General features: G+C 47.7%; 52 protein-coding genes, 1 pseudogene, 1 CRISPR repeat array and 1 riboswitch (1 of these 55 running past the window's edge). Of the genes and pseudogenes, 6 read left to right on the forward strand and 47 right to left on the reverse strand.

Translation table 11 applies throughout. The annotated features are described in order from the left end of the window. From AB1L17_RS07015 to AB1L17_RS07055, 9 genes are all read right to left on the reverse strand, one after another. Positions 1-1212, reverse strand: a 1212-nt coding sequence (locus AB1L17_RS07015; protein ID WP_412848827.1) for an IS110 family RNA-guided transposase, incomplete at its 3' end; no start/stop codon positions are given. 99 nt (positions 1213-1311) lie between these two features. Further along, positions 1312-1761: a hypothetical protein gene (locus AB1L17_RS07020; protein ID WP_412846181.1), complete on the reverse strand. Its 450-nt coding sequence runs from the start codon at positions 1759-1761 to the stop codon at positions 1312-1314. A gap of 139 nt (positions 1762-1900) precedes the next feature. Beyond that, positions 1901-3079: a hypothetical protein gene (locus AB1L17_RS07025; RefSeq protein WP_412846306.1), complete on the reverse strand. Its 1179-nt coding sequence runs from the start codon at positions 3077-3079 to the stop codon at positions 1901-1903. A 37-nt stretch (positions 3080-3116) separates the two neighbouring features. Next, a complete protein-coding gene (locus AB1L17_RS07030; RefSeq protein WP_412846182.1) occupies positions 3117-3653 on the reverse strand; it encodes a hypothetical protein in 537 nt (178 codons plus the stop codon). A gap of 15 nt (positions 3654-3668) precedes the next feature. Beyond that, a complete protein-coding gene (locus tag AB1L17_RS07035) occupies positions 3669-5111 on the reverse strand; it encodes a sensor histidine kinase (RefSeq protein ID WP_412846183.1) in 1443 nt (480 codons plus the stop codon). Between the two features lies 1 nt (position 5112). Then, a complete protein-coding gene (locus AB1L17_RS07040; protein ID WP_412846184.1) occupies positions 5113-5772 on the reverse strand; it encodes a response regulator transcription factor in 660 nt (219 codons plus the stop codon). Positions 5773-5949: 177 nt separating this feature from the next. Beyond that, positions 5950-7020, reverse strand: coding sequence for a YcdB/YcdC domain-containing protein (locus tag AB1L17_RS07045; protein WP_412846185.1), 1071 nt, complete (start codon positions 7018-7020; stop codon positions 5950-5952). Further along, a complete protein-coding gene (locus AB1L17_RS07050) occupies positions 7020-7568 on the reverse strand; it encodes a sigma-70 family RNA polymerase sigma factor (RefSeq protein WP_412846186.1) in 549 nt (182 codons plus the stop codon). The genes AB1L17_RS07045 and AB1L17_RS07050 overlap by 1 nt, the downstream gene beginning before the upstream one ends. Before the next feature lie 154 nt (positions 7569-7722). Next, a complete protein-coding gene (locus AB1L17_RS07055) occupies positions 7723-9141 on the reverse strand; it encodes a hypothetical protein (protein ID WP_412846187.1) in 1419 nt (472 codons plus the stop codon). Positions 9142-9274: 133 nt separating this feature from the next. Between AB1L17_RS07055 and AB1L17_RS07060 the strand changes: the two genes are divergently transcribed. Further along, positions 9275-10948: a M14 family metallopeptidase gene (locus tag AB1L17_RS07060; protein WP_412846188.1), complete on the forward strand. Its 1674-nt coding sequence runs from the start codon at positions 9275-9277 to the stop codon at positions 10946-10948. A 60-nt stretch (positions 10949-11008) separates the two neighbouring features. Here AB1L17_RS07060 and AB1L17_RS07065 read toward each other — a convergent pair whose 3' ends face one another. The 4 genes from AB1L17_RS07065 to AB1L17_RS07080 all read right to left on the reverse strand — a co-directional run bounded on the left by AB1L17_RS07065 (position 11009) and on the right by AB1L17_RS07080 (position 15440). Continuing rightward, positions 11009-11890 (reverse strand): methyl-accepting chemotaxis protein, encoded by an 882-nt coding sequence (locus AB1L17_RS07065; protein ID WP_412846189.1) that lies wholly within the window; start codon positions 11888-11890, stop codon positions 11009-11011. Between the two features lie 30 nt (positions 11891-11920). Further along, positions 11921-13378 carry a benzaldehyde dehydrogenase gene (gene yfmT, locus AB1L17_RS07070; protein ID WP_412846190.1) on the reverse strand — a complete coding sequence of 486 codons (1458 nt, stop codon included), beginning with the start codon at positions 13376-13378 and terminating at the stop codon, positions 11921-11923. A gap of 84 nt (positions 13379-13462) precedes the next feature. Continuing rightward, positions 13463-13548, reverse strand: a riboswitch (cyclic di-GMP riboswitch). A gap of 176 nt (positions 13549-13724) precedes the next feature. Continuing rightward, positions 13725-14660, reverse strand: a complete 936-nt coding sequence (locus AB1L17_RS07075; RefSeq protein ID WP_412846192.1) for a methyl-accepting chemotaxis protein — start codon at positions 14658-14660, stop codon at positions 13725-13727. A gap of 24 nt (positions 14661-14684) precedes the next feature. After that, positions 14685-15440: a hypothetical protein gene (locus tag AB1L17_RS07080; RefSeq protein ID WP_412846193.1), complete on the reverse strand. Its 756-nt coding sequence runs from the start codon at positions 15438-15440 to the stop codon at positions 14685-14687. An 84-nt stretch (positions 15441-15524) separates the two neighbouring features. Between AB1L17_RS07080 and AB1L17_RS07085 the strand changes: the two genes are divergently transcribed. Continuing rightward, positions 15525-16937, forward strand: coding sequence for an RsmF rRNA methyltransferase first C-terminal domain-containing protein (locus tag AB1L17_RS07085; protein ID WP_412846194.1), 1413 nt, complete (start codon positions 15525-15527; stop codon positions 16935-16937). A gap of 79 nt (positions 16938-17016) precedes the next feature. Here AB1L17_RS07085 and AB1L17_RS07090 read toward each other — a convergent pair whose 3' ends face one another. The 16 genes and pseudogenes from AB1L17_RS07090 to AB1L17_RS07165 form a co-directional block, all read right to left on the reverse strand. After that, the gene (locus AB1L17_RS07090) at positions 17017-17262 is read right to left on the reverse strand and encodes a hypothetical protein (RefSeq protein WP_412846195.1); all 246 of its coding nucleotides are present in this window, start codon (positions 17260-17262) and stop codon (positions 17017-17019) included. A gap of 139 nt (positions 17263-17401) precedes the next feature. Further along, entirely contained in the window at positions 17402-18337 is a 936-nt protein-coding gene (locus tag AB1L17_RS07095; protein ID WP_412846196.1) for a polysaccharide deacetylase family protein, read from the reverse strand. 295 nt (positions 18338-18632) lie between these two features. Continuing rightward, on the reverse strand, positions 18633-19253 hold the full coding sequence (locus AB1L17_RS07100; RefSeq protein WP_412846197.1) for a LysE family translocator: 621 nt from the start codon (positions 19251-19253) through the stop codon (positions 18633-18635). A gap of 5 nt (positions 19254-19258) precedes the next feature. Continuing rightward, positions 19259-19693, reverse strand: coding sequence for an Lrp/AsnC family transcriptional regulator (locus AB1L17_RS07105; RefSeq protein WP_412846198.1), 435 nt, complete (start codon positions 19691-19693; stop codon positions 19259-19261). A gap of 163 nt (positions 19694-19856) precedes the next feature. Then, positions 19857-20176: pseudogene (locus AB1L17_RS07110) on the reverse strand (MFS transporter); the annotation flags it as partial. Next, positions 20161-20472, reverse strand: a complete 312-nt coding sequence (locus AB1L17_RS07115) for a hypothetical protein (RefSeq protein WP_412846313.1) — start codon at positions 20470-20472, stop codon at positions 20161-20163. The pseudogene AB1L17_RS07110 and the gene AB1L17_RS07115, both read right to left, overlap by 16 nt. Next, positions 20406-20750, reverse strand: coding sequence for a MerR family transcriptional regulator (locus tag AB1L17_RS07120; RefSeq protein WP_412846199.1), 345 nt, complete (start codon positions 20748-20750; stop codon positions 20406-20408). The genes AB1L17_RS07115 and AB1L17_RS07120 overlap by 67 nt, the downstream gene beginning before the upstream one ends. A gap of 134 nt (positions 20751-20884) precedes the next feature. Next, complete coding sequence (locus tag AB1L17_RS07125) at positions 20885-22366, reverse strand: DEAD/DEAH box helicase (RefSeq protein ID WP_412846200.1); 1482 nt, start codon at positions 22364-22366, stop codon at positions 20885-20887. 134 nt (positions 22367-22500) lie between these two features. Then, positions 22501-22926: a GNAT family N-acetyltransferase gene (locus AB1L17_RS07130; protein WP_412846201.1), complete on the reverse strand. Its 426-nt coding sequence runs from the start codon at positions 22924-22926 to the stop codon at positions 22501-22503. A gap of 59 nt (positions 22927-22985) precedes the next feature. Next, positions 22986-24059, reverse strand: a complete 1074-nt coding sequence (locus AB1L17_RS07135; RefSeq protein WP_412846202.1) for a M42 family metallopeptidase — start codon at positions 24057-24059, stop codon at positions 22986-22988. A gap of 122 nt (positions 24060-24181) precedes the next feature. Beyond that, positions 24182-25483, reverse strand: coding sequence for an MFS transporter (locus AB1L17_RS07140; RefSeq protein WP_412846203.1), 1302 nt, complete (start codon positions 25481-25483; stop codon positions 24182-24184). A 76-nt stretch (positions 25484-25559) separates the two neighbouring features. Next, positions 25560-26162, reverse strand: a complete 603-nt coding sequence (locus AB1L17_RS07145) for a TetR/AcrR family transcriptional regulator (protein WP_412846204.1) — start codon at positions 26160-26162, stop codon at positions 25560-25562. 138 nt (positions 26163-26300) lie between these two features. After that, positions 26301-27737, reverse strand: a complete 1437-nt coding sequence (gene pepV, locus AB1L17_RS07150; protein ID WP_412846205.1) for a dipeptidase PepV — start codon at positions 27735-27737, stop codon at positions 26301-26303. Beyond that, positions 27724-28455: a GTP pyrophosphokinase gene (locus tag AB1L17_RS07155; protein ID WP_412846206.1), complete on the reverse strand. Its 732-nt coding sequence runs from the start codon at positions 28453-28455 to the stop codon at positions 27724-27726. The genes pepV and AB1L17_RS07155 overlap by 14 nt, the downstream gene beginning before the upstream one ends. 132 nt (positions 28456-28587) lie before the next feature. Further along, entirely contained in the window at positions 28588-30669 is a 2082-nt protein-coding gene (locus tag AB1L17_RS07160; protein WP_412846207.1) for a methyl-accepting chemotaxis protein, read from the reverse strand. A gap of 112 nt (positions 30670-30781) precedes the next feature. Beyond that, complete coding sequence (locus AB1L17_RS07165) at positions 30782-31255, reverse strand: N-acetyltransferase (protein WP_412846208.1); 474 nt, start codon at positions 31253-31255, stop codon at positions 30782-30784. Between the two features lie 200 nt (positions 31256-31455). On the opposite strand from AB1L17_RS07165, the gene AB1L17_RS07170 reads away from it, so the two are divergent. Next, positions 31456-32049: a TetR/AcrR family transcriptional regulator gene (locus tag AB1L17_RS07170; RefSeq protein ID WP_047071619.1), complete on the forward strand. Its 594-nt coding sequence runs from the start codon at positions 31456-31458 to the stop codon at positions 32047-32049. A gap of 39 nt (positions 32050-32088) precedes the next feature. Here the strand turns inward: AB1L17_RS07170 and AB1L17_RS07175 are convergent, their stop codons facing one another. From AB1L17_RS07175 to AB1L17_RS07185, 3 genes are read right to left on the reverse strand one after another with little or no spacing between them, the layout of a single operon-like run. Next, entirely contained in the window at positions 32089-33774 is a 1686-nt protein-coding gene (locus AB1L17_RS07175) for a peptide ABC transporter substrate-binding protein (protein ID WP_412846209.1), read from the reverse strand. A gap of 3 nt (positions 33775-33777) precedes the next feature. Continuing rightward, positions 33778-33951 (reverse strand): hypothetical protein, encoded by a 174-nt coding sequence (locus tag AB1L17_RS07180; RefSeq protein WP_412846210.1) that lies wholly within the window; start codon positions 33949-33951, stop codon positions 33778-33780. Beyond that, positions 33911-35239: a sensor histidine kinase gene (locus AB1L17_RS07185; protein WP_412846211.1), complete on the reverse strand. Its 1329-nt coding sequence runs from the start codon at positions 35237-35239 to the stop codon at positions 33911-33913. The genes AB1L17_RS07180 and AB1L17_RS07185 overlap by 41 nt, the downstream gene beginning before the upstream one ends. Positions 35240-35423: 184 nt before the next feature. On the opposite strand from AB1L17_RS07185, the gene AB1L17_RS07190 reads away from it, so the two are divergent. Both AB1L17_RS07190 and AB1L17_RS07195 read left to right on the forward strand, forming a co-directional pair. Beyond that, positions 35424-37916, forward strand: coding sequence for a U32 family peptidase (locus AB1L17_RS07190; protein WP_412846212.1), 2493 nt, complete (start codon positions 35424-35426; stop codon positions 37914-37916). 31 nt (positions 37917-37947) lie between these two features. Continuing rightward, on the forward strand, positions 37948-38178 hold the full coding sequence (locus tag AB1L17_RS07195; protein ID WP_015892616.1) for a DUF1128 domain-containing protein: 231 nt from the start codon (positions 37948-37950) through the stop codon (positions 38176-38178). A 64-nt stretch (positions 38179-38242) separates the two neighbouring features. Here the strand turns inward: AB1L17_RS07195 and AB1L17_RS07200 are convergent, their stop codons facing one another. The 3 genes from AB1L17_RS07200 to fabF all read right to left on the reverse strand — a co-directional run bounded on the left by AB1L17_RS07200 (position 38243) and on the right by fabF (position 41207). Further along, positions 38243-39322 (reverse strand): DUF4179 domain-containing protein, encoded by a 1080-nt coding sequence (locus tag AB1L17_RS07200; RefSeq protein WP_412846213.1) that lies wholly within the window; start codon positions 39320-39322, stop codon positions 38243-38245. Next, positions 39297-39845, reverse strand: coding sequence for a sigma-70 family RNA polymerase sigma factor (locus AB1L17_RS07205; protein WP_412846215.1), 549 nt, complete (start codon positions 39843-39845; stop codon positions 39297-39299). The genes AB1L17_RS07200 and AB1L17_RS07205 overlap by 26 nt, the downstream gene beginning before the upstream one ends. Positions 39846-39974: 129 nt before the next feature. Next, the gene (fabF, locus tag AB1L17_RS07210) at positions 39975-41207 is read right to left on the reverse strand and encodes a beta-ketoacyl-ACP synthase II (protein WP_412846216.1); all 1233 of its coding nucleotides are present in this window, start codon (positions 41205-41207) and stop codon (positions 39975-39977) included. Positions 41208-41331: 124 nt separating this feature from the next. Here fabF and AB1L17_RS07215 point away from each other — a divergent pair, with 124 nt between their 5' ends. Continuing rightward, positions 41332-42201: a helix-turn-helix transcriptional regulator gene (locus AB1L17_RS07215; protein WP_412846217.1), complete on the forward strand. Its 870-nt coding sequence runs from the start codon at positions 41332-41334 to the stop codon at positions 42199-42201. Positions 42202-42507: 306 nt separating this feature from the next. On the opposite strand, the gene cimA is transcribed toward AB1L17_RS07215, so the two are convergent. From cimA to AB1L17_RS07275, 12 genes are all read right to left on the reverse strand, one after another. Further along, positions 42508-44130, reverse strand: a complete 1623-nt coding sequence (gene cimA / locus AB1L17_RS07220) for a citramalate synthase (protein WP_412846218.1) — start codon at positions 44128-44130, stop codon at positions 42508-42510. Positions 44131-44248: 118 nt separating this feature from the next. Further along, a complete protein-coding gene (locus AB1L17_RS07225) occupies positions 44249-45088 on the reverse strand; it encodes an alpha/beta hydrolase (protein ID WP_412846219.1) in 840 nt (279 codons plus the stop codon). Between the two features lie 171 nt (positions 45089-45259). After that, positions 45260-46671: a CRISPR direct-repeat array (repeat unit 32 nt; unit sequence GTTTCAATCCACACTCGCGCATAGCGAGTGAC). Between the two features lie 171 nt (positions 46672-46842). Then, on the reverse strand, positions 46843-47133 hold the full coding sequence (gene cas2, locus AB1L17_RS07230; RefSeq protein WP_412846220.1) for a CRISPR-associated endonuclease Cas2: 291 nt from the start codon (positions 47131-47133) through the stop codon (positions 46843-46845). A gap of 13 nt (positions 47134-47146) precedes the next feature. Further along, positions 47147-48178 carry a type I-C CRISPR-associated endonuclease Cas1c gene (gene cas1c / locus AB1L17_RS07235; protein WP_412846307.1) on the reverse strand — a complete coding sequence of 344 codons (1032 nt, stop codon included), beginning with the start codon at positions 48176-48178 and terminating at the stop codon, positions 47147-47149. Next, on the reverse strand, positions 48175-48858 hold the full coding sequence (gene cas4 / locus AB1L17_RS07240; protein ID WP_412846221.1) for a CRISPR-associated protein Cas4: 684 nt from the start codon (positions 48856-48858) through the stop codon (positions 48175-48177). The genes cas1c and cas4 overlap by 4 nt, the downstream gene beginning before the upstream one ends. Positions 48859-48876: 18 nt before the next feature. Beyond that, positions 48877-49758, reverse strand: a complete 882-nt coding sequence (gene cas7c, locus AB1L17_RS07245) for a type I-C CRISPR-associated protein Cas7/Csd2 (protein ID WP_412846222.1) — start codon at positions 49756-49758, stop codon at positions 48877-48879. A 30-nt stretch (positions 49759-49788) separates the two neighbouring features. Next, positions 49789-51585, reverse strand: coding sequence for a type I-C CRISPR-associated protein Cas8c/Csd1 (cas8c, locus tag AB1L17_RS07250; RefSeq protein WP_412846223.1), 1797 nt, complete (start codon positions 51583-51585; stop codon positions 49789-49791). A 10-nt stretch (positions 51586-51595) separates the two neighbouring features. Next, positions 51596-52231, reverse strand: coding sequence for a type I-C CRISPR-associated protein Cas5c (gene cas5c / locus AB1L17_RS07255; protein WP_412846224.1), 636 nt, complete (start codon positions 52229-52231; stop codon positions 51596-51598). 15 nt (positions 52232-52246) lie between these two features. Next, positions 52247-54499, reverse strand: coding sequence for a CRISPR-associated helicase Cas3' (gene cas3 / locus AB1L17_RS07260; RefSeq protein ID WP_412846225.1), 2253 nt, complete (start codon positions 54497-54499; stop codon positions 52247-52249). A 177-nt stretch (positions 54500-54676) separates the two neighbouring features. Then, a complete protein-coding gene (locus AB1L17_RS07265; RefSeq protein ID WP_412846226.1) occupies positions 54677-55768 on the reverse strand; it encodes a YheC/YheD family endospore coat-associated protein in 1092 nt (363 codons plus the stop codon). Between the two features lie 117 nt (positions 55769-55885). Then, the gene (locus AB1L17_RS07270) at positions 55886-57076 is read right to left on the reverse strand and encodes a M20 metallopeptidase family protein (protein WP_412846227.1); all 1191 of its coding nucleotides are present in this window, start codon (positions 57074-57076) and stop codon (positions 55886-55888) included. Positions 57077-57151: 75 nt separating this feature from the next. Beyond that, positions 57152-57671: the 3' portion of a histidinol phosphate phosphatase domain-containing protein gene (locus AB1L17_RS07275; protein ID WP_412846228.1), read on the reverse strand. Its footprint extends 479 nt past the window's final position; 520 of the gene's 999 nt are visible here — the last part of the coding sequence; its start codon lies beyond the right edge, outside the window — the gene reads right to left on this strand; it ends in the stop codon at positions 57152-57154.

Raw genomic sequence — 57671 nt, forward strand, 5'->3', positions numbered from 1 at the left:
ATAGAGGACGCGAACCAGTTTTCCACATAAGGCGATAATCGATTGCTTCTTCTTGAGCGGATTTTGACTACGCGTTGTATAATACTCGTGGAGCGCTTTAAACTCTTTGTTTTTGGCTACCATCGGCAGCATGCAGCGGAACAAGATGCCTCTTAGGCGAGAGCGCCCCCGCTTGCTGATTCCGGTCTTTCCCTTACGTTTTCCAGAGCTGTTCTCCGTCAGATTCAGCCCAGCCAGACGGATGATCTGCTGTCCATGGTCGTAGTTGTTCAGATCGCCAACCTCCGCCAAGAAGCCGGCGACGGTCAGAATGCCAATCCCTGGGATGCTCAGCATTTGCTTCGTTCCGGGGATCTTCTCCAGAATCTGCAGGACTTCCGTCATAATGCTTTCTTCTTGCTTGCAGTACAGATCGTACTGCTGCAGCAAGGCGGCAAGCTCGATTCGGGCAGCTGTCAGCCCCTCGGTAAGCCCGATAGAGACCGTAGCGGCAGCATAGAGCTGCTCCGCTCTCTTGATGCCCACCCCACGCTTGATTTCCGTCTTCCAATGTGTGAGAACGCCTCTGGCGCCTATCGAGACAATCTCCTCTGGAGTGGGAAACTGGCGCATGGTCATCAGTGATGCCTTGCCTTCCCAGTCCTTAAACACTTGTGGATACTCCGGAAAGTAGCGGTCAAACCAGTTTGTAATCCGAGCTTTCACTTGATTCAAGCTCACCATGACCTTCTCCCGAAAATTCATCAGAATGCGTAGCTCTGCATATTCCTTGGTCGGCAAATTGGGCTCTGAATATTTCCCGCTCCGAATCAGGTCGGCAATGACCTTCGCATCCTTGTAGTCGCTCTTGGTCTGCGAGTTGTCCTCAAGTTCTTTGCTCTTGTTCACATGGTGCGGATTCACGACGACGACCCTGATGTCTTGCTCCTTCAAAAATGCCGCTAACGGGAACCAGTAGTGTCCGGTAGGCTCGATGCCAAATACGATGTCGGTTTTCTCATGTATCCGGCCAAGCTCCTTCATCCACGCAGCCAGTTTCGTTAGCCCCTCCTGATCGTTGTGGAACACACATTCTTTCCCAAGCTCAATGCCTCGGAAATCCACGGCTCGAGCTACATGAATCTTTTTGGCGATGTCCGCGCCAACAACCAGTGTTTTTTCGGTAATTCGTGTAATCCGTTGATTCTGTTTCTGTTTCAGCTTATACTTCATGTAGAGCGTCCTCCTTTTCATTAGGGCAGTGTGAATGTGACCATTCCAAGACCCAGCATACAGGAGGCGCTTTTTTCTTTCAAAGCTCAAATTTCTTCATTACAGGAATGGCTCCTCTTCCAAAGCGATGAGTTCATCATAAATGTCTACATATACATCATCGATTTTCCCCGTTCCTTTCTCCAGATTGACATCTGCAAATCGCACGGAGTAATACTTTCCTTCCTTTTGCCCCGCATCAGGACGCCAAGTAATTTGTACGCTTTCCAGCACATCGTCGTAGCTGCGGCTGCTGCTTGACAACTTGTACCCGCTCGTTGGAAGAGCTATATTTTTTGCTTTCAGGGCCTCTTTTGCTTTTTCAATAAACGGAGCCGCCTGTTGATTTGTCAATTTCAACAGATCGAATTCCTCGGCTGCAACGTTATCTTTCGTATTATTGAGAGCTGCGCTGGCAGCTACAGGTGAGAAGATGGCCGTCACTGTTAATGCACTCATAACAGAGAGATTCAACCATGCAGCCATTTTTTTCGTTTTGGACTTTTTCATCGTACTACCTCCAAGGTTTTTGCGTTGGATCGAGTGTTTGTACTCGTCATCCATAGAATAGCTGCTAAATGTCATGGTTTAATCGGTAGGTTGTCATGGTTTTGTCAAAAAAAGAGCCGCTATACGCGACTCTCTTTGCCTAAGGATCGGCTCTATCTACCCAGATATCCCACAATCTACCAGTACCTTTGTGCAAATCAACATCGTCAAAATAAGCAAGATAAACTCTTTCTTTGATAGAAGCCCTATCGGTCTCTTCAGCAATACCTTCGGGATACCAGCGAATTCTCACTTCTGGCTTTCGTTTCGGTTGATCCTCGTAGTACAAAATCGTGCTGCTAATCCAATAGCCACTTTCAGGAAGCTTTACTTGCTTCTCTTGAAAAGCGTCTTTTGCCATCTGGATAAAAGGGGCTGCCTGTGCTGGTGTCAGTTTCACATGCTTGATAATCGGCTCTGGTGATTTTTCGTCTACGACTCTCGTTTCTTCCTCATCTATTTCTACGTTCTCTACTGTACCTGTGCCTTTTTTCAAATCACTGACTAAAAATTGCATGTAATAGAGCTTGTCATGAACGGCTTGATAAACATTATTGCTTCTCGTATATTTTGGGTACCAGAAAATTTTGACAAGCGCTATCGTCTCTTTTTCTGGGATGGGTTTTACGACCAAGCATCCCGCCAGATCGTAGCCGCTTTGCGGAATTGTGATGTTTTTGTCTTTCCAAACTTTATTTGCCTGGTCTATATACGGGGCGAACATCGTGTTTGGCTCAAACGATACGATGTCCCTGCGTTTACAAATCTCGATTTTTTTAATTGTCCCCGTGCCTTTCTCCAGATTCACACCAGTCAATTCGACACTATAGCTTTCTTGAAGTCCTTTGAAAGGTGGTTCGGCTCCTTCCTCCGTTTTTGGGTGCCACGATATATCCATGGTCGTTAATTCCTCACTCGTTTCACTGCTAATGTGAAGCCTGTAATTATGATCCGGAAGATCGATATGTTTGGCGATAAACGCATCTGTTACCAGCTTGACGAAGGGCTCTCGCTGTTCTTTACTAAAGTCAGTGCGAATTAAATTCACTGAATTTTCTTTGGTGGGTTCCGGATTATCGGTTTTCTTCTTTTCCTGCTTCTCTTCACCCTCATTTGGTTGAATAGTGCTTGACGCCGTTGTTTCCGTCTTGATGACATCCTTGTTTTTATTGATTTCTGCCAAGCCAAATGTCGTCGGGGAGTAGCTCAAAGCAAGGGCTAACGCACCCATCACTCCAATACTTAACCACAACCCCAGCTTCCTTTTTGTATGGGCCATTTTTTTCACGATTCTATCTCCTCGCACTCCCTGCTTTTTATTCATCGGTTTCGCCATACCAATGGGATTCACCGTAATTCCAGATAACCGCCAGTTCAACCATTTTTCCTACGCCTTTCTCCACATCGGCGTTGAAAAACAGTGCGTAGTAAACCTTTTCCTTGATCTTGCTATGTTGGCCAAAAACAACGCCATTGGGATACCAGATGATATCCACATGATTTTTGCCTTCCGTCACGGTGCTGCTGATCCAATAACCGGTTTCAGGAGGGGCCATGCCTTGCGCTTCGAACGCTTCTTTTGCCACCTGAATAAAGGGGGCCGCCTGTTCCTTTGTCAACGGACGATCAAAGGAGCTTTTTTTCTGCTCATCGCTTTGGTTCCAAGCGATTTCTTTGTTTTCCGGGTATTCTGGTGGAGAAGCTTCCGTCATGATGACATCCTTTTTATTGTCCAGGACAGCCGGGCCGACAGCAGCTGGAGAAAAGAAGGCGGCCAGACCCAGTATGCCGATAACAGCAAGACTAAGCCTGATGCCATATGACTTCATCTTTATTTTTTTGAGATTTCCCAATCGATGCCTCCATAGTTACGTCGAAGTTTGTTCTGGAACCAATGTGTATACCGATGTTCCGCCGTTCAATTTGCTTGTCATAGAAATACTTCCATTGTGTGCCGTGGCAATCGCTTTGCATAGTGACAAGCCTAACCCGTGTCCATTCTTTTTCCGATCCCGCGCACGATCCAGCATAAAAAATGGCTGAAACACATTCTCCAAATGCTCCTCCGGCACCCCACAGCCTTGATCTTCCACACAAAAAACAACAAACGAGTCTTCCGTATAAACAGCAAGTCGAATGACTGCATCGTTTTCAGACGCTTTGGAGGCATTTTCCACCAGATTGCTTAACAACACCAAAAAAAGCTCCGGATCGACCGTAACGGCAGAGACAGAACATGCTATTTCCAGCGTCTGCTCCCTTCTGTCCAACGTAAACTGGGAAATGATTTTCAACTGCTGCATGAGGGAAGAAACCTCAACCTGCTGCTTATTCGGCGGCTCCCCATTTCCAAGGCGGAATAGCTCCAGCAGCTTTTTTGACATACCGTCAAGCCGCTTGCTTTCAGAGTGAATGAAACGCAGAGCCTGCTCGAAGTCTTTTTGTTCCAGGTGATAATTCTGAAGCAAACTGGCATAGCCCATGATGGATGTAAGCGGCGTTTTGAATTCATGGGCCAGGCTTGCAATAAACGCCTCTCTTTCTGTTACGCCCCTCTGCAGAAGCTCCATGTTGGATTGGATCGCTTCCGCCATATAATTGAAGTCCACCGCGAGCTGTCCAATCTCATCGGCACGCTGAACCCGTATGCGATGCTGATAGCTTCCTTTTGCAATCCCTTGAGCCTGTATGCTTAACAAGCCGAGTGGACGCAAGGCTTGTCTGATCAGGACATACAAGCCTACCGCAAAAACAGTCAAGCCAACCAATACCCAATAAGAGATCTGCAAAGAGAGTGACTTCTGGTCATCGATCAGGGTCGTTATGTCATGGGCATAATCCAATCGAAGCAGCTGGTCATCGATTTTCATCCAGCTCGAAACAAACAGTACGGCCCGTGTGTCGATGTTTCGAATCACATAGCTTCTTCTCCCGTCTTTGGACGGGACAAGACTCATTACCTTTTCTTCTTCACTCGGTATACTGCTGTACAGCTTCTCGCCAGATTCACCTGTTATGGCAAGATGGCTTCTCTGATCAGTAAAATACCCCCCATAATTTTGAAATGATTTGGTCAAAATGTCTTTCATCAACGTCGGATAATAATCATCAATCGTACTTTCATACATTTTCAGCGAGTTCCCGATCATCCTATGGTTCTCAAGAGAGCTGCTGATTTCCCTTTGAAGATTGTAGTCAATGGATACCTCAATGATCCGGTATGAAACAAAGACGATCACCACTGTCACCAATCCGAACACCATGAGATAGATTCGCATCCACAGAGGAGCTCTCTTCATCCTCTCACGCATCTTATAACTCCATTCGATAGCCAATTTTGTGCACAGTATGAATATGATCGGATAAGCCTAATTTTGTTCGCAGATTTAGGATATGTGTATCAATCGTTCGGGTGCTGCCATAGAAGTCATAGCCCCAGACCTGATTCAGCAAACTTTCACGAGAAAAAGCAATATTCGGATTATGCAACAAAAATTCAAGCAGTTCATATTCCTTGGGGGTTAACGTGACGAGCTGATTATTTTTGTACACTTTGCGGCTATGGTAATCCACCGTCACATCGCCTACGGTCAATGTTTCCAACACAGCCTGATGGCTCCTTCTCAGAGCGACTTCCACTCGTGCCAGCAATTCCAATAAATCAAAAGGTTTTGTAATATAATCCTCAGCACCAAGACGCAAACCTTGTACTTTGTCCATAACACTTGTCTTGGCTGTCACGAAAATGACCGGGATATTCTTCTGCTTAAAGGATTCCAACAGCGTAAACCCGTCAATTCCAGGCAGCATGATGTCAAGGAGCGCCAAGTGGTACTCCTTTTCTTCGAGAGCGTGCAACGCTGTATTACCGTCGGATGAAACCTTACAGTCATAGCCTGAGGCGCCTAATGTCATTTTGATTAGTTCGGATATGGATGGATCATCTTCAGCGATTAGGATGGAATATGCCATTTACTTACACCTCCTCCATCATTACACATTCCTATTGTTTACTTGTCAACAAAATGTAAAAAGTGCAGGTCAAAAAAAGACCCACTAGAAGGTCCTTTTTAAGTGATCGTACTGGTCATATTCAATATTCTTATATTTGGAGGTGCGCTCTCGATGGAAGCATTCTCGTCTTATAGATCAAATCAACTCGCCGGACCGAGCGTCTATCCACTGTATCTCTTTCTGACTCTCCCGATGCACTTGCCGATATACGAGACGGTAGCGATGATTTTTGCCCCGACCAGAATAATCAATCTCCCATTCCAGCCTTAATTCGAGAGCCTCCAAGTAAATTTGGAGCGCCTTTTTTTCGTCTAATAGTGGAGTCGTCTGGACTGTCTCCAGCTGAGTCGTATCGTTGTGCGGACTATCCATACCTTCGAGTAGCCCCGTCGTTTTATTGACGACAATTCGGAGAGACTCTCTTTTGAGCCACACTCCCTGCATCCCGATGCGGAACTCGAACAGCTCCCGATCAGATTCCGCCTCTTCCTCCTGATGTCGAAGCCATAAATACGGTTCCAACTCAGGACGCGTACGCGCTACTATTTGGAGTGCAATGTCCAAACATTCGTCCCGGGATAACGATTTCTCACCTGGCGGACAATCCTCGAAACGGACATACGACATCAGTGCACCCGTACTTTTATGAATCATCGCTTTTAGGGTATCCGCGGATCTTGTCCGAAAAAAAGTGCTAAATGAACGATCCTCAGAATCTGTTGACTTCCAATCCTTCCGCCGCCATACAAAAGCGGAAATCTCCTCATCTATATCGGCGTTCCTCAACAGCTGGTACTGTTTCGGATCGATTCCGAGTAAAGCTTGAACCTCATCTAATGTACGAACTGCCGCAGCCTTTGGAAGTACCGGAGCTGGCAACCATACAGCTTGCTCCTCCCCTTCCTCAGCTTCCTGGTTCAATTCGGAAGCTTCTTTCTCGTCCGCCGGATAGCTCCTCCAACAGTTGTCCGGCTCATACACTAGCCGTAGCTCGTCCTGCTTTCCATGCAAAACTATTTTTGGTACATAAGTGAGGTGCAGATCCACCTTTACGGTTTTCTCCATATGTTGCAAAATCTGCTCCCTCTCAATCAATTTCTCCGGGATCTTCGGCTTTTTCTGCTGACCAAAATAAAGGAAATTACTAACCATGCCACTCTGATGCACTGTCACGCGAAAACCCGACGATGGAAGTGGCAGCTCCATCACAACCTGCTCATAGAAGAAGATCGTCCCGGATTCAGTTGCTCTTGTACATTTTTGCGCAATGCTTTCAACCCCCTATGCAAAATGGTTTTGACAGTACCGGAGGGCATGCGCATCAAGTTTGCAATTTCCTCAATCGTCATATCTTGCCAATATTTGAATGCAATCACTTGTCTTTGTCTTGGTTCTAGCTGATCGACAGCCGCAAGCAGGTCGATCCGATCGTCATGCTCCGTGACAGAAGCTTGCTGAAGCTCGTCGACGTAACGATCATCCACCACGAGTCGCTTACGCTTGTTCAGCGCTGTCATCGCACAGTTCATGACGATGCGGGTCAGCCACGTCGTAAAAAATTGTGGCTGTTTCAACTTAGGCAGCCCGACAAGCGCTCTATATATCGTCTCATGAACAACATCCTCTGCATCCATTTCCTGACGCACATAATAATAAGCGATTCGGTGTAAGCGATCCTGCTGTTCTTCCATTAATGAAAGAAAAGCTGCGCGATTTCCCGCCTGAGCATCTCGAACTCGCTCATCGTGATTCATGCTGTGTCCCTCCTTTGTACATTCGTTAGACCAGCGAGTGGGCTGTACGGTTTCACTTTTCTCCATTCTTTTCGGCCGAATGGCTAAAAACATAAAAAACCCGTAAGAAAGTCACTATTATAAAGTGTCCTTCGTACGGGTTCAATTTCATATGTTAACGGTACTTAACATTATTCAACTGCATCCACGTCAATTTACTGTCAATCAACATCGCAATCGTCATTTCGTCCATCCCATACAACTGACGGTACAAGCGCTGTGTTTCGACCAAGTCATTGTAGGTCAAGTACGGATAGTCCGGTCTGCCGAATGTCCCGTCTGGAAAATAGGCGTAATGCAAATCACCATTTCCGAGTATCCACTGTGATCCAAGATTAATGACACCGTAGAGCATGCTATCCGCCAAGTCTTTGTCTATCCGATCACCAAATTGCAGGTAGTTTTTGTAGAGGAAATTGATTTCGGCCAGCTGATGATTCAGAGAAACATGTGTTTGAATCGCTGGATTCGTCGACGTCGCGTAGTCGGCCACGAGCAATCCTTGCTGTGCACCAGCGATTACATAATGGTGCATGGCTGCGTGATTGTGAAAATAAGAAGCATATTTTTTCGCAGATTCACAAAAAGCCTCTTCTTGATATTGATCACAGCCACGAAGCATCAGATCACCAGCACCTGTGTTGAATCTCGTATCGTAGAAGCCCTCTGGTATCCCGTAATCACCGCTGAGCCACAAGGAACGTGGCTGCGTCTTCCAGTACCCTTCAGGCTCCTGCTGTTTCAAGCTCGCTTTCAACATCACATAGCCCATGTCGCGGGCTGCCTTGCTTCCACCTGTATATAAAAAGGAGCGAAGGACATAATTTTCGGGAATCCTCCAAAAGGAGGTCGCCGAAGTCGGCTCGTATGTAGACGGACTTTGGTAGTAATATCCGTCGTACAGCCATTTTGCCTTTTCCGTAACGTCCAAATTAAGCCAGACGCTGTCAATCGATTGTTCTCCCCAAGGAACGAGCGGATCTCTCGAATCGAGCGCCCACATCTCACTGATATAGCCTGCTTTCATTGGAAGCTTGATCACAAGCTCGACACCAGAATCAGTCTGGATGACTTCAATCGGCATTGCCATTTCGAGCTTTTCTTCTATCGTTGCTCTACCCTTATCCACATACGTAATCGGCCTACCTAACCAGATATACCTGCCTTCTGTCTCGACAAAACCAGCGGAGAGCGGAAGTGTCTTGACTTGATCGAGCCTGGCAACCTTCCAATACGGCTGCTTCGCCCCATCATAGGCACGGTAGCGGAACATCATGTTCTGACTGTCACCCTGAATCGGTATGGTGATGACGAAGGGCGTCATATTGCGCTGACCTGTCAATTTGTGGGCCCAATACTTGCCCCCATCTGCGAATGTAAACTCTTGTTTATGGTGAATCGCGCCATTCAGGTTGTCAACCGTCTCTGTTTCGGTTGGTTTTTTCCATTCGTTTGCAGAAATTTCGCTCGGGAAAATATTACTTACGGCGATGGCCGTCATCAAAAGGAGCATTCTGCTGATTTTTTTGACCATGTCATCCCCCTATTCTGTTAAAGCAGCACCGAAAGTCCTACTTTAAAATGAATATTTCGTAGCGATTATTATTTTTATAATAATCTGAAAAATTAATCATAGACGACTAATTTTATTTCGCAGGAGGGAATTTATGGATAAGAAAGTACGCTACGTTGTTTCTACTGCACTCGTATTATCTCTGTTCACCAGCCCCTCTTTGATCCATGCAACGCAAGCTGAGCCCGAACCCAACATCCCTTATTACGGAATGGGGCCTAGTTATGTACAGCCTGCACAGATCGAGAGCTTGTTTCCCAAGCCGAACATTCAGTTTGGGACACCTGGCTTTCAAGAAGGAAAAGAAGCATTTACATCCCAGGAAGAAATGATGGCTTACATAAGCAAATTGGCAGCAGGAAACAAGAACATCAAGCTCCATTCCATCGGCACTTCGTTGGAAGGTCGGGACATCCCTCTACTGCTGTTCAGCAAAGACCACGACAAGATCAAGCAAAACAAGGAAAAACCACTCATCTGGCTCCAAGCCCAAATCCATGGAAATGAACCCGCTTCTGGTGAGTCTGCTCTCGTGATCGCCAAATGGTTGGCGGAAGGAAAACTAGGCGCTGACCTTCTGGATAAAGTAAACGTCGCAATTGTTCCTCGCATTAACCCGGATGGCTCCTACCATTTCAAGCGATACATCGCGACAGAGCTGGATGCCAATCGAGACTACATGAAGGTAGAATATCCAGAGGTGCAGGCTGTTCACGAGGCCATCAACGCGTATCAACCCGATGTGGTGCTCGACGCTCATGAGTATGGTGTCTCTTCCAGCCAGCTACGTGAACTAGGTGAAAAAGGCGCCATCTCTTCCTACGATGTCTTGATATCCTCCGCCAAAAACTTGAATATCCCCGCCAGCCTGCGCCAAATGTCAGACAGCCTGCTCTTGGCAGACGTTCAGAAAGCGCTCGATAAGGAGCAGCTCTCTCACCACGCTTACTATACGCTGGCAAAAGGCAAGGAAGGAAAAGTGACCGCAACAGAAGGCAGCACAGAAACAAGAATCGGACGCAATGCTCTAGGCTTGAAAAACACGCTGACATTTTTGGTGGAGACGCGCGGTATCGGCATTGGACGCGCTGATTTTGAGCGACGCGTCTACAGCCAGGCCATTACACACGCAGCTGTCATCCAATCAACAGCAGCCAACGCCAAGGCAATCAAATCCGCCGTGACCAAGGCTCGCGAAGAAATCACCGAAAAAGGCAAAAACGCAAACGACAACGACAAACTCGTCATCCTGAGTGAGAATAAGCGAATACCGGATCAGTCTCTCGTGGTAGTCGATCTGGCCACTGCAAAAAAAGTATCTACCCCCATCGATTGGGTAAGCTCCACAGATGCCTATCCTGTACTTGAGCGCGAGCGTCCTACTGCCTATCTCATGCCTCCTGGCTACCATGACGTTGCGGCCAAGCTGGAGCAGCTCGGTATTTCGGTAAACAAACTATCGAAAGAAACAACAATCGATGTAGAGAGCTACACCATTTTGGAAAACAAGGTGAATACGATTTACGAGAACGGGCATTTCACCAATCAAGTGACTGCAAATGTAACAGAAACAACGAAAACCTTTCCTGCGGGTAGCTACGTATTCAGCATGGCGCAGCCAAATGCCAACTTCATTGCATTGGCCCTGGAACCGGAATCAGTAGACAGCTACGTCACGTTCAACTTCTTGCCCGTTGAAGCGGGCGATGAAGTTCCGGTTTATCGCTACATGCTGGAACAACCGCTACCTACCATACAAAAGAACTAAAGGAAAAATTCCCCTCTTAAGTTAGACTGTTGAGAGGGGAATTTTGTTACATGATTTTGCTTACTTTATTTGAATCACTTCTTGGGCAAGCCCCGCCAGCTTTTGCGTATTGTCACTAACTTCTACCATGGTCGCAGATATTTCCTCTGTCGCGGCCGCCTGGCTCTCCATGGTTTGATTAATCAACTCAATCGAATTTTGCAGGAGGGATATTAACTCCCGGATGGAATCCGTCGTCCGCTTGATTTTGTCTGCATTCGTCCGTGAATCTGTCGCCATATTGCGAACCTCATTCGCAACAACTGCAAATCCTCGGCCTGCATCTCCTACCCGCGCTGCCTCAATACTTGCATTCAGCCCTAAAATATTGCTTTGATCGGCGATTTTTTTCACTGCGAGTGTAATTTGCTCGATCTCAGTCGTGCTTTGGCTCACATCATTGGCTTGCTCCGAAATCGCCTTCATCTGCTCGTTCAGATTGCCGATCTGCACCGCCATCTCTTGTGTAGTGGCACTGACCTGTTCGACGACACTCGAGAGGTTCGCGGCGATTTCATACAGCTCATTGTCCCGCTCCATGCTGGAACCAATTCCGACACCGCCGATGACTTTTCCATTCTGATCATGCAAGGGAATCGCCCGAGCAACGAGAGGAAAACCAAACAATTCCTTCGGTACCATCATCGCCTGCTTGGCGTTTTTTCGAATCGCATTGGTGATCACATCTCCTTCCTGGAGTGGATCGCCAGGCTTCACTTGCAGCGAAAATGTTTTGGCAGGCACATTGCGCAACAGCCGCTCCGTGTCATAGACCCCAATGGTAATGTCATCGGTGATCAAATCATTTAAATACGGGGCAACCTTGATGAATGCTTCAAGCAGCTCCGCGTTTTTTTCCTTCCCTGCTTGTTCCGCTTCGTTCCATTCTTCGTATCCGTTCATGACCGTCTTCACCTCAATATTTTGCTGGCATTAATACGGAAATTGCCGTTGCTTATGCTGAACGGAAATCCATTTCAGGGTAGTAAACTCCTCCAGGCTCCATTGACCGTTCAAGCGTCCCAATCCGGAGTGCTTTTCACCGCCGAACGCTACAATTGGCTCGTCATTGATCGTTCCATCGTTGATGTGAATCATGCCGGTCTCCATTCGTTTTGCCATCTGGGCACCTCTCTCCAGATCACGCGTATGAATCGCCCCGGATAAACCAAATGGCGTCTCGTTCGCCATGCGAATCGCTTCTTCCTCGGAAGCAAACGACATAATGCAAACAGCCGGCCCAAACAGTTCTTTGGAAGCAATCGACATATCCGTGGTAACCCCCGTCAAAACGATTGGCTCAACCACGTTTCCTTTTACTTCCCCTTTCAGTGCCGGAACCGCTCCCTCACGAATCGCCTCATCGATCGTTGCCATCAGGTTGGTGACTTGTCGCTGATTGATAAGTGGACCAATCACTGTGTCAGGATCATTCGGATCGCCCACCTTGAGCCCAGATACTTTTTCTATATACAGATCGAGGAATTGATCGTAGACATCTTGGTGAACCAGTACCCGGTTAGCTGACATGCAAATCTGACCTTGGTGGGTAAAGCGGCTGAATACCGCAGCATTAACGGCATACTGGAGATCCGCATCTTCCAAAACGATCAGGGCACTATTTCCGCCCAGCTCCAAAATCGCCTTTTTAAAATGCTTCGCTGCCACTTGCGCAATATGGCTTCCTACCTGGCTGGAGCCTGTAAAAGAAAGAATGCGCGGAATCGGATGGGAGACAAAACCGTCACCAATCTCAGCAATATCCGTTACGATTACATTGATCAAGCCTTTTGGCAGACCAACCTCTTCAAAAATTTTCGCGATGAGTGTCCCACCCGTGATTGGTGTATGCTCATGCGGTTTGAGTACGACGCCATTGCCCGCACCAAGAGCTGGCGCTACTGACTTCATCGACAGATAGAACGGGAAGTTGAACGGACTGATCACACCGACAACCCCTCCCGGAATCCGATACAAGCGATTTTCTTTTCCATCTACGGGAGAAGGGAGAATTTTCCCTTCCATACGCACTGGGAACGTAGCCGCCTCGCGAATAATATCCTTCACAAGCCCGATTTCGAAAAATGCCTTTAACCGTGTTCCGCCCAATTCACGAATGATGATTTGAATAATTTCTTCTTCGTTCTCCTCGATATAGTGAACGGCGCGCTCTAGCATTCGGGATTTGGTATAGGCGTTCACTTCATCCCACTCTTTTTTCGCGTTGGCAGCAGCTTTGTAAGCCGCATCGATATCTTCCAGGTTTGCCATCTTGAATTCTGCGATGACTTCCCCGTTGTAAGGGTTGATATCTTGCAATGTCTTCGCCCCAAGTCCGTCGCGCCACTCCCCATTGATGTATTGCTTGTCCAGTGTTTGAAGGATTGACATGCTATAACCTCTCCCTTTTGTAAAGTAATGTAAATAAGCCCCTTTCGCATGAAAGGAGCCGTCATACAGCAAAAAGCTTTGCTAGTTGGCAACCCGGCTGCCATCGTAACTCGTACATTAGGCCCGTGGCTTTGCGTCCCCAATTTTCAATGGGTTTGCCCATTCATAGCGAATGTGGATATTCTTTTGTCGAAAAAAGGAAGGAAATGGAGAATCTTACCTTGATTATAGTACTCAATTCCTAATAGTCAAACGAAAACATGTTAATTTTTAGTGAAATAATGTAAACAAATACCAAAAAGTCCGCATCGCTTGGATACGGACTCCTGATTCAACTAGCTTATGATCACAATATTTTTTTGACATCCTTTACGCTCGTCGCGAGCATTTGCTCTACCGCGCTTGCGTCCCTTACGTGCTTGGTCAAGCCTTCATTCAGCTCTTCCAACAAGCCGTTTGCATCCCTTACATGCTGGGACACTTCGTCAGCAAAACGCTTTTGGTGCGCGATGATTTCCATCACACCTGACACTTCGACGTTCAGTGCCTGGAAAGCGTTCACGATCTGATCCGTCTTCTCCGCTGCATTTTTGCTGGTGGAAAGTCCATTTTTGATCGCACTGCTGCTTTTTTCACTGTTGGACAACGCTTCTTTTGTTTCTTCCTGAATCTTGCCGATCAATTCTGCAATCGTCTTGGTCGAGTTCCCTGTCATCTCGGCCAGCTTCCGCACTTCATCCGCTACTACAGCAAATCCACGACCTTGTTCTCCCGCACGCGCCGCTTCTATCGCTGCATTCAAAGCGAGAAGGTTGGTCTGATTGGCAATATCGCTGATCACCTTGACGATACTCGTAATTTCTGAAGAGCGCTCTTCCAAGCGGCTCATGGACTTGGACGTATGGACCGATTCTTTGTCGAGCAGGCTCATGACCTCCACCACGTCCGTCATGGCCTTCTTGCCTTCATCTGCACGTGCTACCGATTGTCTACAGATATCCGACAAGCGCTCGCCTCGAACCGATAACTGGCTCGCAGATTCATCATCCCGCTCGTTAACGGCCTGAATATTGTCTACGACTCGCTTCATCCTCGTCACCAATCGCGCCATTTGATCGTGTTCGGCGTTCACCGCTTGATTCGAAGAGAGGATGGCACCAATCTGTTCGTAAATACCGCGAAGCTCATGTTTCCAAGCGTCTTGCTGTCCTGTCATTGTGCTTATGGCTGTCGTCGCTGCTGTCTCTTTTTCTGCCAGGCTTCTGTCTTTTTTCCAAAACATCCGCTTCCCTCTCCTCTGTACCCATCAATTGTCACCTCGGCGGCTATAAACGCGGGACTCGATTATTCCCGGATGTTGTTTCGCCAAGCTCAGCAAGTTTTCCAAGAAATAATAGTGACCCTCCAAGAGCTCCACGTCCTTGCGCTCAAAATGCTTTGCCTGCAAATACTGCTGCATTTCCAATGCGTAGCGCTCCAGTTTATCGTGAAAATCGTTGGCACGAAGCATTTGCTCCACTTCTGGATATTCTGTTTTCAGGCGACTCAGCTCACTGTATACACGCCCACCCTCCAGAATCATCTGGTAGGCCGTACGTTCAAGCGTAGCAGTCGTAGCTGCCTCCTGCTCCTCACGCTCCTCGCGCAAAGCTGCCAAGTACGTGATAAAATGGTAGACAGTTAAAAACAAGGGTCCTAAAAACAGAATGATCCCTGCCTTGTATACATGCTGATTGGACAAGTTGCTGATGAGCAGGAACAAGTGAAACAAGATCGCACCCAACCATACATAGATGATGATGTGGTGATTGATCTTCCCTGCCTTTTGTTGGCGGGAAAAGGCAAAGGTAAGTCCGAGCAGATAAAAGGCAAGTAAAGTAAAGCTGGCCGAAAACAAAGCCATCTCCATATCTACCAGCCAGTCTGCGTCGGCGGGTATTTCGATAAAGAATTCAAAAGCGAGCACCAGCAGTGAGAACAGCAACCCCATGATCCAAAACCGGCTTACTTCCGAGTCATTCCTCCGCCGGGAGCGGTAGCGTTGTGCACGGGATCCTTTCATTTGCTCTCACCTCATTCTCTATGATTCGCCATGATTCTATCTTTTCCTTTCCCATGTGGCCAAAATCTGACATCGGAGGCTGTTATGACAAAAAAATTACCGACCCCATTTACCGACCGTATGAAACCCTTGCTCGGGAACGATTACGAAGCATTTATTTCTTCGTATGACCAGCCTGTGACACACGGCTTGCGCGTCAATCCATTAAAGGTGGGACGTGACGATTTCTTGAAAATCTCACCGTTTGCACTGGAAGAAGTCCCTTGGTGTGAAAATGGCTTTCGCTACAAAGAACCAGATCGTCCTGGCAAGCATCCTTATCACGCGGCAGGACTGTACTATTTGCAGGAGCCAAGCGCAATGTCCGCTGCTGAGGCACTAGGCGTACAGCCCGGTGAACGAATTCTTGACCTGTGTGCAGCGCCAGGGGGCAAATCGACACAGCTTGCAGCGTTTTTGCGTGGACAAGGAATGCTTGTGGCAAACGAAATCCATCCTGTTCGGGCAAAAGCCTTGTCAGAAAATCTGGAGCGTTGCGGAGTGACCAATGCAGTCGTGACCAACGAGACGCCAGAACGACTACAGGAACGCTTCCCTCAGTTTTTCGACCGGATCTTGGTGGATGCTCCTTGCTCGGGCGAGGGGATGTTCCGCAAGCTACCTGAAGCAATCGACGACTGGTCCCCTGCAAAAGTTACCGAGTGCCATCTCATGCAAGGGGATATTCTCGAAGCTGCCGCTGCTATGCTGAAGCCAGGCGGGACATTGGTTTACTCCACCTGCACATTTGCACCGTTGGAAAACGAGCAGTCGCTGGTTAACTTCCTGGGCCGTCACCCGGAATTTGAGATCGTCCCGTTACCACATGCAGATTGCTTTTCTGAAGGTCAACCAGAGTGGGCTTCCCCCAAGAACGAGCAGCTCAGCCAGACTGCCAGATTGTGGCCGCATCGTCTGCAGGGGGAAGGGCATTACCTCGCCAAGCTGCAAAAGAGTGAGGATGCTGAAGTACATGAAACGACTGGGAAGCGCAAAGAAAAGCGAGCGGCAAAATCCGCTCCCGCAGGCCGAAAGGAAGCATTGGCTGCCTGGCGCAATTTCGCGGAGGAGGCGATCCCTGCACTCTCCAAACAGTTCGATGATGAATCGGCGTTTCTCTTGTTCGGGGAGCAGCTCTACTACTCACCTGCATCTGAGCTCGATTGGGACAAGCTCAAGGTCGCACGTGTCGGTCTGCACTTAGGAACCGTGAAAAAGAACCGACTCGAACCCGCACATGCCTTGGCACTGGCCCTCTCACCTGCGGAGGTTGCCCGTGTCGCTTCATATGGTACAGACGAGCCTGAAATTTTACGGTATGTAAAAGGAGAGGCACTCATGCGTGAAGGTGAAAACGGCTGGACGCTGGTTACTGTAGATGGGTTCTCCATCGGCTGGGGCAAGCAATCAGAGGGGCAGCTCAAAAATCATTATCCAAAGGGTCTTCGCTGGTTGTAATTACTTGCATCCAGAATACAAAAAGCTCACAAAGCTTCGCGAAATCCATTCGTGCCTGCTTGTGAGCTTTTCTTTTTTCTTATGACCGCCCTCTGCGGGACGGATTGTCTACGACGGTCAATGAACCATTTCTTATATAACGCAATATTTTTGAAACCGAAATCCCTGTTGCATTGGCAATTTGCATCGCATTCGAATTCGGATAAGTTCTCACGTAATTGCGAATCATTTGGTAGTCTTGCATCTCGCTTTCTCCGCAAACCTGGCAACTGTACTCACCACGGCCCATCGGACTGCCGCATTTCAAGCACGTATCCGTCGTCATCACTGGTTCTCCTCACACCCTGTACTAAGGTAACTTTCACGAGAAAGGGTTCTATCTTCCTATCTATTACCCAAATCTCATGGGAGGAAAACACTATTTTATACAGACAACTCAGTGCTATGCGGCAAAATGCTTGTAATTACCGGAAATGCTTTTCCAATTTTTTCGCCAAGTCCTCGTCCGACATGGAAGGAGCCCCTGCATTAATCCGATACAGCAGCTTGCTACCAGGAAAATGCTCTCCTTCTTTGGCAGCAAACATCAACTCAATATTGAGGCTTTTGCACATGTCCAGCACTGTTTGATCATAGGCTCCGTGCGGGAAAGCCAAAAGAGCAGGCTGCTTACCCAGCTCTTCGACAAGACGCTGATTTGCCAGAGCGAGATCCGCTTTTACCCGTTGATGATACTCTTCGTGCGTTTCCGTCCGTCCCTCTTTCTCCAAATACTTGCGACTCGTCAACGCATGTCCTCTACTATTATTTTTATCCGTTGGTACTTTTTGATGAGAATTGTAGGTGTGCGAGTAAAAGGTCAACCCCTGCTGCTCCAATTCCCGCATCTGATCCCAGCTTAGATGCGGAATCTCCTTTGGGTTCTTCTGGTCGGTTGATTTCACAACCACAAAGTTTGTAGCAGTCATCCCGAACTCTTTTAACAGGGGGGCAGCTTTCGTGTAAAAGCTTTCATATCCGTCATCAAAGGTAAGTACAACAGATTTGGCTGGCAACGCTTTATTTTGTTTGTGTGCTTCCAATAATTGTTCCATCCCGATTACATTGTAGCCATTCTCTTTCAACATCTTGAGATGGCTTCTGAAAAGTTCAGAGGTAATCGTAGCAGATGAATCTAATTTTTCATCGATGTGATGATAGGTCAGAACTGCCGGAGCATGTCCGGTCGAGTCAGTTGGAGGTGCTTCTTTCGCATATTCAACCGTTGGCCATAGGAACGTTGACAGCAGAAAGATCGAAAATAATGGTAGCAAAATTTGAACATGTCTCTTTTTCACGATGATCACTCCATACAAAATGGTATGGTTGATGGTACCAGTCAACCGTTTCGGCCTGCTCATTTGATCCATCTACCTGCCATATTGTGACAAGAAAAATGAAATTTTTTAGTTCTTTTTGACTAAACGCAGCCCAGCTCCCCCTTATACTTCTGGTTGTCAGAACAGATAGATGAGAAGTTATGCTTCGACAGCAAAAAACCACAATACGGGCAACTCGCCCATATGGTGGCGTTTGGTACGGGTATTGGTGGTATTCCTCTGCCCATCAGACTGCCGTTTATCAAGCAAGTATCCTGTGACTTCTTGGTTCTATCGTCTATCTATTACCCGCATTTTCATGGAGTGAAACATCTTTTCAAATGAATACTCCTTTTTGAACAAGAACGATCGCACAGACGATAAGAAAAATGCCGCTTCCTACATGCATAAGCTTGATCCATCGAGGACGTAAAAAACGGGACAAATACGCAGCCGATAAGGCGACCAGACCAAGGAACAACAAGGTCGATAACAGACAGCCTGAGGCAAACAAGAACAGCTCAATTGAATGAAGAAAACTGTCAGATGCCAAAAGCGAGCCAAATACGCCTGCCCAAAATACGACGGTCAGAGGATTCGCGAGCGTCAGAAGTAGCCCGTACCAAAAGCTGTTTCGACCAGTTGGAGTCTGCTTGACGAAAGCTTGCTGGTCTTCTTCTCTCCCTTTTCCCGTACGTAAGGTTTGAATCCCAAACCATGTCAGAATAATGGCTCCGGCAAACACCATCATTTGTTTGATCCAATGGATCTGTAACAGCAGCGACAATCCCCCGATCGCCCCCGCCATATAAATTGCATCTGCAAGCGCAACACCCAGCACCATCATTAGTGCAGCTCGCAATCGCCCGGTCATCGACCGATGCATCACTGCCAGACAAACGGGACCAACCGATAGCTGAAGCATCATCCCGAATAACAAACCGTTCCAGATTGCCATCGGTCTTACATCTCCTCTTTCATGGAAGACAGGACGATCATCGTATTCGTCTTGCTCACGCCTTCTACTTGCTTCAGCGTTTCAGAGATAAACCGCTCCAGTTCCGTTGTTCCCTTGAGGGCAACCTTCAGCAAATAATCGTACGCGCCCGCGATATGGTGGCATTCCAGCACACACTCAGACTGCATGACCGTTGTACGAAAGCCAGCGATGTGCTCAGTTTTTTCGATTTGTACCATGACGAATGCGATCAGGTGAAGCCCTAGCTGTTCCCGATCCAGCTTCACCGTGAATTGTTTTATGAGTCCCGTATCCTCCAGCTTGCGTATTCGCTCGGAGACAGCAGGTACAGACAGATGAACCTGCTTGCTAATGTCTGAGCTTGTGATTCGGCCATTTCCCCGCAGTAAGCGGAGGATTTGTTCATCAATCCGGTCCATAGTGGTGCCCCCTCCTTTTTATCATGATTATACCAATTTCTTTAGAATAAAAAGGAATTTGACACCATTGCTGTATTTTTTAAAGAATTTATATGGTTTAGCTTTTATTTTTTCTGTCATCCGAATCATTTTGGGGCGTTTTCCTAAAATAATGCTGCCGAGAAATCATCTTATTTTTTATAACAGCCAGCTGTGCCCGCGGTGTTATAGCTTCCTGCGCTTTTATAGGCGGGACTTTTTTATAAATGACAAGCAGTGGAACCAAGCTCAGCAGTCCAATAAAAATAAACAGCAGTCTCCAGCCCATCACTTCACTTAAAAAAGTGCCGACTGGGAGGCCAATACAAGCGAGCTGCTCAATCCCATCAAAATGATGCCGATTGCTCGCCCACGATTGCCTTCTTCAACAAGCCGTGTAGATACGGCCATCGCATCAACAGTGGCAACTCCTCGGCTGAGCCCTTGGATCATGCGTGTAACCAGCGCTGTTCAATCCACGTAGCCAGATCCAGGCAAGCTGATTCTTTAAAGGTCGAATCCGAACGGAATAGTAGCGTAGCCATTGTCTCGGCAGGCAAGAAGCTTCGTTCCATTTGCTCTGGCAGTTTGACAGATTGTGTTTTAATGGCGTAGCCCACGCCAAATTCGAAAAGCTGGTCCTTCGTTCCGGTTTCCTTCCATAGCACTGTTTTGGGACCAGTCAAGGATGATTTCAGACTGGCATCAAGCAAACTGTCGAATATTTGAAACAGCCAAGGAATATCTTCAGCAACACCCATTGCTGTATAGGATTTTCTTTGAGTCTCAGCATGCCCCGAATTTGCTCGGCTGGAATATTCTCGTGAAGCAATTGCGCAATCTGCTGCAATGAGAACCCCAATTCTTTGTAGATGACAATTCGATTGATCTGCAGAAGCTGTTCGGCACAGTAGTATCGGTACCCGGTCGTATCATCAATTTTTGCTGGTTTTAGAATCCCAATCTGATCATAATAGCGCAACGTTTGCAACGGAATTCGACTCAATCGGGAAAACTCGCTGATTTTGAACAATTCCACAACTTCTCTCCCATTCATTCGATCTGAGTATAAACCTTCTAGTCGGGTATAAAGTCAAGAACTTCCTTGTTGTTTCATTTTCTACAAAAAAAACCGCCCAGATCCTTTTCGAATCTGGGCAGCCTCTTCAATTCTTATTTTCCTCTTGATTTCCCCGCGGATTGATTAAATGGTCTTCCACCCTTAGCAGAGCGTGCTGCTCCACCTTTACCTGCTTTTTTGGCATCGGCTGGCTTCGCGGATTTACCTGCTTTACGCGCCGCAATCGCTTCTGCCTTCTTGCGGTTTTTCTCGTACTGTGTCTGGAGTTCACCCAGCTCACGCGCCATCTTCTTTTTGTAGCCTGGTTTTACCTTCGTCTTTTTCTTCAAGGCTTCACGTACAGGAGAGAACTCTTTGTCTTTTTCCTTCTGCTGCTCCTTCGCCTGTTGCGCCCGCAGCTCAATGAAATGAGCTTCCCGTTCTTCCGCGCGCTGACGACGTCCGGCATCCAGATGGCGTCCTGCCTGCAAAATTCTTTCTTCGATCGAAGCCTTCGTCGCTTTGGCAAAACGAGCCATCAAGTTTTTCTGACGAGGAGAGATGAGGGAGATTGCTTTTCCTTTTTGTCCCGCGCGACCCGTACGTCCAACGCGGTGAATGTAGCTGTCCACGTCATTCGGCAAATCGTAGTTGATGACATGTGTAACGCCTTCTACATCGAGTCCACGAGCAGCGATATCGGTCGCGATCAAGTATTGGAAACGAATCTCACGGAATTGCTTCATCAGTTGTTCCCGCTTGTTTTGCGACAAATCGCCGTACAGAGCTTTCGCTGAGAGGCCATTTTCCTGCAGGCGAGCAGTCAGCTGCTGCACGCGTACCTGCGTATTCGCAAACACGATGGTCAAGAACGGCTGCTCTTGCTCCAGCACATCGACGAGCGCGTCGGTCTTATCGCTCTGGTTAACCACATAGTAAAATTGCTCAATGCGTTCAACCGTTTTTTGCTTGCCCTCGATTTTGATATGCGGTGGCTGATCCATGAAGCGGTGCGCCAGTCTTTTCACCAAATCAGGCATCGTAGCGGAGAACAGCAGCACCTGACGCTGAGATGGGGTGTGGACAATCACCTGCTCCACATCCTCCAAAAAGCCCATTTCCATCATTTTATCGGCTTCATCCAGCACGAGTGTGGAGATACGTCCGAAGTGGAGCGAGCCACGCTTCATATGGTCCAGTACACGTCCTGGAGTTCCAACGACGATATGAACCGTTTCTTTCAGCTTACTCAGCTGCTTGTCGATATCCGTTCCACCGTGCAAGGACAGCACGTTTACATTCAGGTGTTTGCCCAGCTTTTCCACTTCTTTTGCAATCTGAATGGAAAGCTCGCGGGTCGGCGTAAGGATGAGCGCTTGAATGTCACGTTTTCCTTCTTGCAATCCATGAAGGATCGGCAGCATGAACGCCGCTGTTTTTCCCGTACCGGTTTGAGCTTGTCCGATCAGGTCCTTGCCTTCCATAATGAGAGGAATGGCTTCCTCTTGAATTTGTGTCGGTTCTTTATAATACAGGTCTTGAATCCCTTGCATCAGCTCCGGTCTAAACCCAAAAGACGCAAACGATTTTGCCATAACTTCCACTTCCTTTCACAAGCGGTCCGATTCGCCACACCATGACTGCATGGACAGTGGATGCGATAAAACCGGCTCTTTGTCAATCAATATCATCCTAGGCAGGTTGTTGCCCTTGCGAAATCCTATCCTACCTATACTAAAGGAGTACTCTCGAAAAAACAACTAAACCGTTCGACTCCCGGGTATTTTTCTCCGAGGCTCGTGACCACAAAACCTGCTTTTCGATAAAACCCAACCGCTTCTTGATCGGTTTCCGCTTGTATCTTACTAAGCCCCCGGTTATGGAGCAGTTCGCTGATCATGGCTCTGCCTAAACCCATCCCTCTACAGGTGGATTTGACAGCGATATGCTTGATGACACCTTCTCCATTCGCCCCAGTGATGTACCCGATGATTCCTACTAGCTCCGCTTCCGTAAATTTCCCTAACAGCATGCGTTCATCACTCTCTATATATTGCGTGAGTTCTCTTTCTATTTTTTCGTTGTCGGGCCACATGCATTCTGCCAGTAGGCTTTTTATCTTATCTCGATCGCGATATCCTTTTAACTGCATCATCACAAAAACACCCTCTCCATCGCAATCATACATGCATGGAGAGGGTTTCGCCTAGCTCATCAATCGATCAATTGTTGAACTGTTTCACGATCGAGCTTCTTGATGACAGCTGTCAGCAGCTGTGCGGCTTGCTCGAAGTCGCTTTTGGACATAATCGCATTGTGACTGTGAATATACCGTGTGGCAAAGCCAACGACGAGGGACGGACATCCGATGCCGTTCGTATGGAACTTCGCTGCGTCTGTCCCGCCTCCTGCGAGGGCATCTACCTGAATATTGATGCCGAGCTCATCTGCTGTGTCGAATACAAGGTCGCGTAATCCTGCATGTGGAATCATCGTGGCATCAAATAGCATGACGAGCGGACCGTCCCCCACATTGCAGGTCATCGGGTACGATTCATTTCCTGGCGTGTCGTACGCGAGGCCGACATCGACAGCAAAAGCAATGTCAGGCTCAACCAGCTTCGCCACAGTTCCGGCACCGCGCGTCCCTACCTCTTCCTGCACAGTTGCACCGGCGTATACGACATTTGGATGCTCTTCGTTTTGCAATCTTTTCAGCACCTCGACCGCCATCGCACATCCCGCACGATTATCGAGTGCCTTCGCTACCCATAGCTCACCGTCGCGCATTGTCGTAAAATCGCTGGCAGGGACAACCCAATCACCAGGGCGAACACCCATCGCCTTCGCGTCCGCCTCGTCTTTGGCTCCGATGTCAATGTACAAATCCTTGAGCTTCATGACCTTTTCCCGTTCTTCTTTTTCCAGAGCATGCGGCGCCTTCGAACCGATGAGTCCCAAATACTCTCCTTTGCGCGTCTTCACCTTCACACGTTGGGAGAGAATATTGTGCGTCCACCATCCGCCAAGCTGGACAAAGCGCAAATAACCTTTTGGCGTGATATGTGTCACCATGAAGCCTACTTCATCCAGATGCCCGGCTAGCAAAATTTTGGGGCCATTCTCTGCACCCGTCTTTTTCCCGAGCACCCCGCCCAGTCGATCCTTTACCAGCTCGTCGCTGAGCGGCTGCAAATACTCCTCCATCTTGATTCTGACTTCTCGCTCATGCCCAGGTACTCCGTCCGCTTCCGTCAAATCCTTAATCAATCTCGTGAGATCATCCATCGTTTATCTCCTTTATGATACTGACGTATTCCTTTATGTTTTCGAGAAACCGCTTCCAAAATCCTTTTATTTCCAAATCACCTACACCTATAATTGATATTGTTCCCCCAAGTCGTCCCTCGTCATGCCGTCACATTCGATTTGGAGGGAGTAACAGCAGAATCCTGCGCTTGGGCTTCGTCTTTCGTTATCCGATAAAATAGCGTCAGACAAATCAGGCCCATCCCTACAAAACTTCCGGTAATCACAAGATTGGGCACCCATGCGCTGACGAGAATGAAAACACCTGCACTGCTCACTCCCACCAGACTGAATAGTGAATGTACCGCCATATACGTGCTCCGTGCATGATCCGGCACCATATTGGCGAGTAACGCTTGTTTTATCGGAATGTGCATCACTTCTCCAAGCGTTGCGAAGAACATGGCAATGAGCAAGACAACGGGAGAATTGCTGAAGCTAATCCATGCATACCCGCAAAAGAACAGGCTCAAGCCTGACAGAAGCACCACATGTTCCCTGTAATTCTTCATCACATAGGAAATGAGAACAGTCAAACAAACAACCAGCAACGTATTCTCCGTTTTTAATAAACCAAGCAAATTCATTCCATCTACCTGAAGGGCAAGAAACGAAAACAGCTGCTGTGGCTCGGGGATTTCTCTCACCAGACGAAGGCCAATAACATTCGTCAATTGCTCCTCCACCGATATAATGAGCAGATTGGCTACCGTAAACAGCAGAAAAACCCGATGCTTGAGTACTTCTTTATACGCTCCTATTACATCCCCGAAAAAACCAGCATTCATCGGCTTACGTTTGGACGAGTCCGAGGAGGCAAGCTTCTTTGGTACATATGTTTCCTGGATAAACAACAGGGTAATGGTAAGCGAGATGGCCATACTCACCGCAACGCCGAGAAACAGAACGAAGTAATGCTCGTCGAACAAAAAAGCCCCGACCAATCCCCCGATGGCTACAGCCAGATTATTCAGCCAATAGGACGCAGTAAAAATCGCTCGCCTGTTCTCGGGCTGACTCACATCAATGATGAGTGCTTGGTAAGCAGGACCCGACGCGCCCAGACAATAATTATTGAACAGAAACAAAATAAACGTGACATACGGCAGCTGGAGCCACGGCGAATTGACGATGGCCACGCCAATAAAGCTGACGAAGACGACCGCCTCACATGCAACGATGACCTTCTTTCTTCCGATCCGGTCCGCCACATATCCCCCTGTAAAAGAGCCTGCAACACTCGCTGCCATCACGCCTAAAAACATGAAGCCTGTGACAACCGTCCCTAATTGCTTGGAGAAAAAAACGATCAAGTACGGGGTAACAGACATGCTTGCCATGGTCGTCAAAAAATGCAGGAAAAGTCTGATCTGGATGGTGCGGTTGAACTTCCAAAAACGCATGGTGACCACTCCTTTTCACAATAACGATTGATTAATCAATCGTTTGTTACCCAAAAAAAGAGACCGAGCAAGAATGCTAGCGATTCTTCGGTCCAAAAAGCTGCATGGCAAACGGAACGAAATTTTCCCACATTTTGCTTTGTGGCTCATCGGTCAAATTGACCCGCAGACCTATTAACAAGCTCGTGTACGCCGTCGCCACGTATTTTGGATCTTGGACATGTAACAGTCCTTTCTCTTGACCATTGATCAAGAGCTCGGCAATTTTCGCACGAAAGATGTTATGGAACGCATCTAATTCCGCAAAAGAATGCGTAAAACGATTGTAGTAGCCGACCACTTGTACGACCAGCCTTAGGTAGGAATCAAACGCGGCGAATATCTTGATGTGGTTGGTCACCATTCTCTCTAATTCCTGCACTGGCTCTGATGCTTGGGGATCAAAATCAAGCAGTTTAACCGAATGCTCTTGCAATGGCTCGGTGACAGCCGCATGAAAGAGCTGATCCTTGTTCTCAAAGTAAGTGAACACACTCCCAAAGCTCACTCCCGATGCCTTCGCGACCTTTGCAATAGTGGTATCATCATAACCGTGTTCGGCAAAAAGCAAAATCGCCTGCGTAAGAATCGTTTCCCGCTTTTGCTTCATTTTTAACACTTGTTCATCTGAAAGTGGCATGCTGTACAGGCTCCTTGCGAATGAATGATTAACCGATCAATCGTTACTTGCATTATAGTACTGACTTCCAGCATTTGCAAAACATTTTGAAGTCCCAAAATAAAAACGGCTGGCACCTTGTCCAGCCGTCTGCTACTTTTACTTCGCTAATTCGTAGATCGCCTGCGCGTAAATCGCTGTCGCTTTGATCAAATCATCCACGAAAATATATTCATCCCGCTGGTGAGCACTGTCAGGACGCCCTGGGAAGAGTGGGCCGAATGCTACCCCAACATCCAACGAACGCCCATATGTAGCGCCGCCGATTGCAATGATGCCAGCTTCCTCGCCTGTTTGTTCTGTATACACGCGTTGCAGTGTCGTCACCAATGGATGATTCGGGTCGACGCGGTGTGGAGTCAAATGCTCAGCCACTTCGAGCGCAAATGCCCCTTCACTGAATCGTTCAGCAAGAGCGGCCGACCATTTTTCGAAAGCAACTGAATGTGGGTAACGGATATTCAGACGGAACAGCGCATCCTGCTTTTCGTTGTACTCGATCACACCTGTGTTCAGTGTGAGTGAACCCATTTCTGCATCATCATGCGCGATGCCGAGTGCCTCACCGTAATGCTGCTTGTGCAAATAACGCTCCGCCAAGCCTGTGAATACAGCTCCGCGTTCATCCAATGTCAATGTCTGCAAGAAGTGAATAAGCTCCGTTCCAGCGTTGACGCCTTTGGTCGGGTCCATTCCGTGAACCGAGACGCCCTCCATGTGCAGCACCACGAGACCGTCCTGCTCCTCCACCTTGCCTGTCAAGCCAGTCGCTTCCAAGTGCTGGCGATAACGTTGTACAATCGCCTCACTATTCAAGCCGATTGGCGCAAGCGTTGCCACAGCCTTGTCTGGAACCATGTTCATCCGCAAGCCTGCCTGTAGGGAAACGAGCTTTGCCTCCACATTTTCCGCAGCAGGTATTCCGAGGCTTTGGAAGGATGCAAGCGTCTGACACAACGACAGATCGGTCAAGCCTTTTTCTGCATAGATCAGCGGGAAGTCTGCATCTGGTGTGAAGCCCATCGTCGGCATTTCTTCCGTTTCAAAATAGGTGTTCACACACTGCCAGCTAGATTCCTCATCTGTTCCGAAAATAAAGCGAACACGCTTCGACAGCGGCAATCCCAGCTCCATCACGATCTTAGCTGCAAAAATAGCCGCCATCGTTGGTCCCTTGTCATCAATCGCACCACGGGCTACTATGCGTCCATCCACGATCTCGGCTGCATACGGTGGCGTGCTCCAACCATCGCCTTCAGGTACAACATCGACATGGCTGAGAATACCGATCAATTCATCGCCTTGCCCGAATTCAGCGTGCCCCGCATACCCGCGGACGTCTTTTGTTGTCATTCCTGCTTTTTCACATACCCCAAGCGCGAAGTCGAGAGCTTGCTGAATCCCTTCTCCAAAAGGAGCACCCTCCCGTGCCGTATCAGGGTCGAGTACACTTTTAATCTGCAAAAATTGTTGCGTGGTCGCAATCAGTTCTTCCTTGCGCTTCATTGTTTCTTCCAGCCAATTAACGCTTGTCATTATCGTCTCCAGTCCTCTCTTTCATACTTCCTTCGTCTATACCCGCATCGACGTCGAGATCCAGCTCGACCAACGATAATAACGACTCCATTGGCACTTCTTTTTTCGTAAATTCCGCTTGGGCGTCTTTAATTTCGTCCCGGATGTTGTTCATTTCGCTATCCAGCTTGTAGGACGCCTTGGCAGCCTCGAACAATCTTTGCCGTATATCGGATGGGATAATACCCTCGTATTTATAATTCAGCGAGTGCTCAATCGTCGCCCAAAAATTCATTCCCAATGTGCGAATCTGAATTTCTACTGGAATGGTCACTTGCCCACCCGCCATCATAATCGGATACTCCACGGCAAGGTGATAGCCGCGATATCCGCTTTCTTTTGGGGTAGAGACATAATCCTTCTCCAAATACACACGCATGTCTCCGCGGTTGCGGATCATCTCTACGACTGCAGGTATATCATCAATAAACTGGCAAATGACGCGGATGCCCGCGATATCACGAATTTCCCAGCAGATATTCTCATCAATCGGAAACTGCAAGCGGTTTGCCTTGTTGTATATACTCGGGATCGATTTGACCCTGCCAACCGCAAACTCAATCGGTGAATGCTCCTTGCGTTTTCGCAGCTCGTTTCGGATATTTTTAATTTTGACTTTGATTTCTTCTACAGCTTGTTCGAACGGTAGCAGATATAGTTCCCAATCTAGTTTGTGCACGCTTACGTCCCTCCGGCCTGAAACTCTCCATCGTCCTTATCATTCAACATTTTGTGTGAGATATCCTTCCAAAATGCAAAAAGAGACGGGAGAAAAGGCAGTTGTGTTCTGCCCTGCTCCGTCTCTTTTTTCTTAATTTTCACGCGAGATAAAGGATGAAAGTGAACTTCTCAGCTCTTCTGCTAAAATGGCTAGCTGATCAGCTGCATCTGCGATGAGCTCCATCGCTGCACTCTGCTCTTCTACCGCTGCTGAAATACTTTGAACACCTGCAGCCGCTTGCATCGATGCAGAGGATACTTCACCAGCTACAACCGCTACCTGCTGCGCATCTGGCGCCATTCTCTTGAAGGCTTCACTGACCCTGTTAATTTCTTGCGATACCCCAAGGATGTTATCCTCTATGTGCTGAAACATCTCTTGCGATTGGTGTGCGGTCTTCATGCCGCGGGCAGTCGTTTGTGCTCCTTCGACCATCCGGGCTACTGCTTCCTTCGTATCCTTTTGCACATCGCTGATCATACCTACGATCTGCTGGGCAGCGCTGTTTGTATCTTCAGCCAGCTTGCGCACTTCTCCTGCCACGACTGCAAAGCCCTTGCCATGCTCTCCTGCTCTGGCTGCTTCGATCGCAGCATTCAAGGCTAACAGATTCGTTTGTCGGGCGATCTCCGTAATGACTGATATAATTCTCGAAATGTCCTTGGAGCGTCCTTCCAATACATGAATGACGTCTGTGGCAGCTTCTACCGAGCGATTGATATCGTCCATGCTGTCCATTACATCTGTTATCGCTCGTCTGCCAGCGTGTGCATGCTGCTTCATTTCTTCCGCAGAAACGGTCACTCGCTCTACATTTTCCGTTACACCTGCCACATCCTTCGTCAAATCAACTGCCAAATTCAAGGTCGTCCCCATTTTTTCCACCTGGCTGTCCGCAGAAGCAGCTACCTGATCCACGACGAGTACAATTTGCTGACTGGAAGAGGCTATTTCATTGGTATTTCCTTGAATATTTCGTACCGCACCTGAAACCGAAGCAGCGGCTTGCTGAACCTGAAACAAGATTTTGCGCAGCTGCTTCTGCATGGTAACGAGAGATGCGGCCAGCTCTCCCAGCTCATCCTTTCGTTTCAACAGCCTTTCCGGAATCTCACGCGAAAAATCCCCATGTCCAATCCGCTCTGCCACTGAAAGCATGCCGCGAAACGAGCGACGAAGCCAGTTGGCCGTAACTAACGAGATGACGACGATGAGCAGCAGGACGGCACCATTAAAAGCAATCATGGCGTTCTGAATGCGGGTGGGTCCTGCCAAAATTTCGGTCATATCCATCTCTGCCAGAATCGCCCATGTTTTCTTCCCTATTTTGACCTGATCATAGGACACGAGTACTTGCTGTCCTAAGTAATCAACGCTTTCGACAGTCCCTTCCGCTTGTTGGGTGAGTAAAGCTTGATCGACGATGGGCGTATCGACTTTTTGCTGTAGCAGCGTATTTGGTCCATTTCCCAATTGCGAGCGCATCAGCTTGTCTGGACCACCAACCAAGTAAATCTTCCCGGTTTGCCCAAGACCTTCCCGTTGGTTGAATATTCGTGAAATATAGTCCATGGATACTTCTACCGCTATTTGCCCGATGATGTAGCCTCTCTCATAGATCGGTGCCGAGATGTATACCCCTGGCGCCTCTCCAGATGGTTCGTACTTGCCCAGATCGGACATTTCTGCGCTTTGCGTTTTCTTGACTTGCTGTACGGTTTTGCCGAGCACAGAGTCTGCGTGCTGACCCGTCAGCAGATTGGTCCCGAAATCAGCCTGCGGCTTTGTTGTGTACACAATATCACCTTGTGCATTCAACAAAAAGGCATTGACGAAGCCGTAGCGGGCGACCTCCATCTTCAATTCGTTCGTATACTGCGACTCCACTTCCTCATAAGCTGGCGATTCCCGTCCTTGCCGCCACACGTTCTCAAACGAAGAAAGGGCAGACATTACCGTTCCCGATGCTGCCAGCGTATCTACGTTTCTGGCTCGCTCGCGAAAGTAATTTTCTACCTGTTCCTTGTGGCTGTGACGCAGCGCTTCCAGTGTGGCCGCACTTCCTTTTAGCAATTCCTGTTTGGATTCTTGATAAGCAAACACGCCTGCTGCAGTCAACGGTACACTTCCTGCCAGTAGCAGTACGAGCAGTACACGAGCGCCCAACTTCATGGAAAAGCCCCCCATTTTGCCAATCTCTTTTCTGGTAGAATATTGTTAATATTTCTACTGTTTATATGAATATAGTACCAGAAAAGGAAAAAGGAAGGCTAGACCAAATGTATCAGGCGGTTTCGAAAATCATAGCGATTTCGTCGCACATCGGCAGCTTTGAACAGTTAATGCAGTCCTTCCAAGCTTTTTGCGGCAGCGTTTCCTTGGCAACCACCCAAAATCCACATTTTTCAAAGAACACTTGTTGATACGTCAGTGCCAGCACACGTTTAATCCCCAATAGGCGGCATTGTTCGACCAAGTGGAGAACCAAATGCTTGCCAACACCCATTCCCTTTGCTTTTTCCGAAATGGCTAAGGAACGAATCTCGGCCAGATCCTCCCATAAAATATGCAGCCCGGCCACACCTACGACCGTATCTCCATCGTGAGCAACAATAAAGGACTGCAGGTTCTCACAGACAGACAGCTTCGTCCGTGGCAGCATTAAGCCTTGCTGTGCATATTCATTAATAATCTCCAACATGGCATCCACGTCTTTCATTGTTGCCTGACGTACAGCCAGCGCCTTTGCAACACTCATCTTACACTCCTCCACCCCATGCATTACGAGCCTGGTATGATTTAATATTTATTCATTATATTATATAAATATACATTCGACTTTCGCAGAAGTCTATTCCTTTTTTTCGCCTTTTTGCGCCTATTTGCAGGTTCAATTCTTTTATAGGTAACGGTTGTGTTATAATCAAGCGTACGAGTTCATAAGGAGGTGCTACATACTTGACGACGAGACGGGAACGGAAGAAGCGCGAAACCCGCGAAAAAATCTTCAATGCTGCAATCAAGCTCTTCAAAACGCACGGCTTTGAAGCAACCACGATCGACATGATTTCCGAAGAAGCTGATGTTGCACGCGGTACGATCTTTCTGCATTTCACTTCAAAGGAAGCCATTCTCGCTAATTGGGGATATGAGCGTCTGCATGAAATCGAGGAGCGTCGGGAAGAGTGGGATTATGGTAACGACTGCAAATCGAAGGTACTGCGGATCTACAAGATCATGAACGAAGTAACCATCACGAATTTCGATTTCATCAAAGTCGTTGTGGAATCCTCGATGAAGCATCGGAAAGTACTTGAGAACGAAAAAAACATGTACTTTGAATTGCGTCAACTGTTCGCTGACCTGATCGAAGAAGCACAAGAAAAGAATCAATTGAAAAGCAAATTCAATCCGCTTGTCGCTGCTAACATGCTGGAGAACATTTACTACAACGCTCTTTATGACTGGGTACGCAGCGAGGGAGCTTGGGCACTGGAAGAAATCATGGAAGAGAAGGTCTCTATCGTATTCGAAGGGCTGGTCGTGGAATAATCCGACTGACCAGCCCTTCGAATGTGACTACTGTATGATTTATTCTAAATAGGCCCACTTGTACTGCGCGTATCCCAGACCTGAAATGACTACTCCCTTTAACTTGGGATTCTGCGCATACACCGTTGACTTAAAATAAAATGGCATAACTGGCATTTCGTCCACCAAGATTTTCTCTGCCTCTTGCAAGATCGCTTTTCGTTTGGCAACATCCTTCTCCTTGGCAGAAGCCGCCAATAGATCAGCATATTGACGATTCTCCCAGCGAGTATGGTTGTTGCCTTCCTTCGTCCGGAATATTTCCAGGAAGTTGATCGGATCGTTGAAATCCCCCGTCCATCCCATCCGTGCTACTTGGTACTTCCCGTTTTTCACGTTTTCGTAGTAGACATTCCATTCCTGATTCTCCAGCTTGACGTGTACACCCAGGTTTTTTTGCCACATGTCCTGAACGGCTTGCGCGATTTTGGTCTGTGCTTCTTCGGTATTATAGGACAGCGTAATCGGCGGGAGCTTATCTACACTGGCGTAGCCTTCTTCCTTCATGCCCTCTGCCAACAGCTGCTTTGCTTTTTCCACGTCGTTGTCGGTGAACAAGCCTTGCTCGTTCTCTGCAAACATCGTAGGCGGCACTACGGCTGTCGCTACCAATTCTCCTCCCTGCGTAATGTTATCCACGATGTCTTTTCGATTGATCGCGTAAGAAAAGGCTTGGCGAATTTTCTTGTTGTCGAAAGGCTTTTGCTCTGTGTTGAATTCATACCAATACGTCCCGGCTTTTGGTGTGATCACCAATAGTCCTTTTTCCTTCAAGGTAGGCATCGCATCGAGCGGAAGATTGCCGGTCGGAGCGCCTGCCCAATCGAGATCGCCGTTTTCGAGCATCGACAGCTCTGTATTCGCGTCATTGATCATGTTCATTTCGATTTTGTTCAGCTTGACTGTATCTTTGTCCCAATAGTGCTCGTTTTTTTCCAGCACCAGCTTGGTTTTATGCTCCCATGTAGCCAGCTTGAATGGCCCGTTAGAGGTGTACGTCGGTCCTGCTTCCTTCGCCCAGTTCGGGTTTTCCTTCACGACTTTTGTATTCAGCGGGAAGTAGCTGTAGAATGCCGTCAGCTCCAGGAAAAACGGCGTCGGGTTTTCCAGCTGGACGACCAGTGTCTTGTCATCCGTGGCCTTTACTCCGATCTCTTCGGGCTTCGCTTTTCCATTGAAGGCAGCCTCTGCATTTTTGACATAAAACAGCTGGTAGGCATATTCGGAGCCGTTTTTGGAATCGAGTGCCCATTTCCAGGCGTTTTCAAAATCGTGCGCGGTAACCGGATCACCATTCGACCACTTCGCATTGTCGCGAATCATGAAGCTGTACGTCAACAAATCATCTGATGCTTTTATTTCCTGTGCCATTGCAGGCTGCGGAACGCCTTTATCGTCGATCCGAGTCAGCCCCTCAAACGTCTGGAAAATGACATTGGATGACCAAACATCAGTAATGAGTCCAGGATGCAGGGAGAGCGGTTCAGTAAAGTTATTTAATCGCAGGATTTGCTCGGGTTGCTTGGAGTCACTCGAAGGCTCAGTCGCCGCAGCTGGTTGTGTTGGCTTCTCGGCAGGCTTAGCTGCTTCCTGTGGTTGGCCACATGCTGCAAGTGATAAAGACAAGCCCGCTGCGAAGACAGCTTTTACTGTATTTTGCCACCATCTGTTTGTTGAACGTCCCATGGTTTAATCCCCTTCTTTAGGGAGCTCTCGCTGTTGTCCACGTTGTTGCCATTCTTTCAGCTCGCTTTTGATTTGATACAGCTCTGCCCTTGTTTCGAGCTTGAATGCCTTAAATTCACTTTTCATGACAGCCAACTCATGAAAGAGTCGGTCCCACATCTCTTGATCTTTGACCATGTTCTTCTCCTTTTCCGGCAGCATACGCAGCTGGCAGTTGAATCGTCACCTGTGTACCGCGTCCTTGTTCACTCGTAAAATGGATCGTCCCATTCATTGCCTCAATAATGCGACAGGTTACCATCAAGCCGAGACCTGTTCCTTTTTCTTTCGTCGAATAAAATGGAAGACCAACCTGCTCAATCTGCTCCTGCGTCATCCCCTCCCCCTCATCCTTGATGGAAATCACATGATAGTTACCGGATGCTTGTACGGTTACGTAGAGAACGCCTCCTTGCCCCATGGATTCGATGCCGTTTTTCATGAGATTCATCAATGCTTGCTTCAGCTTAACGGCGTTACTCTCCACGAATAGACCAGACTCTGTCTCACAGTCGATTTCTACGCGGTTCATAACGCTATAGGAGGACATGATGGTGGTCACTTCTTTCACCGTATGAGCGATTTCCAGTCGCTCCAGCGTGTCGGAATGGGGCTTGGCCAGATTTAAATAGTCGGAAATAATAAATTCAGCCCGATCGAGTTCATTTAAGACCAATCGGATGTATTCTACGTTTTTCGGGTTCGTCTCCTCGCGCAGCAGCTGGACAAAACCGCGCACAACGGTGAGTGGATTGCGTACTTCATGGGCGACACTGGCTGCCAGCTCGCTGATCAGGTTGAGCTTTTCAGAGCGTTCGACCTGCTTGCGGATAATGTGGGATTCACGGATAAACTCAATGAAATAAACGGCTGCACCCTGCACGATCAGACCGAGGTAGCCTATTTCGACAAGCGGCTCCAGATAATCGTTAATGACAGAAAGCGGAAATCCTTTCCAGATCAAAACAACCATCCCTCCGCCGATAATGGACAGCTGCTTTAGGCACCCGATCAAGAGAACGACCGTCAGTTTTTTTCGCAAAGAGTAACCATACCAACGATTGACCAACAGAAACGGTATGATGATGTAGACTATCGTTCCAAGAATGGTCATCAGAGCTCCATCGGCACCGAGTACGATCCGTACGACTAACATCACCAAAATCGTCAAAATACCCGGGATATACCCAGCGTATAAAATGGTAATAATGATCGGTATCGAGCGTAAATCGTACTCCATACCATTACTGAGTTGTACTGGAAAGCTCATGGCAAGAATGACACTGATCGAGCTACACACGATAACCATAGATGACTTGACGCTCATCTTGTTCGAGGTTGATCGCCCCAGCCAAACGTTTCTATACAGCAAAACAGGGACGATAACAAACAGTAACTGCAGCAAAATGTCTTTGATGATTAGCATATATCGGTTCCCCTGGCTCGTATCGAATATTTCGATTTTTCTTACAGAATACCATCACCCGGTGCCTTTCTCAAAGGTACATTTTCAACATCTGGCAGAAAGGAGGTTTTTGTTGCGGTGACCTGCACATTTCCCTATGATGAAGAAGAGCTTTTTTGAAGACCTTGGAGGTAATGACATACACATGCGAAATGGTATAAAGCGTGAAGATATTGAGCTGTTGGCCCCTGCTGGTAATTGGGACTGTTTGAAGGCAGCGGTTGCCAACGGAGCCAATGCCATCTTTTTTGGAGTAGAAAAGTTTAACGCACGTGCTCGTGCTGAGAACTTCCAAATGGCAGAACTGCCTGAGATTATGGCTTATTTGCACATGTACGGTGTAAAGGGTTTCCTTACCTTTAATATTCTCGTATTTGAAAACGAGCTGGAGGATGCACGCGAGCTGATCGACGCCTGTATTCACGCCGGGGTGGACGCTGTGATCGTACAAGACCTCGGTCTCGTGAAGATGATCCGCGAGATTTCTCCGGATTTCCCGATTCACGGCTCAACCCAGATGACGATTACTTCGCCGGAAGCGGTGGAGTTCACGAAGCCGTTTGATATGGAACGCGTCGTACTCGGTCGTGAAAACTCTTTAAAAGAGATCAAAAAGATCGGGGAAAAAGCAAAGCTACCGATGGAAGTATTCGTTCACGGAGCCTTGTGCGTTTCCTATTCCGGCCAATGCCTGACTTCAGAAATGTGGGGAGGCCGCTCCGCGAACCGCGGGGAGTGTGCCCAAGCCTGTCGCTTGCCGTATGACCTGATGGTAGACGGTGTGCAAAAGGATATGGGTAATATCGCTTACGTACTGTCCCCAAAAGACCTGGCTGCCATTGAACTGGTTCCTGAGCTGATCGAGGCAGGCGTGACTTCCTTTAAAATCGAAGGGCGCCTGAAAACACCTGAATACGTAGCAAACGTAGTAAGTAAATATAATGCAGCCATCGAGCGCTATTTTGCCGGTCAGGATACGGGACCATCTGAAGTAGAGGTACGCGAGCTGCAGCAAAGCTTCTCTCGTGGCTTTACCCACGGATTTTTGACTGGTACGAACAACAAGACGCTCGTAGATGGTTCGTTCCCGAAAAGCCGCGGCGTGTTTTTGGGTACGGTGAAAAAACTGCTGCCTACTGGCGTTCTCGTCGAGATTACCGCTCCTGTCAAACGCGGAGACGGAATCGTGTTCGACGCGGGTGACCCGACGCAAAAAGAAGAAGGCGGACGCATCTACGATATTTTAACCCGCAGTAAAAAAGTGGAAGGCGAAGTATCCAAAGGCTTGTACGAAATCGTCATGGGACGCAATGACGTCAATCTGAAGCGTCTCCACGTCGGTGATCGCGTATGGAAGACCAGCGACCCTGAACTGGATCGTCGCCTGCGTAAAACGTTTGAAACCGAAAAGCCGTATCGCACCTTCCCGCTATCCGTTCACGTGAGCGGAAAACTCGGGGAAAAGCTCAGTGTCACTTGGGTGGATAAGCTGGCGAACCATGCGGTCACTGTTCCATCAGAGGTTCTGCTGGAGACTGCGCTGAAGCGTCCTCTCTCAAAGGAATTGCTGCATGATCAGCTCAGCCGTCTGGGCGGAACGATTTTCCACCTGGAAGCTGGCGATCTGACAGTTGATCTGGATGGCGACCTCATCGTGCCCGTCAGCGAGCTGAACAGGATGCGCCGTGATGCGGTAGAACAGCTTGTGTTCCTGCGTTCCAAGCCGCCTATTTACCACCATCACGATATCAATGTATACGCGGACGCTCCAACGAGCCAACCCGTGGAAAAGCCGCTGCTGACAGCTCTGTGCCGCTCGCTTGAGCAGTTGGAGGCAGCCGCGCAAACAGATGTGGACTTCCTTTACGCTGACTTCGAATTCGTCAAGCAGTACCCAGAGGGTGTTAAACTGGCACATAAGTACGGCAAAAAAATCGGGATCGCTACCATGCGCATTCATATGCCGGACGAAAACGGTGTGCTTGCCCTGATCGCGAAAAGCAAGCCGGACGCTATTCTGGTGCGCAATACCGGGGCACTCTATTACTACTTGTCGCGCCGTGATGAAATCAACATTCCGCTGATTGGCGATTTCTCACTGAATGTCGCGAACCATAAAGCAGTTGAGCTGTTCCTCGCAACAGGCTTGTCGCGTGTCACGCCGTCATACGATCTGAACATCCAGCAGATGGTCGATCTACTCCGCCGCTCGAATGCTGCGAACATGGAGCTGGTCATCCACCAGCACATGCCGATGTTCCACACCGAGCACTGCGTATACTGCACATTCATGAGTGAAGGTACCGACCATACAAACTGCGGAACGCCTTGCGAGACTTCCCGCATTTCGTTGAAAGACCGCGTCGGCTTCTCTCACCCAGTACGTGTGGATACCGGCTGCCGCAATACCGTATATAACGCGATTGACCAGTCTGGTGCAGAGTACTTGAAAGAATTCCGCTCTCTGAATGTGGGCAGCTATCGCATTGAGTTTTTGGAAGAAGAACCAGAGCGCGTGGTAGAAGTAATTAGCTTGTATCGTAAAGCATTGCGTGGAGAAGTTAGCGGTACACATGTATGGCGTACGCTGAAGGCAACCAACCAGCTAGGCGTCACACGTGGGCAACTGACGAAATAAATACCAGCTTTGTAGAGAGGAGAGATAGAGCATGGCTGACCTGAATCAACCAACTGTAGAAAACCTGGCCATTATTATCGAGGGCATCAAGGCGAAGCTGAACATGGCGAATACCGCGGTGATGCGCCCGGAGGATTTCGATCTCGTTCATTACGAGGACTTGCTGTACCTGTACAACATGGTGCAGAAAAAAGCGGCGTTTGGCATCAATGAAATGACCGCAATTGTAGAAGAGCTGGGCGCGATGAGAAAGCAATCCTAGTTCCGATCTGACTCAATGAAAAAGCGTCGCTCCGGCATGTGGAGTGACGCTTTTTTGCGTGCACCTATTCTTTTGGCAATGTAACGACGAACGTTTGGAACTGAATGTCTTTTTCATGGTGTTTCATCGTGTCGATGGCCGTTTTCAGTACCGTCTCGTTTCCTTTTTCATCAATCTCGACACCGCTTCCGCCCGTAGGCAATTTCATAAACGGCGTGATCCTTAATTCTTTTACATCCGCTGTGATCGGATCAAAACGGCGAGTACCCGTGAGGAATTCTTTGCCGTCAGACCTTTTGCCTTGACTGCCTCCTGAGTATGCTCCCAGCTCGTTTCCTTTTTCATCTACCACCTTGAATTCCAAATAGCTCGATAAATACCCGATTTCCTCTGTTACTGCCTGGAAGCTGACAACAAGTCCTGCAGGGCCCATTGTGATATCCGAAACGGTTAGGTCAATGCCTCCAGCTTGTTGCTTGTGATTGATCGGAATGCGCTTCGTATCTGTACGGGCACTGATCGGCAGGGAGAAGTCCCACTTCTTGCCGTCCTCGCCATGGAAGCTCAGCCCTAGCTTGAACTGCTGGGGCAAGCCATTGATCGCGTCGATATCGACAATCCCGGTCGCAAGTGTTGGCGTGATTTGGGTTAGCTTGCTGCTTCCTGCATATCCAAACACTTCTCCATTTACCGTCATATCTGGCGAGGAGCCTAAATAATGCTCTCCGACTTCCTTCTTCGTTTCCAATGTGTAACCAATCGTAAAGCGTGTGCCGTCATAGTAGACTTCATTGACGGTAATCGCACTGCCACCCACTTCCTGAGACTCGCCAATGACTGTCGTTAAACCTTTTTCGCTCACTTGCTTCAAACCGCTGTCCCCATATGCCGCGAAGATCGAACCGATAAAAGGCACCTTGGAGACCAGATTCGCCATCGCTTCCGAAACTGTCGCTGAGCTAAACAAGATACCTAACGCAACTACCGCTGCCCCTGTGCTGTACACCAGCTTTCGTTTGTTTACGCGGTTTCTTTTCGATGATGCATGCTTGAGGACCGTATTGTCGATAATGGCGTCCAGCTTCTCTGTAGGGACTGGTATGCGATCTACTTGCTCTTTATAGGCATGAATTTTTTCTCTCATCGAAGTACTCCCCTTTCAGCTTCTTCTTTAATAGAGTTAAACCTCTGTGAATATTCGTTTTCACAGTGCCTTCCGGACAATCCAGCGTCTCCGCGATTTGTTTCACCGAATAGTCCTTATAGAATCGCAGCAGGAGAACCGTTATGTACTTTTCTTCGAGCGCATCCATTGCTTCCAGCAGATCGATTCGTTCCTCCAGCCTTACACTGCCTGTATCCCGCACATTTTCGATCATGTCTTTGCTAAGTGAAATCACCTTGCGTTTCTTCGCCAAATAGGCAATCGCCGTGTTGATCAATATCCGCGTCAGCCATGTCGTAAAATACTGATCTTCTTTTACCGTTGAAATGGAAATCAGAGCCTTATAGACCGTTTCCTGAAAAACCTCAAGTGCGTCCTCTTCGTTGCGCGTATACACAAAAGCCATCTTGTACAGATTGGCTTTTTCCTGATGAATGAGCAATTGGAATGCTTCTGAATCACCGGACTTGGCACGAGCAACGAGACCAAGTTTTCTATTCAATCAGTTCCCCCTCCTTTTCTCCCCTGTTAGAGAAATCAGGACTGCAAAACGTTTCATTCATTTTTTTATCGGAATGAAAAAAGCCTGCTCTCATAGTCTACCTGAGACTACGGGAACAAGCTCTATCTGTTACACTTTTTTCAGTACGATCACCGCGTTGTGACCGCCAAAGCCAAAGGAATTGGACATGCCGATGTTGAGCGCGGCTTTGCGGGCTGTATTAGGCACATAGTCCAGATCGCAGTCGGGGTCACGCTCCTCCTGATTAATGGTTGGAGGGATAATTCCTTCCTGCAAGCTCTTGATCATGCCAATCGCCTCTGCACCCCCTGCTGCGCCAAACATGTGACCGGTCATCGATTTGTTGGCTGTGATCGGTACACGGCAGGCATGCTCGCCGAACAGCTTTTTGATCGCGAGTGTCTCGGAGCGGTCTCCGATTTCTGTACTGGTAGCATGCGCACTGATAACATCCACGTCCGATGTCAGCACTCTCGCCTCCTGAAGAGCCCACTTCATCGCGCGGTACGGACCGATCCCTTCCGGATGTGTCGCTACCATATGATAGGCGTCCGAGCTCGCCCCGTAGCCGATCACCTCGGCATACATACGAGCATTTCTTTTCTTGGCGTGTGACTCTGATTCCAGGATCACAATCCCGGCACCCTCTGCCATGACAAAACCGTCTCGCTTGGCATCAAATGGCCGACTCGCTCCTGAAGGATCATCATTTCTCGTCGACAACGCCGTCGCATTACTAAAGCTGGCGAGAGATATATCTGTTACTGCTGCCTCCGTCCCGCCTGCAATAACGACATCTGCTCCACCCGATCGAATGAGCCGGAAAGCCTCTCCGATGGATGTATTCCCAATCGAGCAAGCGGTGACAGGTGACATTGTCGGTCCGTATAGGCCGTACTTGATGCTGATCATCGCTGCTGCCATGTTGGAGATGAGCATCGGGACCAGCGTCGGACTGACCCTCTCCGGACCTCGCTCACGCAGGACATCATGCTGTTGGAGCAGTGTCTCTACCCCGCCGATGCCAGAGCCCACATATACTCCGATTCGCTCGCGATCCAGTTCATCCAGCTGGAGCTCTGCATCCTCTAGTGCTTCTTCGACAGCAGCAAGGGCAAACTGGCAAAAGCGATCCATTCGCCGCGCTTCTTTGCGCCCAAACCGCTCCACCGGATCAAAATCTCGTACCAAGCCTGCGATTTTCGTTTTATAGCGCGTCGTATCAAATGTATCGATAGGTGAGATTCCAGACTTGCCTTGTACGAGACTGTTCCAAAACTGTTTGACGGAATTCCCTATTGGGGAGATCACTCCCATACCTGTGACAACTACTTTTTCCATCGTGAGCCTCCTATTCGAGTGCCTTATGAAAATCATCTTGTCACACGGGTTATCCTATTACAAGTTGTTGTTTATCCTAGTATAATGAGTACTAGTTTGCCATACGAATATTGGAGGTTGAACCATGAATCAGCAAACTCGCTTGCAGGCATTATCTACTTTTTTAAAAGCACAGCGCGCCAAAATCCTGCCACAATCGATCGGGCTGGCTCCTGGGACGCGCAGAAGAACACCCGGATTACGCAGAGAAGAAGTAGCACAGCTCGCTGGGGTCAGCTCTACCTGGTATACGTGGCTGGAGCAAGGCCGCGACATTAAGGTATCGCCTTCTGTTCTGGACGCGGTTGCAAGAGCATTGCAGCTGACCGTCGATGAACGCAAGTACTTGTATGCACTGGCGTTGGAGACAGGCACAGGTATCGGGCAAAGCCTGCAGACAGATGAAAGCCCAAAGATCAGTCCCTCCCTGAAACGAATCTTAGAAGAACTGCGCTCCTGCCCGACCATCATTTCGGATCGGCGCAGTCATATTGTCGGCTGGAACGAAGCGGCAGCGCATGTTTTTCTCGATTTTGAGCAAATCCCTTATGAAGAGCGCAATCTGATCCGTCTGGTCTTTACGCGAAAGGAATTACGACGACTGGCAGTCAACTGGGAGCATTTCGTCAGCGGCTTTCTTGCGATTTTTCGTGCCAATTACGGGCAGTATGTGGAGGACGAATGGTACGAACAGTTTTTAAGTGAAATGCGGCAGGTCCATCCCGACTTTCACGACCTTTGGGAGCAAAGCCGTGTCAGCTCAGCCCCGGAGGTTCTACTGGAATTCCGCCATGCCAAGGCAGGGAAAATGCTCTTTCATCTGACGTCGCTGCAAGTTTCCGGGAGTGCGGATTTGCGATGCAGCATCTACACACCTGATCCTAATTCTGCAACGGAGACAAAGCTCAGACAGCTGATGGATCGTCCGGGGTCTTCTGGGTTTGAGTCAACATAGTGGAGGAGAAGAAAAAGCACAGGTCTCTTCGACTCTGACACGCCAGCATGGGGGATTGACTGTCCGTCTCCATTTCAAAAAGGGGACCGTCGAGCCAAAGCCACCCTACGGGCGGAAGTTTCTCAAGGGAGAAGTGTTCGACAAGCGTGGTCCCCTTTTTGAAGTTCCGACTGGGCAGGCGTTGTCAAGGTCTGCGAGCCCTGTGCTTTTTCATCTCACCAGCTTTGTTCGTTTATCGGTACTTTCTAAAACTTGCATACAAAAGGAAAACCAGCCCGACGGATATGCCCGGGCTGGATCTGTTTGTTAATGATTCACAATTCCTACTCGCGTCCCGGAAGAAGCAAGGCTTCCGACTTCCTCGCAACCTTCCTTCCACAGCAAGTAACGAATACTGTCCGCCAGCGCTTCCCAGCTCGCCTCGATGACGTTGGTCGAGACGCCAACTGTGCTCCACTTTTCGCCGTTGCTCGAGGATTCGATCAGGACACGTACTTTTGCGGCTGTCGCGCCGTTTTCATCCAGGACACGCACCTTGTAATCTTCCAGCTGCATTTTCGCAATACAGGGATAGTAGCCCTCCAACGCTTTTCGCATTGCATTATCCAACGCATTTACAGGACCATTGCCATCTGCCGCCGTATGGACGGACTCTCCATTCACGCGCAGCTTCACGGTCGCCTCCGACGTGATCGATTGAACCGCTGCCTTTTCCAGCATGATCTTGAAGGAGTCCAACGTGAACAAGTTTTTCAGCTTGCCGGAGGCTTCCAGCAGCATCAAGGTGAGCGACGCCTCTGCCCCCTCGTACTGATAGCCTTGGAATTCGCGCTCTTTGATGTGTGTAATAACCTCTCTCGCCTTATCCCGATCCAGCGTAAGGTCGATCTCCAGCTCTTCCATTTTCGCGAGCAAGTTGCTCTGTCCTGCGAGCTCCGAGACGAGTACACGACGTTTGTTGCCGATGTTTTCCGGCTCGATGTGCTCGTACGTTTTCGGATCGCGCAGAACGGCGCTTACGTGAATACCACCCTTGTGAGCAAAAGCACTATACCCGACAAATGGCTGGTTGTTCGGCATCGTCATGTTTGCAATTTCCGCGACATAACGCGAAAGCTGCGTCAGCTCCTGCAATTGGTCACTGCTCACACAATGATAACCCAGCTTGAGTTGCAAATTCGGAACGACGGATATCAGATTGACATTACCGCAGCGCTCACCAATACCATTAATCGTTCCTTGTACTTGCTGTGCGCCTGCCTGGATCGCTGCTAATGCATTGGCAACCGCTACTCCACTGTCATTATGCGGATGAATGCCTACAGGAGTACGCAGGTGACCCACAGTCGTTTTGACAATATCATAGACTTCATGCGGCAGTGTACCGCCATTTGTATCACAGAGGACGATCCAGTCAGCTCCCGCTTCTTCAGCGGCTTCCAGGACCCGCAATGCGTAGCGCGGATTCGCCTTGTACCCATCGAAGAAATGCTCTGCCAAAAAGAGTGTCGTCAGTCCGTTTTCTTTTAAAAATGCGACCGAATCGGCGACCATGCGCACGTTTTCTTCCAACGTCGTCTTGAGAGCATCCGTCACGTGAAGGTCCCATGACTTCCCGAAAATAGCCGCTGCCGCGGTACCGCTTAAGATCAACGCTTGCAGATTATCATCCTCAGACGCAGCTACATTCGGTCTACAGGTGCTGCCAAAAGCCGTTATCTTTGCGTGCTGCAGAGGAATCTCACGGATACGTTCAAAAAACGCCATGTCCTTTGGGTTGCTGCCTGGCCAGCCGCCTTCAATAAAATCAATACCAAACTGATCCAGCCGCAGTGCGATCTTTATCTTGTCTTCTACCGACAGGCTGATCCCCTCTCCCTGCGTACCATCTCGCAGGGTCGTATCATACAGATACACCTTGCTATTCATGTTTCTTCTCCACCTGTTCCTTTATTTTTCTGAATAATCACATCATTCTAATCGTTTGACGTTTCTCAGTATACCATAGCCCAAATGGAAAGAAAACGCAGGAAAATAGAGGTTTTTTCTATGTCCGTGGGGTGCGGACAAATGCGACCGTTTGCTTGATCGCCGCTTCCAGCGGAGCCGATGTGCCCGCAAACGGATGACGCGTGTTAAATGTATGATCTCCGCCTTCTATCCAGTGCAGCTCGCTGTTTTTGGCAGCCTGATGAATTCGTTTGGCTCCCTCTACCAGACGGACATAATCTTTTTCTCCGGTGATGATGCAAAGTGGTTGGTCCATTGTGGCTACAGTCTCCAAAATATCGTACTTTTGGCGATTGTTGTCTACGTCCTCGATCACTGCTCTCGTAATCGGCATATTTTGACCCGTCCGCGCATTCGCTATGTACCCGACCCCTGTCTCTTCAATTTGTTGGCGCAGCTTCTCATCGAACAAATCAACATGGGCGATTCCGTTCCAGGTTACGATCCCTGCGACATGCGGGTTGTTCGCTCCGAAAAGAATCGCGTCGCCGCCGCCCTTGCTGTGTCCCAGGACGTACAGCTTTGCTTTGTCCACATAATCAGGCAAAGGGAGTTCTCCTGATACAATCCGTTCTGTCAAAGCTTGCAAATCCGCCAGTTCACGCGCATACGTGTTACGTCCGAACTTCTCCAGCTCGTCGAACTCCGTCAAACTCTCCCCTACGCCATTGCAGCTAAAATTGAAGCGGATCGTGGTGATTCCTTGCTTGGCCAGCTCATCGGCCACGTACGGAAAGCTTCCCCAATCCTTGAAGCCTTTAAAGCCATGGCAAAACAGGAGCAGCGGCTGTGCAGTCCCTGCCGTTTCGTCTGTATGAATGTCTCCGCGCAGCGTCAACTCCTCACCCAGTCTGATGGAAAATGATTGCTGTTTCATTGCGTTCACCTCTTGTGCCGTTTTTTATTATTATGCCGTGTCTTGTCACTTAATTATTGTAAAGTCTACACTTCCTATTTTGCACTATGTTTCTTCGTTACGTCTTTTGGAAACATACTTGCGCGTAGCGAGTGACGATTCAATCGAAACAACAACGGCTAGCATCATTCTGTTTCAATCCACACTCGCACATAGCGAGTGACTGAAAAAGCAATCAGCACGCAACGGTTTTCTTCTGTTTCAATCCACACTCGCGCATAGCGAGTGACGTACTGAAATCATGTTTCTGTGCTGGCGGCATGGTTTCAATCCACACTCGCGCATAGCGAGTGACTATTGCAATCCCCCCCATTATTGGACCAATATTAGGTTTCAATCCACACTCGCGCATAGCGAGTGACGAAAAATGTCATCGATTGGCGTGGCCATGTCTGGTTTCAATCCACACTCGCGCATAGCGAGTGACCCTACCTAAACAGCCGCAGTAAGCCGCCGAGCATGTTTCAATCCACACTCGCGCATAGCGAGTGACTGCCAGACGATTAATCCGTTGGTCCACGTATTTAGTTTCAATCCACACTCGCGCATAGCGAGTGACCTGAAATGGATGGGGCTACGTTTAAAACCTCAAGTTTCAATCCACACTCGCGCATAGCGAGTGACGCTTTCTACTGTACTACTGCCTCCTTTTGAAAGAGTTTCAATCCACACTCGCGCATAGCGAGTGACCTGCTACACTCAATGGAGCAACGTACACATCGGGTTTCAATCCACACTCGCGCATAGCGAGTGACGCTGCATTGGCTCCGTTTAATTGTTCACTTTTGTTTCAATCCACACTCGCGCATAGCGAGTGACGAACAATTGTATGATTGAGAAAAAGCGAGGTGATAGTTTCAATCCACACTCGCGCATAGCGAGTGACATGGAAAACGTGGAGCACCTAAACCTGATACACTGTTTCAATCCACACTCGCGCATAGCGAGTGACATGGATGCGGATAACGTTTGGAACGTAGAATTCGTTTCAATCCACACTCGCGCATAGCGAGTGACGCGTGCAGCCAAACCATTCAACCAGATGTTCAGGGTTTCAATCCACACTCGCGCATAGCGAGTGACCATAACACAACGGGAGGGATTGCCCATGGCAACGGTTTCAATCCACACTCGCGCATAGCGAGTGACTGACCTCCTCACCCCCTTGGGGCAAAAGTAAAAGGTTTCAATCCACACTCGCGCATAGCGAGTGACATGTCAGAATCCCCAGAACTCCCAGAAGAATCGTTTCAATCCACACTCGCGCATAGCGAGTGACGGCACAGAAACAGTAACCGCCATCTACGAAGGAAAGTTTCAATCCACACTCGCGCATAGCGAGTGACGTTCCCTTTGCCTCGTCGATATCCCGCCAAGAACGTTTCAATCCACACTCGCGCATAGCGAGTGACTGCCCAATCATTGCCCGAGAATTGTGATACGTAAGTTTCAATCCACACTCGCGCATAGCGAGTGACATACTAATCACAACCTCCCTGTCATATCTGCTAAGTTTCAATCCACACTCGCGCATAGCGAGTGACAGCACAACCAATAAACGCTTACCACATTTATGTTTTTTCTATTGAATCCGCGAACCTAATAAAGATGCGCTTAAATACCTTCAAATTTTCAAGCGCATCCTATCGCAAAACTAGCGGGATCGCTTTTGCGAACTACACTGGGATCAAATGTTCACTTGGGGTTCGCAGACCTTAGATCATGATAAAGCCCTCTGGATCGTAATTTTGATTTGCACCAATATGCTCTACTTTCCCTTTCCATTTTGCCCCCAGATGATAAAATCGCAAACTATCTGTTGCAGGATCAATAGTTCTTTGCAATTCAAATTGTAATTCTGTGAATTGTTGAGGATCGATCAGACATTCAAAGACAGAATTTTGTACACGTTGTCCATAATTTTCGCACAAACGAGCAACCTGGCGTAGCCTTCGCTGACCTGATGCTGTCTTTGTACTCACATCATAGGTTATTAGCACCATCATGAATTATCACCTACTACTTCCAAAAAAACGGAGGATAATCATCCAAATCACCTCGTAAGTATCTGGCTAACAACATTGCTTGAGAATACGGCAATAGTCCTATCGGAATCCTCTCATCAAAAAAGGGATGACGTATTTCATCTCTTTTACGCTGTTGCCATTCCGTAAGTACAGTTTTTCGCGCATCATCGGTTAAAAGAATTGCTCCTGATTCCTTTTCAATGAAGCTGTCAGGCGACAATTGCTGACGGTTAATTAGCGTCAACGCTATTCGATCAGCCAAATATACCCGAAATTCTTCCATAAGGTCTAAGGCTAAACTATTTCTTCCTGAGCGATCTCGATGTAAAAAACCAACTTGGGGGTCTAACCCTACTGATTCAATAGCATGTGTTACATCATTGGCAAGTAACGTGTACAAGAATGAAAGCAACGCATTCATCCGATCAGTTGGCGGTCTCTTTACTCTGCCCGGAAACGGGAAGAACTCTTTATTTACCAGAACCTGTTCTGAAATGATTGAGAAATAATCTCGAGCCGCAAGCCCCTCAACTCCACGTAATTGATCAAGTGTTTTACTTTTCCTGACCTCTTTTATTTGTCGTTCAAGGCTGCCGATTACCGCAGTACATTTTTCCTTGTCTATACGATCCGGGTAATCTCGTAACGTTCTTTGAATAGATGTTTTTGCATTTGCTATTTTCGCGTATAAGAAACGTTGGGCCATCAATAACGCTTTGTCATCCTGATCACTCCAACGATACTGTGTACGTCGCAAGTGTACATTACCTTTCGTTTCTCCTGTCACACGTGCTTTAAACTGACCATAAAGTGTCAAAAATACAAGAGAGACATTGTTATCCATGCAAAGTTGCATCGCATCTGGACTAACTCCCTTGTAACCGAATACAATGACAGATTCCAGATTTAAAATCGGCACTTGCAGCTCTTTCACACCATTTGCCCGTACAACCAGTGTTTCACCTTTTGCGCCGATACTCGCATCCTGCAAAGTCACATATAATGTGTTTAATAGACGTCTTATTTTTCATCCCCTCCAATGTGCTGCCTGATATAGGCAGCGGCTGATTTTGCCCCAGAAGCACTTAACTTTGGTTGACAAATGGTTAAAAGCGAGCACTGTTGGCAGTGTTTCTTGTACACAGCGCGAGGCGTAATCGTATTATCGAAATAATGGCGCATTTCCGTAACGAGCTCCTCTACACGTTGGCGATTCTGGTTAGTTAGCTCGATACTCTCTCGTCTTCGCTTCTCCGCGTAATAAATATTTCCAACCGGAATCTTTACATGAAGCATTTCTTCCAAACAGATCGCTTGCGCACATAATTGGACAACATCCCAATCCTCAGACTTGGGCTTACCTCTTTTATATTCAATCGGAACGACTGTCCAAAATCCTTCTCGTCCGTCTAATACAACAGTCTCTTCTGATTCATCTTTGACACGCCTGAACTCTACCATATCCGCGATGCCTCGGATTTTCAATTGCTCCGACAGGATTGGCATAGAACGGACAATCCGCAAGTTCCCTCTCGTTTCGTCAAAGCCATCCTCATCGACCCGGCGATGTACATGTTGTCCTTGTGTAGTCAATACATTTTCCTGCCATTGCTGTTCAATGTGAATCAATGCCCATTGCCGCTGACAAAAGGCAAAATGTTGTATACCGGAAATCATTAAGAAATCGTCTTCAGCCTTCCACATCTACCTTACCCCAGCAATCTACAACTTTTCGTCAATCGTTACTCCAGAAGGAGCCTGTCCGATTACAACCTCATAATCGTCAAAAGAACGGGCAAGATCAACGTCAGGTTTGCGAGAAACCTTCACCAATTGAAACAGTTTATGTGCCGGAGCATTCCCTAAAGCAGTCGCATGTTCAAAGACAATCAGCTTTTGGGCTGCCATTTTGCCCTTGGAGGCGGATCGATCATGGTCAAACATATTCACAAGCGCGATCCACAATTCATTTAAATCTTCCTCGCTAAAATTGGTCTGATTTGCCAATGGCGCAGATACATACCCTTCCATACGATAAAGCCCATAAGGAACGATGCTCTTCCTTCCCATCGTACGCTCTTTATCCGCATCTTTTTCGTTCGTAACAGCCATCCGGGTAATTGTTACTTCTTGTGGAGAAATGGGATCAATGCTTTTCGAAAAACTAAACTGGACAGGTCCACGTACTTGGCCGCAATTCACTCCTGTAGTCATAACTGCGCCAAACGTTCGGATATCATAATATTTGTCGCACATCCAACGTGTAAGCGTAAGTTGGTCACTCTTTTTCTTTGCTTCCATTTTGTCTTGTTTATTTTCTTTCAACTCGATATCCGGATTGTTTAAAAATGCTTCTTTATTTAAATTATTTAATACTGCTGATTCCTTTATATAAATTTCAAATGACGGTTCCCCGCTCTTGGCTAACTCTATATAATTTCTGACTTTTCTTTTCAAACACACATCCGTAACTAGACCGCAACCCGTTTCAGCATCCAACCGCGGCATATTCCCAGCATCTGGATCACCATTTGGATTCCCATTCTCAACATCAAACAGCAAAACAAATTCATAGCGATTTGTCAGTGCTTTTTTTTCAGTCATTTTATCGTCCTACTTTCCTTATATTTTGGATTATTGGTCTGCTTTTGCGGTGTACATTTCTTGTCGTTGATGATAGTATCCAAGCGCAAACATTCCTTGTTCCTCGAGTGTCAATCGCTTCGGAAATTGTTCAGGTAATGAGTTCATTACTTCTGCAATTCGCTGGTCATTATTTCTCCCCCATTTTTCGTCTTTGGAAATGTGATGCTGAGATAATTTTAGTAATCGCGGAAAAACGTTTGCCGGAGTAGCTGTTGCTGCCCCCCAATATCGGTCACGGATGGTAGCATTGATCCCTTGCCCTAAAGCACTCACCTGTGTTTTCTCCAGACATGCGAACAACCTGCCCAAATGATATGGGACACTCTTTGATTGTCGATTCAGAGTCATTGTCAGTTCCCCTTCCATATTAATTTTACAAGCCCGATAATAGCGAATTAAATAAGCCTTGATCATGGCTGCACGAACGGCGCCAATTTTGTATAATCCTTTTTTGGGATCATCGGATTCGGAACGAATACGATTCATTAATTGAGCAAATATTGATCGTGAGTAAGGGTGACCAAGTAAAATCGCTCGAAGCATTTGACCTTCCATGTTAGGAGGAATATTTCCCCACTCATGACCAACAGCAATTTCTCTTAGCAGTTCTTTAATAGTTGGGCTACGATCTAAGCCATCAATGGACAAATCGTGATAATGCCGCCACATCCTTTCACCAATTTCCCCAAGAGATCCTGTGTACCAAAAACGGACCGATAATCTGGCCGCATTTGGAGAAAGCCCTAACACATAAAAAGTCGTGTTTACATCTAGATCATGAAATGTATCTCTAAATTGTTGACCTTGTCGTATTCGAACTACTGCACTTTTTACCCTCTCCCTGATACTTTCTTCATCTGTTTGTATATGGTCAGCTTCCTCTTTGAATTCCTGAAATAGACTGGATAGCAAATCCTGCTCATTCATTTTTGGTGATTCCGTCCAAAAGACAACTGTCGTATCATTGATCCGGACTTTATGATCTGGGTCTGCCAAAAATCGATTGAGTACATACCCGTATGCGTCTACTGCCTTTTGCGAGGTGGGGGCATTATATGATTGTTCTCGTCCAAAGGAGCAAAATGACGGAATATTGAATGAAACAATGGCTGCACCAGATGATTGAGCACCTGTAACATTTTTTATGCTTGGGTGAAGGCGAGCAATTTTGTCTGTAGAAATTTGTTCTCCAGTCAGTAAACACATCTGAATTTTTGCACTATCTTCATTTGCTCGCAAACGTGTAAAATAATTTTCCCACGCTTGTTGAATCACTGGATCATCGTGAAAGAATTTCCCCGTTGGAGCAAACTTCAACACACACATGCCGCCAGTCTTCAAGGACTCTTGTAATTCCGGGTCAGATATTAGCTGAAGTTGCTCCACTAGTTGTGCGGTAGAGAGTTCCAAAAAAGCATGCAATGCTAGAACCTCATCTGATTCTGTCCCAGTATTCGCCAATACTTTGCTCCATAATTGTTTCAGTCCATCCCGACACGCTTCCCGTAAAGATATAGCATAGCCAAACAAATACTCAGCCTTTTCACACAAAAAATAGGGATTTACTCCAGAGCCAGACCTTTTATCCTGTTTCGGTACGTTGTATGTCTGTTTGTCTACCTTCCCTTTTTCATTTACATATGGAATGATCGAAACAACATGCCCCCGCTCGTCCAACTGAATCTCGAATGATACAGTCGCAGACGTATACTCATCCCGCGGCATACTGTCCCCTTCTCTTTCCAGCAGCAATTGATAATATCGATGCAACGCCTGTAAGATCATCGACTCACCTCTATTCCAATTTCGGTACTTCAATGACACTGTCTACCATACGTGCACGGAAGAAATGCGGAACTACTTCTTTCGGCTCTCCTTTTGCATCAACGTGAAAGACTTGGTCGAGCAGCATATACCCCAAATCTTTCACACCTGGATGTACATTTTCGTATGAAACCAGACCGCCTTCCAACAATTCAAAATGTGCCTGAAATTCCCTGCATCCTAAATAGGGACGGTGGAAACATTGGCCTTGCCTCGCCCTTCGCAAGAAAACGTTGTAATGCTTTTCTGGTGTGTCTTCTGCACCTCTTAGCTCCGTCATTTCAAAGTGAGCTTCGATAATGTACTCCACATTCTTCAATACCATGGAAGCACGCTGTTGACGCTCTTCTGTTACATAGATGGACGCTTTTTTTACAGAAGCTTTCGACTCTACTTCATTTCTGCGAATATTTTCAAAACGGATTGGATTAACCACATGAATTTTATCAATTACCCAACGAATCGCCGGCTTCCAGTGAATTGCTTCCACAATTCCACGAGCAGCAGAGGGCGTTATCACGTCATAACTTACACGCTCCACCTTCATCTCCGGACGCGTAAAGCATGCGTACTCTCCCCAAACCCGTAATTTTATGCCATAGCCCATTGAATCCACTCCTAACTAAAATAGCAAAACGTCCATTTCTGGTTCTTCAGTGGCTGCTAACAGTCCCGTCTGCGAATGATAATACCCATTTTCTAACAGAAGCAAAACACCTTCCACGTTCATAAGCAACTGCTTGTTTAGGAACTCTCTGTATTCATGTTGATAAATTTGAACCGTATAAGGCTGCAATTGACGCATCACCTGTAACGGATAAGGATTGGTCCTTAACTGCTCAATCAATTGCAGAGCATGGGAATCATAAGGAACGACTATTGCTTTCATTTGTCCGTCAATGAACATAAAATCTTCTGCAATGTCCTCGAATGGAATTTCCAAATTGGTATTTTTACTTCTCAGCAACTTCATAATTTGTTTCGAATCCGTCACTTGCTCCACTCTACCATCACATATTCCGTGAATTCGTTCAAAATAATTCCGGATACTGGATAAAGACAGTGGCGATCCCTCATGGAATTTGATCGTATTCTGTGCTTCTGTCACCGTTTCTTTCAGCCATCCTCTTGACGGCATACCGTGTTTTTCAGGATAAAATACGATTACTCTTCCAGACTCACGACGACCTTCTCGATTACAACGACCCGCCGCCTGCGCAATGGAATCCAATCCAGCATAGGCACGTAGTACTTTAGGAAAATCTAGATCGACTCCTGCCTCTATCAACTGAGTGGATACTAATCGGCAAGGCTCCTGATTTTTCAAGCGTTCAGAGACTTCTGCAATGATTTCGGAACGATGTCTCGCACAAAGTCTCCCGCTCAAATGATAGAGTCCTTCTACGTTGCGTTCCGATAGTTGTTCAAACAATACCTTGGCATGTTTGCGCGTATTCACAATACAAAGAGCTTGCTCTGCTTCCAACATCCACTCTACAATTTTGTCATCAGCAGTCACCTGATTATCGCTACCGCTTACTTCAACCTCCACACGTTTAAATACTTCCACCAACTCAGAAGGTGTTGGCGTATCCATTATTTCTGTTACAAGTATTCCCAAGCCAAACCACGATGGCTGGGTGGCTGTACAGAGAACTACAGAACATCCATACGCCGCAATCAATTCTTGCAATGCCTTCATGCAAGGCTTCATGTAACCCCGTGGGAGACTCTGAGCTTCATCAATGATGATCACAGAGTTCGCGATATTGTGAAGTTTTCGCAACTTACTGCGTTTATTGGAAAACAGAGATTCAAAAAATTGTACAGAAGTGGTCACAATTACAGGTGAGTCCCAATTTTCCGAACTTATTTTCAATCGCCGCGCTTCATCTGCTCCATAGTTTTCTTCATATTCTTCCTGGTTAAAGTTGCTATGATGCTCCAACACAGCGTCATTGCCAAGAACTGTTCGAAATAGCTCTGCGTTTTGTTCAATGATACTTGTAAAGGGGATGACGTATATGATTCTACGCTTGTCGTATGCAGCCGCATGCCGCAGAGCAAAGGCAAGTGATGATAGAGTTTTACCGCCCCCTGTGGGGACCGTTAGTGAAAATAATCTTGGGGCAGTTTCTGCCTGACGCTCACATGTAGCTAATATTTGCTGTCTCATTTGGTTGATTCTTGTATTCTGGATACTTTGAAGCTTTTCGTACATATATTTTTCAAATCTTCCGTTCATCTCGGTCATAGAAATCGCTTGTCTCATACTAAGCGATTCAAGGTCTTCCCGATTACAATAGTCTCTGGTATCAATCGAATCGGCGTCAACTAAACAAGAATAAAGCATTCTTCCTAAAAAACTATAATTCCAACCCAAATCTTCCTTTCTCCACCGGGAAACAAGATCAACTTTTTCATTAGACCAATCTCGCTCAGTGATTTCTATTTCCCTCCATGAGTTAGACCAGTCCGGAATCGTCTCCATTCCCAAACGGTATTTTAAGGTTCCTGCTTCATCCATTGTCCCATAGTTTTGTAATCCACCATGATGTCCAGCTATGATATGTGCAAGTAACCTAGCCATCCAATGATCAAACTTGGTCTCCCCCAAATATTTGCGTATCACTTCACTTTGTACAATCCATTTCGCTCCTGCTGTTGAATGATCGACCCGAATATTTGCACCACGAATACGTTTTTGAAACTCGGATGAATATTTGCCAATGTCATGCAATATTCCGACTAGATAGCCCAAGTACCCTGCACCAAAAACTTCGGCCGCATGCATACTTTGTTCAGCAACACCTTCAAGATGGACCTTCAACAATTGAAATTGTTGATCATCTCTAGAGTGAGCGTAGTAGTTCACTAATATCGCTCCTTTAAAACCTTGGAATAGGTTCTACCAGTAACAATAACATTTTTCCCTTATTTTCCCTATTTTTCTACATTATCAACTAGCTATGTAAAAGAGTCAAACAAGGAAAGTGACAGCTGATTGAAATGAATATTCTTAAAAAAGAGACCTTCCTCAATGGAAGATCCCTTAGTCGGTCAGATTGCTCTTATTTACGAGATACAACGCATACTCCAACGGTCTGCGAATCGCCATCGCATATCGCTCATACTGGCGCATCTGCTTAAAAATTTCTCTGCCTGGCTTCGGATTGATTTCGATAATCCAAATCTTCCCGTGAACATCAATCCCCAAATCAAACCCAAACTCCATCATCTGGCCGAAATGCTCTTCAATCCGTGTAACGGTCTTGATCGCAAGCTCCTTGCATTCCAGTACAATCCGCTCGGCCTCTTCATGACCAAATCGCTCGATCAAGAAGGAAATCGCAGGCAAAGCCTTTCCCCCTCCGTGCAAATTGGAGGTAGAGGATTGAGTCGGCCCTACACGAATGCCCATCCCGGTCAAGCACCATTTACCTGTTCCATCCTTTTGCACGAGCAAGCGAGCATCCACAGTTCGATTGGGAATGAGCGATAGCTGCAACCCCTGCTGGAGAAAAAATTGCTCGTTTCCGTTCTTCTCATTCTTCATCCAATGCTCCAGCCTCTCGCATACCTCTCTGAGAGTCGCTAGTTTTTCGCAGCTTTTGGCTTGCTGCTTCGTCCTACCATGCAAAAGGTAGCGTCCTGCTTTTTTCTCCACACGAAGAATGCTTCTGCCTCCTGAGCCGTTCGTCGGCTTGAGATAAACCTGACGATGGTCTGCAAACATCGAAGCAAGCGTTTTTCTGTCGTAAGGGAGTGTTTCAGGAAGCCAACGCTGAAGCTCTGGGTCTTGTATCAAAATCTGGTGAACAACAAATTTGTTCGAGAAGCGATTATTCGCATAGCGGAACCAGTTTTGCTTGCGAAATGGCAAATAGGCACGGTGCTTGGGCAATGGATAGTAGCGATAACGGTCGATAACGATATCCGGCCAGGCGAACCGCTCCCTTTTCCACTTATTTCCTTCTGGTACATATCCGTTGATTCGCCGCTCCGAAAAACGGACATCCTGTGGACTGAACAAAAAAACCTCTACGCCCATCTCTCTTCCTTCTTGGACCAGCCTTCGAAAAAAGCCGGGCTCAACAAAGCCTGATTCTCCTCGGTAGGTCAGTACGCCAATCCGTATTCTCACCGAAAGGCAACTCCCTCCCTTGTTCGATTTTCTAGCCAGCCTCGTATAGCTTATGGCTGAAAGCAAAAAAAGCGCCTTTGTCCTTTGTAGGCAAAAGCGCATCTTTCATGAAGATTCCTATTGTTGATGTTCCAAATAGTGCAGCGCCGTTCGTCCCAAGAGCTCGCCTGCGATCAGCATGGCATCCTCGTCAATATCAAAACGGGGATGATGATGGGGATATGTCGCCAGTTTGTCCGGATTGCCTGCCCCTACGAACAGGTAAGCACCAGGCACCTTTTCCAAGTAGTAAGAAAAGTCCTCGCCACCCATCAACGGCTTCATCTGCTCCACACGCTCAGGCCCAAATGCTGCAAGAGCTGCTTCATGTGCGATCGCTGTTTCTTTTTCATGGTTAATGACGGCTGGATATCCACGATCATAGACAACTGTCGCGCTGCCTCCCATCATGGCAGCTGTCCCCTCCGCGATTTCTTTCAAGCGCTGCTCCGCACAATCTCGGACGTCTGGCAAAAAGGTGCGGACCGTCCCCGTCAAACGGCAGTTATCAGCGATGATGTTCGTGCTGTCTCCGCCATTGAATGTTCCTACGGTCACCACCACACTGGCCAACGGGCTGACATTGCGGCTGGCAATCGTTTGCAGATTACCGACGATTTGCGAACCGATCACGATGGAGTCGACGGTTTCTTCCGGAACGGCACCGTGTCCTCCTTTTCCTTTGATCTCGATGGAAAAGTCGTCGGTATTCGCCATGAGCGGACCTGCACTAATGTAGACCTTCCCCACGGGGAACATGGACCAGAGATGAACCCCAAAGATCGCGTCGACACCATCTACAGCACCATCCTGGACCATTTGCGTAGCTCCGCCCGGATTTTCCTCTTCCGCATGCTGAAATACAAAGCGAATTTCACCGGCAAACTGCTCACGATGTGCTGCCAAAACAGCAGCGAGTCCTAACAGCTGAGAAGTGTGCGCATCATGTCCGCACGCATGCATGACACCGGGTACGGTAGATTTATACGGCACCTCTTTTTGATCCTGAATCGGCAGCGCATCGAAATCGGCACGCAAGGCAACGATCTTACCCGGGCGCCCTCCGCGCAAAACACCGATGACTCCGCGACCGCCAACTCCTGTCCGAACCTCGTCGAAGGCAAGTCCTCTTAAAATTTCGGCAATTAAGGCTGGTGTTTTCTCCTCTTGAAAGGATAACTCGGGATGCTGGTGCAGATGACGCCTCCAGCTAATGATCTGTGGCTCCATCTCTTTTAGCAGCTCTTTCAATTGTTCCTGCAAGGCCATGGTTTTTACTCCTTCCACTGGATGCACTATTCTTCTCTCATCATAGCAGAATCATGTGCAATATGGGGAGCTTGACTAATCAAGCGCGAGCATGCTTCGTTTTCGCTTCTCAAAAACAGCAAAGTGCGTATATCCTACCCTTTTCAACTGTAATCGAGCCTCGTCCAACTGCTGACCGACGTGATCAGGTGCAGTAGCACTAGACGCCAGTGTAATAGGCACCTCATTCTGGAACAAGATTTCCAGAAAACGATAGCTCGGCGAAAATTCTCGGAGCTGCTTCGACAAACCGTAGCCTGTATTGATTTCCGTTGCCATCCCCCTGCGTCTGAGAGCCCGAGCCACCCGCTGATAATATGGCAAAAGCGCGGTTTCATCCGGTCTTGCTCCGAACGACTTGATGCCATCAATATGGGCGATGACATCGAACAACTGGGATTCGATTGCCTGCTCCAGCTTGTCAAAATAACGGCTGTACAAACCGATTAGCTCCTGGCGGCTAAAGCGCTCTTGTGCATCCTGAATCGGATAGCCCCAGCCCTCAAGGAAATGCACGGCTCCCATGCACACATCCCACGGATATTGATTGATGACA

Origin of the sequence: Brevibacillus jepli, from assembly GCF_047229145.1 — a bacterium.
GTDB lineage: Bacteria > Bacillota > Bacilli > Brevibacillales > Brevibacillaceae > Brevibacillus.

Bases quoted from the DNA above. Each gene is read 5' to 3' on its own strand.
- AB1L17_RS07020 (WP_412846181.1), bottom strand. From the start codon at position 1,761: ATGAAAAAGTCCAAAACGAAAAAAATGGCTGCATGGTTGAATCTCTCT.
- AB1L17_RS07025 (WP_412846306.1), bottom strand. From the start codon at position 3,079: ATGGCCCATACAAAAAGGAAGCTGGGGTTGTGGTTAAGTATTGGAGTG.
- AB1L17_RS07035 (WP_412846183.1), bottom strand. From the start codon at position 5,111: ATGCGTGAGAGGATGAAGAGAGCTCCTCTGTGGATGCGAATCTATCTC.
- AB1L17_RS07040 (WP_412846184.1), bottom strand. From the start codon at position 5,772: ATGGCATATTCCATCCTAATCGCTGAAGATGATCCATCCATATCCGAA.
- AB1L17_RS07045 (WP_412846185.1), bottom strand. From the start codon at position 7,020: ATGGAGCTGCCACTTCCATCGTCGGGTTTTCGCGTGACAGTGCATCAG.
- AB1L17_RS07050 (WP_412846186.1), bottom strand. From the start codon at position 7,568: ATGAATCACGATGAGCGAGTTCGAGATGCTCAGGCGGGAAATCGCGCA.
- AB1L17_RS07055 (WP_412846187.1), bottom strand. From the start codon at position 9,141: ATGGTCAAAAAAATCAGCAGAATGCTCCTTTTGATGACGGCCATCGCC.
- AB1L17_RS07060 (WP_412846188.1), top strand. From the start codon at position 9,275: ATGGATAAGAAAGTACGCTACGTTGTTTCTACTGCACTCGTATTATCT.
- AB1L17_RS07065 (WP_412846189.1), bottom strand. From the start codon at position 11,890: ATGAACGGATACGAAGAATGGAACGAAGCGGAACAAGCAGGGAAGGAA.
- yfmT (WP_412846190.1), bottom strand. From the start codon at position 13,378: ATGTCAATCCTTCAAACACTGGACAAGCAATACATCAATGGGGAGTGG.
- AB1L17_RS07075 (WP_412846192.1), bottom strand. From the start codon at position 14,660: ATGTTTTGGAAAAAAGACAGAAGCCTGGCAGAAAAAGAGACAGCAGCG.
- AB1L17_RS07080 (WP_412846193.1), bottom strand. From the start codon at position 15,440: ATGAAAGGATCCCGTGCACAACGCTACCGCTCCCGGCGGAGGAATGAC.
- AB1L17_RS07085 (WP_412846194.1), top strand. From the start codon at position 15,525: ATGACAAAAAAATTACCGACCCCATTTACCGACCGTATGAAACCCTTG.
- AB1L17_RS07090 (WP_412846195.1), bottom strand. From the start codon at position 17,262: ATGACGACGGATACGTGCTTGAAATGCGGCAGTCCGATGGGCCGTGGT.
- AB1L17_RS07095 (WP_412846196.1), bottom strand. From the start codon at position 18,337: ATGAGCAGGCCGAAACGGTTGACTGGTACCATCAACCATACCATTTTG.
- AB1L17_RS07100 (WP_412846197.1), bottom strand. From the start codon at position 19,253: ATGGCAATCTGGAACGGTTTGTTATTCGGGATGATGCTTCAGCTATCG.
- AB1L17_RS07105 (WP_412846198.1), bottom strand. From the start codon at position 19,693: ATGGACCGGATTGATGAACAAATCCTCCGCTTACTGCGGGGAAATGGC.
- AB1L17_RS07115 (WP_412846313.1), bottom strand. From the start codon at position 20,472: ATGGGTGTTGCTGAAGATATTCCTTGGCTGTTTCAAATATTCGACAGT.
- AB1L17_RS07125 (WP_412846200.1), bottom strand. From the start codon at position 22,366: ATGGCAAAATCGTTTGCGTCTTTTGGGTTTAGACCGGAGCTGATGCAA.
- AB1L17_RS07130 (WP_412846201.1), bottom strand. From the start codon at position 22,926: ATGATGCAGTTAAAAGGATATCGCGATCGAGATAAGATAAAAAGCCTA.
- AB1L17_RS07135 (WP_412846202.1), bottom strand. From the start codon at position 24,059: ATGGATGATCTCACGAGATTGATTAAGGATTTGACGGAAGCGGACGGA.
- AB1L17_RS07140 (WP_412846203.1), bottom strand. From the start codon at position 25,483: ATGCGTTTTTGGAAGTTCAACCGCACCATCCAGATCAGACTTTTCCTG.
- AB1L17_RS07145 (WP_412846204.1), bottom strand. From the start codon at position 26,162: ATGCCACTTTCAGATGAACAAGTGTTAAAAATGAAGCAAAAGCGGGAA.
- pepV (WP_412846205.1), bottom strand. From the start codon at position 27,737: ATGACAAGCGTTAATTGGCTGGAAGAAACAATGAAGCGCAAGGAAGAA.
- AB1L17_RS07160 (WP_412846207.1), bottom strand. From the start codon at position 30,669: ATGAAGTTGGGCGCTCGTGTACTGCTCGTACTGCTACTGGCAGGAAGT.
- AB1L17_RS07165 (WP_412846208.1), bottom strand. From the start codon at position 31,255: ATGAGTGTTGCAAAGGCGCTGGCTGTACGTCAGGCAACAATGAAAGAC.
- AB1L17_RS07175 (WP_412846209.1), bottom strand. From the start codon at position 33,774: ATGGGACGTTCAACAAACAGATGGTGGCAAAATACAGTAAAAGCTGTC.
- AB1L17_RS07180 (WP_412846210.1), bottom strand. From the start codon at position 33,951: ATGGTCAAAGATCAAGAGATGTGGGACCGACTCTTTCATGAGTTGGCT.
- AB1L17_RS07185 (WP_412846211.1), bottom strand. From the start codon at position 35,239: ATGCTAATCATCAAAGACATTTTGCTGCAGTTACTGTTTGTTATCGTC.
- AB1L17_RS07190 (WP_412846212.1), top strand. From the start codon at position 35,424: ATGCGAAATGGTATAAAGCGTGAAGATATTGAGCTGTTGGCCCCTGCT.
- AB1L17_RS07195 (WP_015892616.1), top strand. From the start codon at position 37,948: ATGGCTGACCTGAATCAACCAACTGTAGAAAACCTGGCCATTATTATC.
- AB1L17_RS07200 (WP_412846213.1), bottom strand. From the start codon at position 39,322: ATGAGAGAAAAAATTCATGCCTATAAAGAGCAAGTAGATCGCATACCA.
- fabF (WP_412846216.1), bottom strand. From the start codon at position 41,207: ATGGAAAAAGTAGTTGTCACAGGTATGGGAGTGATCTCCCCAATAGGG.
- AB1L17_RS07215 (WP_412846217.1), top strand. From the start codon at position 41,332: ATGAATCAGCAAACTCGCTTGCAGGCATTATCTACTTTTTTAAAAGCA.
- cimA (WP_412846218.1), bottom strand. From the start codon at position 44,130: ATGAATAGCAAGGTGTATCTGTATGATACGACCCTGCGAGATGGTACG.
- AB1L17_RS07225 (WP_412846219.1), bottom strand. From the start codon at position 45,088: ATGAAACAGCAATCATTTTCCATCAGACTGGGTGAGGAGTTGACGCTG.
- cas2 (WP_412846220.1), bottom strand. From the start codon at position 47,133: ATGATGGTGCTAATAACCTATGATGTGAGTACAAAGACAGCATCAGGT.
- cas4 (WP_412846221.1), bottom strand. From the start codon at position 48,858: ATGTGGAAGGCTGAAGACGATTTCTTAATGATTTCCGGTATACAACAT.
- cas7c (WP_412846222.1), bottom strand. From the start codon at position 49,758: ATGACTGAAAAAAAAGCACTGACAAATCGCTATGAATTTGTTTTGCTG.
- cas8c (WP_412846223.1), bottom strand. From the start codon at position 51,585: ATGATCTTACAGGCGTTGCATCGATATTATCAATTGCTGCTGGAAAGA.
- cas5c (WP_412846224.1), bottom strand. From the start codon at position 52,231: ATGGGCTATGGCATAAAATTACGGGTTTGGGGAGAGTACGCATGCTTT.
- AB1L17_RS07270 (WP_412846227.1), bottom strand. From the start codon at position 57,076: ATGGCCTTGCAGGAACAATTGAAAGAGCTGCTAAAAGAGATGGAGCCA.